Origin of the sequence: Levilactobacillus parabrevis ATCC 53295 (assembly GCF_001434055.1) — a bacterium.
Taxonomy (GTDB): Bacteria; Bacillota; Bacilli; order Lactobacillales; family Lactobacillaceae; genus Levilactobacillus; species Levilactobacillus parabrevis.
In genome coordinates, this window is sequence record NZ_AZCZ01000016.1 from 1 (window position 1) to 57,671 (window position 57,671).

A 57,671-nucleotide genomic window follows, 5' to 3' on the forward strand; every position below is an offset into this window, starting at 1 on the left:
ATGGATACCTCCCCTGTAGATTGGGCTAAGTATACCATGTTTAGTCTCTTTTGGGGGAACGTATGTTTCAAAAAAGATTATTAAATCCTGGCATTCATCCCGCGATCAAAATCGCAGGTTTTCTGCTTAGTTTATAATAAAAAAACACCAACCGAAGTTGGTGTTTTTTGCGACTCAGTTTAGGCTAATAAATTAGTCGACAACTGATACGTTAGCAGCTTGTGGGCCACGGTCGCCTTGTTCTACATCAAGGGAAACGTGTTGGCCTTCTTCAAGCGTCTTGAAGCCTTCGCTGTTGATAGCGGAGAAGTGAACGAAAACGTCTGAGCCGTTTTCCAAAGTGATGAAGCCGTAACCTTTATCAGCGTTGAACCATTTAACAGTACCTTGTTCCATAAGAATGAAACCTCCATGCGCATAGCGCAATAATATTTGCATTTGAAAGCTGGGGTAAAAAGGAGCCATTCTTATAAGAACGTCGAGCCTTTAAAACTTCCGAACCATAAATACATTAACCATAGGATAACAGGTATTTCCCAGAATAGCAAATGCAAACTCCGATATTTTTAAACTATTTTGCAATAAGTCCCTAATTATTTTCCGATAACCATTCTTTCGCGGCCAAAACCTCTTGGGGGGTCAGCATGTGACTCCCCCCGGTTTGGTAAACGGTCGTCGTCGCCCCACTTTTGCGACAATCCGCCGCAACTTGTTCAACGGTTGCAACCGACACTAACGGGTCGCGCTGCCCGGCAGAGAGCCATACCTGGTAGTCCGTGAGCTGCTCATTTTGTGGCACGGCCAACCACAGTGGATGAAACAACAGGGCCCGTTTCCCGGGCAAAATTCCGGTTCGAATCGCGTAGGCAGCAATCGCCGCACCGTTAGAATACCCCACCGTAATCAGCTGATTCACATCCCAATGATGGTGCGTACAAATTATTTTTATTTTTTCGCATAGCCACGTTGATTCGGTCATAAGTTGCTGTGGATCGACCGGACCCGCAGCCGTCTGCTGAAAATATTGGCGTTGCGCACCGACACCACTACGACCGGCAATCGTAATTAGCGGACTCTGTGGGGCTAATCGGCGGCCAAAGTTCAACATTTCTGTATTTGTGCCCCCGGTCCCTTGCAGCAACAACACCGGCGGCTCAGTATTGGCCCCCGGTGCCGTTTCAATTAAATCATCAGTCAAGACTTCGCCTCCTAGCGCCGAACAATCAGCTCAATCTGACCCTTCTGCGGGGCGAAGTTAAGCCCATCACACGGTTCGCTTAGAATCTTACCGTACTCGGCTAAAACGTCGTCAGGCAGCGGTGTGTGCGTCTTCAGCTGGGTAATTAAGTTTGCGGCTGAGTTGACATCCGCTAACGAAACAAATAATAAGGCATTATCAATTAAGTCTCGCAACAAGTCCGTCAATAAGCTATTGGGCTTACCCTGAGCGTTGGTTACCACAACCTGGTGGCTCTCTACTTCCTGGTGATTTACTGAAACTGTTTTTAAGACATCAAAAATTGTTGACACGACCAGTCACTCCCTCGCGAATCCGTTTTCAGTTTAACTAGATGATACAGCAAATTACGGCCGACGGAAACTAATTCTCATTCAAATAACGGTAAATCTTGCTGCTTAGCAAAGCGTGCCATCATTTTTTCCTGAACCTTAGGCAAAGGTAGCGCCGCAATCTCCGCCGCCGGTACCCATTTTCCAGGTAGAAACTCGAGCGACGGCACGGTTGGTAAGTCTGCCGTCAAAAGTTTCACGTGCCAGCGTTGGTGCGTATAGGTGTGACTGACCGGTTGCCCACCAACTACGGCCAGATCGACCGGAATCTGATAGTCATTGGCCCACCGCCGTGTAATCTCGGCCACGTCATCTGCGAGCGTTGCGTCCGAATTTTCCGGATGCAGATCTGCCTGCAACACCAGTGGAAAGCTCCAGTATCCGGTCAGCATTTCCTGTGCGCCACGTTGAACCATCAGATAACCCGCTGGTGAATGGATCACGAGGCCATAGTACGGCATCAATTTGGGCCGTGGGGCCTTGGTCTTCACTGGAAAGTCCAACACCCGTCCCGCACGATAAGAAGCATCGAACGCCTTGACCGGTGAGTGTTCTGGGTCAGGATTCTTAGCCGTCATGTAGCTCGACCCCAGATCCATAATGGCTTGATTAAAGGCTCCCGGGCGCTGCGGATCAACAATGGGTTGAATGATCTCTGTAAAACGCTGCCGGGTCTTGGGCTTGGCAATATCGTCATCGATCATGAGTAGCCGAGCAAACACCCGAAAGGCGTTGCCATCCACCGCCGGTACGACCTGATCAAAGGCGATGCTGGCAATCGCGCTGGCCGTGTAGGGGCCGATTCCCACCAAGTCTTCCAACTCGGCGGCTGTCTGGGGCCATTGTCCGTGGTAGTCATCGACCAGCTGCCGGGCCGCTCGCTGTAAGTTTCGAGCACGTGAATAGTAACCCAAGCCTTGCCAAGCCTTCAGTAGCGTGGCTTCCTCGGCAGTCGCCAAATCTTCAATCGTTGGAAAGGTCGCTAGAAAGTTCTGATAGTAGGGAATCACCGTATTGACCTGAGTCTGTTGGAGCATAACCTCGCTAATCCAAGTGTGGTACGGATTGCGACCGTGTCGCCAGGGTAAGTCTCGCCCCTCATCGTCATACCAGGCCAATAATGTTTTCCGAAAGTCGCGGACCGTTGCCGCTGACCATTTTTCCATAGTGTCCCTCCATCCTCGTTTTCCCTATTCTAGCGAATCCCACGCCTCCTCACAAGCCTGCCCCACAACTAAGCCTTGACGTGCCAGTCTTGCTCCCCTATTATCAGGGAAGAATATTGATTTGGTATTGATTCGTCTGCGGTGGTCAGGAATTCTGTGAGCCCTCACCTTCATAGGTCTTAGACCATTGCCAATAATCACTTACATAATAGAGAAACCAAATCGGTTAACAATCGGAGGAAACATCGTGAAACGTTGGGGAATACTTCTTATTATAGCGATCTGCAGCGTCCTAAGTGGCTGCACAATCAGTCATGAGACGGACACGCCCAGTGACAGCAAGGGGGTCATGTCCCAGAATCAGGTCTTAAACCTCGCTTCCCACCATCCCCTAGCCACCCTGGACACGGATAAACTTACCCAGTTTGGGCGGCTCAACAATACGATTGAAGGGCTTTACCAAGCGACTGGCAACAACGACACTGAACTCGCCCTTGCAAAAAAGGTCAAAATCAGCAACGACAAAACGACCTATACCTTTACCCTCTGGAAAGATTCCTACTGGAGTAACGGCGATGTCATCACCGCCCCTGACTTCGTCTTCTCCTGGCGGCGAGCTCTAATGCCAACAACCAAGGCACCCGAAGCCGATCTCTTCGATGGGATTAAGAACGCCCGCCAAATTCTCGACGGCGAGTTACCAGCAAGCCGACTGGGCGTCACGGCTCCCAGCAAATTCAAGCTAGTCGTGCACCTCGATCATCCCATGGCAGAGCTGCCACAGCGGCTAGCCTACCCCCTCTTCGGCCCACAGAATCAGCGTATCGCCAAAAAGTACGGTAAACTTTATGCCACGAAGCCGCGCTACCAAGTCTATGCGGGGCCCTTCATGGTCGCCAATCACGGTAGCTCAATTCAACGTTGGCACATGATTTCCAACCCCCATTATTGGGATCGCAAGCACGTCTACCTCACCCGGATCAACGTGGTGACCTACAAGTCAGAAGCGGCGGCCTGGGACGCCTACGATCACGGTCGCTTAGACGAGATGCGCATCCTTGGAAAGTCCGATGTTAAATACTACGAAAAGCAGGCCGACTATACTGCCCGGCCCTACTCTAAAATGGTACTCCTCAATTATCGTCAAACCGGAAAGAATTCTAAGGTCAATCGCCTGCTCCAACAAAAGCTTACCCGGCTAGCCATTTCACACGCCGTCAACCGCAAGCACCTGGTCAAGCAGGCTTACGGCAACACCTCACTGACCGCTCAGGGGGTCGTCCCAGCCGGTCTGAGTCGTGGCCTCAAGGGCACCGCCGACTTTGCCGCGGCACAACCCGAACAAGAGACACTTGCTTACAGCCCTAAGACCGCCAAGGCGGAGTGGCAGACTGCCAGTAAACGAGCCGGCGTGACTCACATGAACCTATCGCTCGGCTACCTGGCCGATACCAATAGCCCCGCAGTAGTTAAGGCTCTCAAACACCAGTTGGAGGCCACCTTGCCCGGTCTCACAATTACCCTTAAAAAACGCATGCCAGCGCTTAATGCGCGTGCAGTTCCCGTGACATCTGATCTCACCTTAACGACGCAACGGGCCCAGTACGCCGATCCATTAGCGATTCTATCCCTGTTCACCAGCAACAATAGCGCCAACGTGGGTCACTGGTCCAGCAAGGCCTACGACCAACTGATCGACCAGGCCAGCAACGCCCCTACCTTCAATTCTAAGCGGTGGCAGACACTACTGGATGCCGAGGGCTTGCTGATGCGCGACCAGGGGATTACGCCACTCCTACAGCCTGCTAGCACCTACTTAGTCACTCCCAAACTCAATGGGGTCCTCTACAACACGATTGGCACGCAGTCCAACTTTAAGAGTGCCTACTTTGTAAAATAGTCAAAGAAAAAATGCGACCTATTTGGCCGCATTTTTTACGCTTTCAATTGTTCCTGAGCAGTTGCCAACACGTCTTCCCCGACAAATTCACTGGTCAGCCGCGCCATCGGAGTATAGCCATGCCGCTCCTTATATGGAACGGGATAGGCCGCCACCACGGCAACTTTCAAGTTATTCTCTGTTAAAAAAATCTGGCCCACACCGCGGTACTTGCCCTTACTGTGTCGGCCCGTACGCCACGAATGGAGCTTGAAGTCCCCATCGGGTTCGCGCTTGATTTCATACTTGCCGGAAGCGTTGGCCGCCACCGGGACCCCGACGTATTGATTCACTTCGTACTTTGCCTTCATGCTATGCCTCTTCTACTAGAATTTTGGTCAATGGCGCGACCGCATCCGCCCCTAATACAGCGGTCACAGCCGGTCGCTGCAAGATTGCCTGAACCGCCGCGGTCGTTGCTGGCTGACCCGTCAGTTGGTCCGTAATGGCCAGCAATTCTGCTGGCGTGCCAACCGTGCCAAATAACGCGACTGAGCGGAGTTCACCAGCATGACGCGTATAGTTCACGTGCAGTTGCCCCGCGGCGAGCGTCAGCCGGTGATAGGCCCGTAAACCCGGATTAGCCCCATAGTTCCAGGCGTCCGTTTGGTACTTCTCCGCCAGCCGCTGATCGATAATCTCCCAATCGTGCGCGGATAGGTGATACGTTTCCACCTCGTCCAATCGGTCGACTTCGAAGATGTGTTGAAGGAGCACCGTCTTAAAATCTTGAATATCCAAGTTCTGATAAGCTGGCGCCAAATATTGCCGCAGATTGGTGATAGGCACGCGGTTGGAAGCCACCCCCCGATGACGCCGCTCACTGACCGGAATCAACGCCTGGTGGGCAGCCGCTACGTTCAGATCATACATGATCGTCCCACCAGCCGCATAGCCATCGCCATTTTTAAACATAGTCATCCCAGAAAACTTCTTATCACCGACAACCAGATTACTCTTCTGGCTGACCGCCAAGTCGGGCACGCCCATGGCCGCCAGCGCTTTTAAGATCGGAGCCGCAAACCCAGCATAGTCCCCAAATTGTGACCCATCTTGAGGATCGCCATTGACGATGTGTTCAAAGATCAAGTTTCGTTCATCGTGATAGACAGCTCCCCCACCAGAGGTCCGCCGTACCAGTTGAACGTCGTGCTTAGCCAAGTAGTGGAAGTCCACCTCGGCCGTGACATTTTGGTTAATCCCAACAATGACGGCCGGGCGATTAACATACATCATCAGGCCGTGACCGGGAAGCTTGAGGTCGTTGACCAGATAATTATCGATGGATTGGTTGACCACGGCATCGGTCACCACTTGGCCTTGCCGGTTCGTATCAATTAGAAACATAGGTGAACCCTCCTTGATTTAATTCCAAATGTTAGATTTAAACTGTCGTCTACGACTGCCAGGGATTCTGCTGCTGTGGGGACCGGTTCAAGCCTAAGAAACGGTCTTGAACCTCGACTTGAAGCCGTCAAAGTCCAGACGTCTCCAAGCTCGTCCCATGACCTAACCTGACAAGAATCGTCAGCTAAGGTCATCGTCACGGCCGTCTCCATTCTGGCCTCCTCCGGCTAAGCTAGTTTCAACCTCCAACTTAACTCAAACGTCAGCGCCGATGACAGACTCATGCTTCACATTTTTCACGACTATGAACCCACCCTAACAATTGACTGGCACTACGGGTACGCAAACCAGCTAATATCCGCCACAATGCCAATGTAATTTTGATTTTAGTTTAGCATATCCCCTTGTCAGCAACAACTTAGGCAAGAACATATTGTCAGCGGTTACAGCATAAGGGTATACTAAAGAACGTAATGAGATTAAGGGAGGAATTTACCATGCCTGAACAACAAAGGCCATCAGTTTGGGAACTATTCAAAAGCTTCTTTCACCCCAAAAAAGCTGAACCAAAAGTAACGACACTCAACGGCGTGTGGTGGGAACAACGGCACGCCATCTACCGCCTGGGGATCACCAGCGATGCCATTCAACAACTCGGTAAGATCAGTTTTGCTGAGCTGCTTGTCGAACCCGATCAGGTACTCGATCAAGACCAAGATATTCTCGAAGTTGAAAGCGATAAGACCGTGCAAAACTTCAAGACACCATTCGAAGGAACCGTCGTGGACGTCAACCACTTTCTCGTTGAGAACCCAGACGCCATCAACTCCAATCGTCAATTGGAAAACTGGGTCTTAGACATTCGAATTGATTTCGATTAATCCAAATGACACCACCTTGAAGGAGGGCGACCGTTAGAATAAACTTCCAATGGTTGCGCCCCTTTTTTAGTCGAACGATAAGGGCCACTACCAACGGCTTGGCATCAAGGTTAACGCCCCCGCTACTAGTGTTGCGGCGGGGCCATTCGAAATCCATTTAGACAAAATATTTACCATTTTCAATTTAAAGGACTACCATGAGAATTGAAGCCGGTGGTACCCATGCCAATCACAGATCCGCTGACCCCAAAATTTTTTTGGAGGTAATGGTTATGGCTGTTGTAGAAAAGACTGCTTTATTGGATGAAAAAATGAACGAAGTATTTGACTGGTCCGACGCAACGTTACCTGTTCGTGACGCTTTGTGGGATCACTTCATGGAATCCAATGGTCACAACACCGATGAAACTGAAGCTTCAATGAAGGAAATCGATGCGAAGTCCGACGCTGATGTTCGGTCTTACGTTGAAGATAACCTCAAGAAGTAACCGGCTGTTTCAACCTAAAAATAACCTCGCCAATTTGGCGGGGTTATTTTTTATCTTATTTTAAGTTAACTGGGGACTCACACTATAGAATTTCAAATAGCGATGACCCGTTGCCGGATCAATCACCATGCGCGTCACACTGGTATTAGTTGGCTCTGGTAACGCAGTGGTTGCCGGAGCCGCCAACATCAACAGCGCGGTCGCCTTGATGGTCAGACCGTGGCTAACCACCAGGATGTGGTCAGCGGGATGATCCACGACCTGTTCGGCCAACCATTGGCCAACCCGGTGCTGAATTGCCAGGTAGGACTCACCACCTATGGACGCCAAGACGTCCGGCAGTGCTTCACCCGTGACCGCATCAAAATCCTGTGGCCGTTGTTCGCTGATTACTGGCAAGCTCTTGCCGGTCCAGTCCCCGTAATCGGCTTCCATCAATCGGTCATCAAACGATGGTGTGAGGGCCATCATGGTTGTGAGGGCTGCCGTCGTTTGGCGCGTCCGATGAAGTGGGCTACTGATCAATTGATCGTAGTGCTCGCCTTGCAGCCACTGGGCGAGATGTTCCGCCTGTTGAAGACCGCGCACCGTTAAGTGAGTGGCCGTCGTATCCAATTGTCCTTGCATGATTTGATCCACGTTGGCTTGAGTCTGCCCGTGGCGTACCCAATCGAAAGTCGTCATTTGTTAGTCACTTCCTACTCGCATTAAAGCTCTTTCACGGTGTTTCGTCGACCCCGTTGGAGTAAATAAATTGCAACGATCACTAAAACTGACCCCAGCACTTCGGCACCCGAGATGGCTAATCCCAGGAAGATGATCGACAGAATAAAAGTCATCACCGGCTGGACGGCATCGACGATACTGATGACATCGGACGGTGCAAAGTGAGTGCTATAGAGAATCAGTGAGAAGGGCACGATGGTTCCAAACACGATGACCGTTGCCATCGAAGCAATCAGCGTTCCTGTCAGTGGGGGCGTGCTGACCCAGACTGGCTGATGCAGGTTGAAGATGATTCCGGCGATAAACGTCCCCCAGCCCAACACGGTAATTGGCGAGTGGCCACCACGCACTAACGGCCGTGGCAGGACCACGTAGCAGGCTGCGGTAATCCCAGAACCAATCCCCCACAATAACGAATCGAACGGAATTGCCAATTGAGATAAGTTCCCACGCGTAATGGCCAGGAAGACCCCAATCATCGCGATGGTAAAGGCAATCAGGTCACTACGCAGTGGGCGATCATGCTTAAATAACAGGCTACCCAGGACGATGAACAGCGGACTCAAGTACTGTAGAATCGTAGCCGCAGCCGCATTCCCCGTCTGTACCGCGATGTAGAAAGTCAACAGGTTCGCGCCCAGCCCAATAACCGCGTAGGCAACTAGCCAGCCGACCTCACGCCAGCTACCGAAGACTGAAAAAGTCTTTTTCCAGCCATACAAGATAAAACTAATCATGAGCAGCACCACCCCAGCGCCTAACGTCCGTGCTGACAAGAACCAATTGGTCGGAATGGATTGCCCCTGTGAAATAAACTGCAAAACTGTTCCGGACACCCCGAACATCGCTGAAGCAATGGTGGCCCAGAAAATACCCTTAATGACGTTCCCCGTCGATACCTCTGAATTTTTCAAACCTGTGAATCCTTTCTCTCTCACACTCACGGCGTGCATTATAATTCTCCAATTTTACCCGATATTCATTAGAATTTGATGGTAAAATGGCGAAAAACGGCGATTGCGGTCAACTTTTTTTCTGCCCCTACTGACACTTCATCCACTAATACAAAAGTGGACGTGACTTCGCAACGCGTCACGTCCACACGCCCTGCTTAAGCCGTGTGATCCACGCGCCGAGCGAGCAAGTCTCCAATTAATTGAATAGCAAACACGATAACTAAGATAATCAGCATAGCCATGACAGTCACATCGGTTTCAAACCGACTGTAGCCGACATTGATTGCTAAGTTACCCAAGCCACCACCCCCGATAGCACCAGCCATCGCGGTCAGGTCGATCAGACTGATCAACGTTAGGACGGAAGAACGGATAATATCCGGCAATCCTTCCTTTAAGTAAACCCGAAAGATAATGGCAATCGGACCGGACCCAACTGACTCAGCAGCTTCGACCACCCCATGGTCAACTTCAGCCAAGGCATTTTGAATCTGACGGGCATAGAACGGTGCGGAACCAATGACCAATGGCACGATGGCTGCGGTCGTCCCAATCGCCGTCCCCACGATGATCCGAGTCAACGGTGCAATCACGGCTAATAAGATAACGAATGGAATCGACCGACACAGGTTGACCAGCTTATCCAAGATGTTATAAACGACACGATTTTCCAAGATACCACCGGGCTGGGTGACAATCAGGCCAATCCCGATAGCCATCCCAATAATCCCCGCAACAATCGCCGTAATGGCAGTCATGTAGAGGGTCTCACCGGTCGCCTGCAGGAAGTCACTCTTCATCGTGACCGCGTTAGGAAAATATTTTGCTAATAAATTCACTTAGGCCACCTCCGAATCGTTAGGGTTCAAGTGGGTAATGTTGATGCCGGCATCCTGACAGTATTGCCAAGCGGCAGCCAACTTATCCGGTTCACCAGACATCACCACAATCAAGTTACCCAGTGGCGTGTCCTGCAGGATTTCAACGTTTCCATATAAGATGTTCGAGACCACACCATACCGCTTATACAACTCGGTAATCAGTGGTGCGTCGGTACTGGCACCCACATACTGCAGCTGAACCAATTGCTGGCTCTCACTGAGGTTAAGGGTCGCTGCTTGCCGGAAAATCTTTTCCAATGCCTGATTGATCTGCGTGGCCGTATTGATAAAGTCCTGGGTCAACGGCTTCTCTGGGCGACTGAAAATCGTGACCAGATCACCCCGTTCAATGATTTCCCCAGCTTCCATGACGGCAACCTTGTTACAGATTTCCTTAACAGCTTCCATTTCATGGGTAATCAGCACAACCGTCAGGCCTAATTCCTTATTCAACCGCTTCAGTAATTCCAAAATGGATGACGTGGTCTTGGGATCCAGTGCGCTGGTTGCTTCATCACTGATCAGGATTTCCGGGTCATTGGCTAAGGCTCTGGCGATAGCAACCCGTTGCTTTTGCCCACCAGAAAGTTGGGCGGGATAATCTTCGGCCTTTTCACTCAGACCTACCAGGTCCAACAGGTGAGCAACCTTCTTCTTCCGTTCATCGCGGGCAAGCCGACCCTTTAAGGGGTAGCCAACATTATCCGCAATCGTCCGGGAAGCCATCAGGTTAAAGTGTTGGAAGATCATCCCAATTTTCGTCCGCGCAGTCCGTAGCTCGCGGGGATTCAAAGCCAAGATGTCCTGACCACTGACCTCTACGGAACCGGCAGTCGGCCGCTGGAGCCGGTTAATCACCCGCACCAACGTACTCTTACCGGCGCCGGAATACCCGACAACCCCGTAGATGTCGCCGCGCTCTACCGTTAGCGAAACCTTTTTAACGGCTTCAACGGTCTGCCCCTTATTATGGAAGGTGACGTCGATATCTTTTAACTGAATAATCGCTTCGTTAGTCAAATCTTCGTTCTCCTTACTCGCCTATGCTGGCAATTTTCTCTCTACTTATATAAGTTAATTTTCCAATGCCATCACCGATAGCGCTCAGGCACCATTGCTGTGAGGATACCATCATCAGCACAGCACGGTGCCCGTCAGTCATCAACGATGTTTAGTTGGTTAGCTTAAATTAACGTGATACCTTTTAAAATGCGCTTCTGTTTACCAAGCTGGAATGGTCAAGCCGTGGTAGTACTTCGTCAACAACTTCTTCGTTGCTTCGGTCTGGTAAGCCTTCACGATCTTCTTGTAGGTCTTGTTGTTCTTGTCAGACTTGTTGGTAGCGATGATGTTGATGTAAGGAATGGAAGCCTTGTTGATCTTTTCCTTAAAGATTGTTTCGTTGTTTGGCAGCTTAGCTTCAGCAGCGAATTCGTTGTTGATAACGGCTCCGGTAGCATCGGTCAATGAACGTGGCGTTTGGGCAGCGTCAACGGCCGTGATCTTCAAGTTCAACTTGTTTTGCGTGATGTTCTTTGGCGTTGGTAATTCAACCTTGGAATCCACCTTGATCAAGCCAGCGGATTGCAGTAAATGTAAGGCCCGGCCTTCATTGGTTGAATCGTTAGGAATGGTGATTTGGTCACCCTTCTTGATGTCAGCAACGTTCTTAACCTTCTTGGAGTATAACCGCAGTGGTGCGCGGACGGTCTTACCGATGGAAACGATATTAGACTTGTGCGCCTTATTCCATTGATCCATGAAGTACGTGTGTTGGAAGGAGTTCAGGTCAATTTCGTGGTTCGTCAACGCAGCGTTAGGCTGGTTGTAATCGGTGAAAGTGACCAATTTGATATTGATACCTTGCTTCTTCAGCTTTGATTGGATGGGTTTCCAGATCTTTTCGTCAGAACCCATGATCCCAACTTTAACGGTTTTGTTGCTGGAACTACTGCTGGACTTACCACAGCCAGCGACGATTAACAGTGGAATCAATAATACCAAGAGCCAACTAAAGCGTTTAAATGATTTCTTCATATGCAATATCCCCTTTTTATAAATAAGTTCTAATTAATTTGATTAAATGTCGCGAGAGAAAACGGTGACCAAAAGAAAAGAGTCCGCTTCTAAATTAATAGAAACGAACTCTGTCGTGGTACCATTCTAATTCAAGTCAGACGTATGCCGACCCCTCATTAACACTCGCCAGCTTACGCCTTAAAGTGCGTGCACGATAATGAGTGCCAAGCATTACCACTTCATCACTAGGACTTAGCGGTACCAATTCATTTCAGGCCATCTTCACCCCGCCGTGGATTACTCGCTTTCAGCAAAACGCGAGCTCTCTTGAAACCATTGACGGTGGTTACTCTCCTGATCACATTGTTTTCAATCGCTTAATTTAATAGCAAGTCTAATGCAACTTTAATCCGGTGTCAAGGAAAACCTTTAATAAATTTATTTATAAAGAGTCCCGTCCCACCGGGCTTTCACCGCCACATCTGCTTTTTAATCGGTTTCAGATAAGCAGAAGCTCTCACGCAAATTTCACTTAATCCGCGATGACTTGCTCCCGCAAGATGCCAGCGGCCAACAGGAACATGTGGGTCACGACCGGACCGACGAAGCTGAACCCCCGCCGCTTTAAATCCTTAGCCACGGCACTACCAATGGGCGACTGATTAGTCAGCTCGTCACGCGTCACTGCCGGCAAAAGATACGGTGTACCATCAACGAAAGCCCACAGATACGTGCTAAAGCTACCAAACTCCGCTTGTACCTTGAGGATGGCCCGCGCATTCCGCAAAACAGCGCGAATCTTACGCTGATTGCCAATCATCTCGGCATCGGCAGCAATCTCCGGAATCGCCAGTTCATCGATCATCGCAGCGACTTTGGGAATTGCCATGCCAGCAAGGACGCGCCTGTAGACCGGTAGCTTGCTAGCCGCCGCCTGCCAGCTCAATCCCACTTGGAACACACCGACCGTGAGTAGTTCGAACAGAACATGGTCATCATGCGTAGGTGTGCCGAAATAATTGTGATACTCCTGTACACCATTTGTGTGCCAGTCTTGGCCGTCGTTTGTACTGATGGTCATGGTCAACCGCCCCCTTTCATTGCTAAATCCATTGTACACGAAGACTAGCTGTGATGCGATTGACTTTGATTGTCGACTACGGCCGCCAGAGATTCCGCCTAAGATAGCTCTCATCCCTCACGACAATGTTCTTCACCAGATGATATCCGTCATGAATTTGCTTAATCTGATCTATCATTTTTCTTTTCTGAACATTTACGTCCCAAAAAAGGCCATTAGCTCTGGCGTTTGGTCCAGAATTAATGGTCTTCACGGGAGATAACTATACGGCGACACTACTCTCTAGTTTGGGGAAATTACCTCAAAACCATCCAGCGCCCACCACTGACGATTTCCTAGAGAACCATGAACCGACAGTCTTTCAGCTGACTGAAATTTTCCCGTTATACCTACAATGATGGTAATCATACCAGCTATTTAAGATAAGCGTACTTGTAACTCCACTGTGTACCGGCAGTGTTGTGGATAACGCCCTTGATTGTTGAGCGCTGCAAGTAGGCGTAGTTGGCCTGGTAGAGTGGCGTAAAACTCTGTTCCTTATTGATCAGCTTGGACGCCTGAACCATGTCTTGCCACCGAGCCTCATCGTTCCCGGCATCGGCACCCTGAGCCTTGTCGATCAAGGCGTCATACTGCCGGTTGGACCACTTACCATAGTTCAAGGCATTCGAACTGACCGGAATCTGTAAGAAGGAGATTGGGTCATTGAAATCGGCACCCCAGTGAGATAAGTAGAGGTCAAAGTCCCCACTGGTTGAGCGCGACTGGGCAACGGAAGCCGGAACGTTTTCAATCTTCAAGTTGAAGCCGCTCAGATTCTTTTCCAGCGTACTCTTCAGATACTGCGTCACTGTGCTGGCCGCAACGTCGTCGTTGCCGGCTAAGATATTCAAGTTAACTTTCTTGATCCCCAATTGCTTCAATCCGGCCGCCCACTTCTGCTTAGCCAACTTGGGGTTATAAGTCGTGGCATTCTTGACCGTTTGCTGCTTGGCGAAGTCTTCACCAGTCTTCGGATCACTCGCTAACCCACTGGCAACGAATCCAGTTGGCGTCACGGAGCCATCCCCCAACACCTTCTTAGTCAGCTGACTCCGGTTGATGGAGAGGGCGATGGCCTGCCGAATATTGCGGTTATTCATGATCCGCCGTTTTTCCTGATTGGCATCCTTGAAATTGTATTTCAGATGAATCACGATGGAATACGGGTATTCCTTGAAGGCACTATTGTTCTTGTAATTCTTCACCTGTTCCGTTGAAAGCTGTGCAAAATCAAGCTTCTTATTCTGATATAAGCTCAATCCGGTCTGTGGATTGGTGACCACTTGGTAATTGATCTTCTGAAGCTTAACAACCTGCTTGTCCCAGTACTGGTTGTTTTTGACGAAGGACCAGGTATTCCCCGTCCCACTCCAGTTGGTGATCTTAAAGGGACCACTGTAGACCATGTACTGTGACTTCGTAGCATACTTCTTGCCGTACTTATTGATGACCTTCTCGTTTTGCGGGGCAAATAATGGATAAGCCATCAGAATCTTGAAGTACGCAATTGGCTTGTCCAACTGAATCACAACGGTCTGCTGATTTTTAGCGTGAATCCCAATCGACTCAGGATTAGCCTTGCCCGCAATGATCTTATCACCGTTCTTGATTCCGGAAAACATGGCCGTGTAGGAAGCCTTAGTGGCTGGGGTCAACGTCCGGCGCCAAGAATACACAAAGTCCTGTGCGGTAATCTTATCGCCGTTGCTCCACTTGGCGTTGTCACGGATGTGGAAGGTCCACGTCTTCTTGTCCTTGGAAACTTTGACAGAATCCGCCAACCCCGGCGCAACCTTCCCGTTCTTACCGAGTCGATAGAAGCTTTCAAAGACATTCCCCGTCTGACCATACCCGGTAGCTTTGGCCAGGTCGATGGTGTCGAGCTGGGCCGTAGCGGGTAACTTTAACGTTTGTGATGGCTTAGTCGTTGCTGTCGATTGACCGCAGGCAGCTAATCCCAATCCCATTACAATCACTGCGGCGACTAAGCCGATGCTGGTCCATTTTTTCATAAAATTCATAGCTCCCTTTTCCTCAAATTTAGTGGTGTGCAATCCCCAAATTCGTATTTAAGTACAGAAAAAGGCGGGTCTCCCTCACATAATCGTGATGGGAAACCCGCCTACAGTGACAACAATCGCTGTTGTCGTCGTTATGTAGGTCTACTGGTTAACCGGAAAATCACGATTAAACGCAACACAAACAAGCACGTTACATTGGCAACATGCGGCTAACATCATTTGTTGTTGGTTGGCGTTTACTAGCATCGTGATTTTCCCTCCTAACTTTTTTATAATCGAATTGGATTGCACAAGATTAAAGATAGCCTTCTTCTGCTGATTTGTCAAAAGAAAAAACTCGCCACTAACATCTCCCCCTGGAAAACTGTATACTGGTGATAGTTGAACTAGTAGAAAGGATTTGAACGTATGGACATCGAACGAACGCTTGCTGCACTGACGTTACCGGAGAAGGCCGCACTGGTCTCCGGCAAGAACTTTTGGTATACCGCTGCCGTGGATCGCTTAGGCATCCCGGCACTGATGATGACGGACGGACCTTCTGGGCTACGGAAACAGAAACCCACGGCCTCGGCTGGCGACATTACGGATTCGGTTCAAGCCATCACCTATCCTGCCGCAGCGCTGAGTGCCAGTTCCTGGAACACTACCCTGATGCGCCAATTGGGGGAACATCTTGGTGAGGAGGCTCGCGCAGAACAAGTGAGCCTGTTACTGGGACCCGGTGTCAATTTGAAGCGGTCCCCCTTGGGTGGTCGGAACTTCGAGTACTTGTCCGAAGATCCGCTGGTTGCTGGTAAACTGGCAAGCGCCTACGTCGATGGTGTTCAATCCCAACACGTCGGGGTTTCGGTCAAACACTTCGTTGCCAATAACCGGGAAAATCAACGGTTCACGGCCTCCAGTGACATGTCAGCTCGGACCCTTCGTGAACTTTATTTACGGACTTTTGAAATCATTACCAAAGCCGCTTATCCGGCAACTATCATGACTTCCTATAACCGGACCAATGGTGTCTTAAACTCCCAAAATCGGCACCTGTTGCGCGATATTTTACGTGACGAATGGGGCTTCCATGGTGCCATCATGTCCGACTGGGGCGCAGTGGCTGATCACGCGGAAGCACTGAAGGCGAGCCTCGACTTGGAAATGCCGGGAAAGGGTCAAGCCTCGGTTGATGAAATCATCCGAGCCGTTCAAACGGGCGAGCTGGATGTCGGCACCTTAAACAAGGCTGTCCGCCACCTGCTACACGTGGTCGACAAGTGGCGTCCGGCAGACACTGCTGGCACTTACGATCACCAGGCCCATCACGACTTCGCCCGCAAGCTGGCCGATGACAGTATCATCCTCCTGAAGAACCACCAGAATGAACTGCCACTGAAGTCGGCTACGACTGGTAAGGTCGTCGTGATCGGTGAACTGGCCGAACATCCCCGCTATCAAGGCTCCGGGAGCTCTCATGTCAATCCAACAAAACTGGTAACTCCACTGGAAGCCTTGCAAGACACCGGATTACAGGCGAATTACTACCCTGGTTACCGCCTGGATGAAAGTGAAACGGATGACCAGCTGGCCCAAGCGGCGCTCGATGCCGCCAAGGATGCCGACCACGTCATTGTCTTTGCCGGTTACCCAGCCGCGGCTGAATCGGAAGGCTTCGATAAGAATTCAATCCTGTTGCCCGAGAATCAAACGGATTTAATCGGTTCGCTGGCTAAGCTAAACGAACATACAACCGTTGTCCTACAAAATGGTTCTGCCGTTGAGATGCCTTGGATTCACACGGTTGCGGCAGTGGTTGAAACCTACCTGGCTGGTGAAGCCGTGGGTGAAGCCACTTGGGATATTCTGACGGGGGCTGTCAACCCTTCCGGTCATTTGACCGAAACGTTCCCCGTTCGTCTGACCGATACACCAATGGCCCCAACGTTTGCGCAGGATCCCCGGCACGAACTCTACTCGGAAGGAATCTTCATGGGCTACCGGTACTACGATACCCATGAAATGCACGTCCTATACGCATTTGGTCACGGCCTAAGCTACACTGAATTTGAATTTACTAACTTAAACATCAAACAGAGTGAACACGGCGCAACGGTTACTTTTGATGTCACCAACACCGGTGACTGTGCGGGCCAAGCGGTTCCCCAACTTTACGTGGCGAACCACACGTCCCACGCGCCGATGCCAACGAAGGAACTCCGTGGATTTACCAAAATCGCGGTTGAACCGGGCGAAACTAAGCCAGTTACCCTGAAGTTAACGCGTCAAGACTTTAGCTGGTGGCGTCAAGGAAAACACCGGTGGCAAGCCGATTCTGGTGATTACGAAATCATGATTGGCCAATCATCCCGTGATATTCGCCTACAGACTAAGCTGACCATGGACTTCAAGAATTCACCAGCACCAGTTACGGATGAGACCTATCTCACCAACGTTGCGTGGAATCCGCGCCTGCTCGAACTCTTTAAGCAAAAAGTGATTGCGCCAGCTAGCCAAGCGGGTACCAGCCTGTTGGGCGCAACGGATGCGGATGGCACACCAACCATTCTGCAAGACCGCATGTTCCTTAACATGCCACTACGCGCACTGATTGCCCAAGGCGTTCCTGCCGACTTAATTGAAGACTTTATTCGTGCTGCTAACGCACGTTAACTGTATGAAAATGACCGTCATCCTAACTATTGAGGATGACGGTCATTTTTGCTTTAACTAAGTTAAGGGCAACACCATGTCAATGTGCGGAATTCCGGTATCTAAATAAACAGCGATCGTAGGCTGAAACCCAAACGAAGCATAGAATTTCTGCAAGTAAGCCTGGGCCTGAATCACGATGGCTTGGGCTGCCGGATAGGTCCGTTGCGCCGCAGCAATAGCGGTACTGACTAACTGGCGACCCGCACCGTTTCCACGATTAGTTGGTGCCACTAGCACCCGACCAATTCGGACCTGTTGGCCTTCATCCATCAACCGGGCATAGGCCGTAATAGCACCGGTCGCATCTTGTGTAAATAAATGTTGGGCCTGCACATCGAGATCATCGACCTCCTGATAGGCACAGGTTTGTTCCACAACGAAAACGGCCACCCGCACCCGGTAAATTTCAAATAATTCTGTCGTTGTTAACTGTTCAAATGACTTTTGTTGAAAAGCTGACATGCATCCACCCACTTAATTCAAATGCTTAATATGATTTCTATGTTCCAAAGGATACTCAACAGGTGTATCCCAATCGCTCAACATCTTATCCGTAATTTCTACACGTTGTAATTCTAAATTATCGTATGGCTCCATGTAGTAGGCACGTTCGTTAAGTCCCATGTAACCACGATACTGAGTGTAATCGCTACTCCCATCCGGCTTAAGCTTAACCCCCTTGGGAATCGTGACGCCATCCAGTAAATGTTGCAGCAGGTTCATTGTCGATGGTGTATCAGTAGTGGGCTTGCTATAGTGTTTGTTAAATACAGTCCGGACAAAGCGAGATGGTGAGGTATAATCCCCAGGCATCCCAAATGCCCCGGTTCCTGGACCAACCGTCTTTAAGCCAAATCCTTGGTAATCATGCAGTGGGCGCGTATCCGCAACTAAGGTACCGTACGTACTCAAGTTCTGCAAGTGCCAGCTCAATTGCGGCGAGTTGGCCATTACCCCAACAGGATCTTCAATCAGCTTAAGCTCATGATCGGTAGCTTCTAAGACAGCCGTGTCCCCAGACGGATCACTGAAGATGAAGTGCAGAGGTACCGTGATACCTAACAAGGCAACGGGCTTAGCCACGATTTGAACGGTCGTAATCAATTCGCGCAAATCAGCCACACTCTTCGCATTGCCCAGCACCCAAGCTGTCAAGTCATGGGGCGCAATACCCAGCTTGTCAGCTGGGGCTTTTTCAGCATACTTAGCGTAATCGGAAAAGTACAGTGCGGCGGCACCTAATCCATATTCATTAACGCCATCCACGAAGATATAATGACTCAGATTCCGACCGGCACCTACGAAACCGTACTTTGTGGTGAACTCTCCCGCGTCCCCTTGAATCTTCTGTTGCCGTGGCATAAAGATTGGTTGACCACCCAACTCGAAGCCAAAATCCATGGTCCGCGCTAGGAAGTGATCACCTTGGCTATTTTCATAGGTTAAACTCGTACACATCAAAATCATCCCGTTTCTAATTTAGTTATCCATTATTCTAAACCTAAATTAGACATTGTGCACGGATAATCGTTAATTATATAACTGATTTTATTAAACCACGACAAATCGCGTCATACCGCCGTTTAACGGTTTAAGCCTAGAACCATATTCGGCTAAAACCTTTACCCACCAAAATTAGCTTACTAACAGAAGTTCACCAGGAAAACTAGGCATTTTCCAGACATCTCACGGTTCTCCGGTATCTATCCGCTGAGTCCTCAGGTATCCTTAGCGTGGAAAGTATGTCAGCCAGAATTCTGCGCCCCCCAAGGAACTAACGATTGACTTCATTCTCAGAACCGTCGTCCCGATTACGCCACTATAAACGTTTGTGTCGCCAACCAGAACAGGCAGAGTCCATCACCTCGATTATCAGTAGGCCTGCTCGTTAGTCACCCCAGTTATCCTCCCTTTTCAGACACAATTCCGTCAGCCACGACATACTTTCCTGCTAAGAGCCGCCACCATCGATGACGACTCTTTTTTAGCTTTCATCAATTTGATAAGTAATTTTGCTTTCACCATTACCATTGCTAACAACCTGCAATTGATTGGGTACCTGTGCGCGGAGTTCACTCACGTGACTGATGATGCCAATCATGCGATGCTTACCTTCAACCGTCTCAAGTGACTCCAGTGCGGTCATCAAGGCATCCTCGTCGAGGGAACCAAACCCTTCATCGATAAACAACGCATCAACATCCACGCTACCCGTAGTCTGCTGAATAACTTCGCCCAAGGCTAGGGCTAAGGCCAAAGCTGCAATAAAGCTCTCCCCACCAGACAGGGTATGCACGCTACGTTGCTCACCAACGTGATCATCATAAACGTTGATTTCCAACCCAGAGTTTTTCTTATACGTGGCTGGTTGATCATCCACTAAGAATTGATAACGACCATTGGTCAACTGCTGCAAGCGCTGGTTACCCACCGTCAAGATCTGTCGCAAGTAAGTCTGCAAAACGTATCGTTCCAATCCCAATTTGCTATTGGGACCATCCCCGTTGACAACCCCCACGAGTTCAGTGAGCTCTTGGGTCTTCTTGAGAGCGGCGGCCCGTTGGTCGATCTGCGTCTGCAATTGCGTAGTCACCTGTTGGTTGTGTTGATACTGATCTTGTTGTCCGTGTCGTTGGTCCTGCAAACTAACAACTTTTTCTGTCGCCGCTTTCAGTGCAACTTGCGTTTGATTGCGATCTGGTTCTGGCTGATCCAACACGCGCTTTTTCAGTTCGGCAATCGTAGTTGTAACCTGTTCCTGCTGCGTACGAAAATCTTGTAACTTCTGACGTTTGGCAGTCAACGTATCGAGTTGTGCTAGCTGGGTTGTCACAATGGCTTCTGTTTCCTCAGTAACCGTCTCGAAATGCTTAGCCATTAACGTTTGTACCGCACTATCAGCTTGGGCTAGTCGCTGCTCACTCTGCGTCAGCTCTTGCGCGGCCGTCTTTTCTTCAGTTGTGGCAACCGTCAGTCGCTCATTGGCCTGTGTCACTTGCTTAGCCGCCGTGTCCCACATCTGTTGGTCCGACTGCAATCGCTTTTGCAAGTTCGTTTCTTGCTGCTGGAATTCAGCCAACGTTGGGGCTGTAGCGGGCAGCTGTTGCTTTTGCGTTGCCAGTTGCGCCGTCAATCGATCCACATGGCTGGTTTCATCTTGCTGGGCAATCTGGTCAGCATCCAATTGCTGGGTCAGCTTGGATGCTGCGACCGTCAATTGTTCAAGAGCGTGCTGGGCGGCTGTTACTGCCTGCAATTGTTGCTCATTCTGGGTTTGATTAGCCCGTTGCGTGGCCGCCAACTGCTCAAAATGTTGACTGAGCTGATCAAACTGATTAACATCCTCGCTAGTCTCAGGCAAGCCAACATTTTCTAAAAGTGCAGTCAACCCCCGTTGTTGTGGTTCCTTCAACTCGGTTAGCGTTGTTTGCAAATTCTGCAGTTGGGTCGTCAGTTTTGTCAGTCGATCCTGTTCCTGCTGAGCTTGCGCTTGTGCAGCCTGAACCTCCGCCTCCGTAACCGTCTTATCAGCGATAGCGGTAGGTGCAGGATGCTCAGTCGATCCACAAACTGGACACGGACTACCGGGCTTCAGTTGACCAACTAATCGGACGATTTCATGGGCTAAGAGTTCTTGGTTTAACTCTTCGGCGTGCTGCTGTGCAACCTTTGTTGCTGTGGTTTGCGCGGTCACTTGTGTCCCTAAACTGGACACCTGCTGCGTTAACGTCCGCTGGCGTTGGTCGCCTACCTGCAAATCTGCCAATTGTCGACGCCATTCTTTTAGCTGTCCAGCTCGCTGGGTCAATGTCTGTTGCGTTTGATAGAGCCGTGTCTGGGTCGCAATCACTGCTTGTTGCGCCTGCTGGTCTTTCTGATTCTTCTGTTGCTGTTGTTGGCCTGCGGTAACGCGCTGTTGAGCGGCCAACAATGAATTTTGGGCAGAGGCAACTTGTTGGGTCAACTCTGCAATTTGCCGATAAATCGGCTTGATCTTAGCCTGTTGCGCCAGCTGATCCTTTGTCTTATTAATCCGCACTTCCACTGGCGCCAACCGCTGTTGGGCCGCTAGTGCCTTTTTCTGGACCAACTGAGCCGTAGTTGATTGCGCCTGTGCTTGCGTCACTGCTAATTGGCGACGTTGCTGATTAGTTTTGGCGAATTCGCGCTCTTGCCACTGCGGTCGAATCTGTTGGGTCCACTCCAGCTCCGTGATCAACTGATGTAACGCGGCCATGGCTGGCTCCTGTATCGCTAACGCTTGCTGACGTTCTTGCGCTTGGACTAACTGATGTTGATCATGAACGAGTTGTTCCTCACGCGTGTCCTGCTGTGTCAGCTGTGTAACCTGCCGCTGAGTAGTCGTTACCTGAGTCGTGAGCTCTTGAATTACCGTTTGCGCCGCAGTCTGTTGTGTTGCCATCAGCGCCAACAATTCCGTTGTCTGCTTTGCCTGTAATAAAGCCTCAGCGCGCTCCCGATTGGCCGTCGTCCAAGTCAGACTTGTCTCCAATCGTTCCAATTCTTTTGCAGCTTCCGCATTCTGTGTCCGATCTTGACGTAATTTATCACGTAACTTGTCTGTCCATTGGGCAAAGATCTCGGTGTTAAATAATTGCTCCAAAACTGCGGCCTTATCTTCACTAGGCGCTACTAAGAAGCGGCGAAATTCTCCCTGTGGTAACAAGACAATCTGGGCAAACTGCTTGCCGTCCATCTGCAAAAGGTCTTGCAAATAGTCATTGACCTGTCGCGCTTTCGTTAACTGGTCTATTTCAGTTCCGTTCTCAAACACCGTGAGTTCAACGCTAGCGGCAACCCGCGTCACGCCAGAACCGCGCTTTTTCTGCAGGGTTTGGGCAGGCTCTCTAATAATTCGATAGCGCCGATTGCGGTGATTAAATTCAAAGGTCACACGCGTATGATCCGCAGTCGTAGCAAAGTCTGACCGCATTTCCTGAGGTTCCCGATCCACGCCAGAGGATTGATCGAATAGGGCATAGCACATCCCATCAAAGATAGTCGTCTTCCCACTCCCAGTTTTCCCGCTGATCAGAAACAGGGGCGTCGCGTCAAACTTTTGAAAGTTAATCTCCTCATCACGGTACGGGCCGAAATATTGGAGGTGTAGTGTTAGTGGTCGCATTATTTGTCCTCCTTCATAGCCTGCTGTAACGCCTGTTTCGCCCAATCCTCTTGCTGTGTAGTCAGGGCGTGGTCCGTCACCGTCTCAAAAAAATCATCTAACAACGTCAGGGGATCTCGTTGAACCTCTTCGATGTTAAGGGTTTCCGGTGTCACATCCAACTGGTTAACCCGCTGCAGTTCAATAATCCTTGGAAAGCGCGTCTTCAGTCGCTGCATCACATTCGCAATTGGCGTGGTATCAGTTAACTCTATCGCGATGAAGTCGTCTGCTTTCACCGAATAACTGACCTCGGAGTCCATTAAGCGCGCAAAAGAATCGGTCAGGACCACCAAGTCATTCAGGGGTTTTAAAGGTTTAAACGTCACAGATACTGGTGTTTGGTCCGTATCAACAATCCAAACGCCCTTGGTATCCTCGGCTTCACTAGTTGAAAATTTCAAAGGTGAACCACTGTACTTCATTGTTGGTTCGTTCTGCAAGGCTTCTTTCCGATGTAAATGGCCTAACGCCACGTAGTCAAACGGATTCAACAAGTCAACAGGGACTGCATTCAGGCCCCCCACTTGCACCAAGGTTTCCGAATCACTGTGTTGACTCCCCGCCGCAAAGAAATGAGCAATCAGCACATGCTTTTTGTCCGGCGCAAACTGCTCCTGCATGGCAGCAACCAGTCGTTCCATTCCCGCCGCCACTGTCTTAATGCTGTCATCGCCAAAATACTGGCGGACCGCAAACGGCTCAAAATAAGGTAATAGAAAGAACTGCGTATCACCGAGCACAACTGGCTTGACACTATCCGCAATCCGGGTATTCAGATAAAAGTCGGTACTGCTAAACCACTCACTTCCCTGGCTCAAACGTACCGCCGAATCATGATTACCGCTGATTGCCAGCAATGGAAAATGGTGGTGCCGGTTCAGATCAACTAGCATGGTATCTAAGGTACTAACCGCATCCTCACTGGGAAGCGCACGATCATAAAGATCGCCGGCAATCACCACGGCGTCAACCTTTTCAGCGATTGCAATAGCCTTAATCTGCTCATAAGCGTCCCGTTGTTCCGTCAGTAAGTCATACCCATGAAGCTTCTTACCAATATGCCAATCGGCTGTATGTAAAAATCGCATGAAACTTAACCCCTTTCCCGTTGATTCTCAGGTGCCCAATCGCAAGACATGAGGTGGTCGTTGACCAACCCCGCAGCCTGTAAGAATGAATAGACCGTCTTAGGACCAACAAATTTAAATCCCCGTTTCTTCATTTCTCGAGAAATATGCTGGGCAAGATCGGTTGTCCCGGGAATTTGACTGGCGCTGGTTAGATGATGACGGATTGGCCGATCACCGACAAACGCCCACAACCAAGTTGAAAAATCTGTAGCTTCCGACCAATTGCGCAAAACCTGGGCATTGTTGACCGTTGCCTCAAGCTTACGGCGATTCCGAATAATGGCGACATTAGTCATCAACTGATCGACCTCGGCAGGCTTCATGACTGCCACCGTTGCCACGTCAAAGTTATGAAAAGCTGTCTCAAAGGCCGCTTGTTTATTTAACACGGTCTGCCAACTCAGTCCCGCTTGATACGTTTCCAAGCAAAGTAACTCAAATAACTTCTGCTCATCATGTTCTGGCCGCCCCCACACTTCATCGTGATAGCGTTGCATCTTGGGCGAAGACGTTGCCCATTCACACCGTTTGACCATCAGGAAACCTCCTTTTTTCTGCTGACTTTACTATACCAGATTACCATCAAAAACACCCGAACAAATGTTCACTTTTATATTTTTGAAACCGGTATCATCCCCGTCATTACTGATGAAACTACAAAATAATTTGTTGATTTTTTTACTTGACCCCCTTCGTAGAAAAGTCTATGCTATTGTAAATGTTACGTTTTGGGGAATTGAGGAGGTTAGCATCATGCACAGATCACACCATTTAAGAATTCGGTCCTTACTGGTTGCAGCAGCATCGGCCCTACTATTCGCACCGGCCATTGCTACCAGCACCGTTACCGCTCAAGCGGCCAGCGTGAACCCTTCATCAGCAACTCTAAAGAAGTCAGCGCGTTATTATCGAAAACACGCCAAGACCTTAGGGAAGAAGTACAAGCTGGCATTCGACGCCCAAACGGGGCTTAAAAAGAATGGTAAAGCGACTGTCTACATCAACACCAAAGACGCCAAGCTTAAAAGTAGTGTTAAGATTGCCATGAATTATTGGAATAAGAAGCTCGGTAAGAAAGAATTCGTTCAGGGTTCTAAGAAGCATCACACCTTGACCTTCTCCGTCTCCAAAGCCAAGGCAACGAAGAACGATCAGAGTGATGCGTGGTGGACACCTGGCAAGAAGAAACTGCAAGTTCGCTGGTCTTATTACCAAGCCGAAACAAAGAATATTGGGATTGCTATGACAAATCAGCTTAACGATGCCTTCTACAAGAAGTATGCTAAGACGATTGAAGCCAAAGCCAAGGCTAACTTGACTGCTAAGGGCGTCACTTCTACTGACAGCAATTACCAGACTGAATTCAATGCTGAAGCCGAAGCCGTTGAGAAGTCGTTACCAGCCTACGCAACGCTTAAAAACGAAGTTAAGGGTGTCAATACCGTAGCCAAGAATGGACGGATGTATGAATACGCCAGCACGATTGCCCATGAGTTGGGTCACGTGATGGGGCTGAATCATTCCCCTAAGAAGTCTGATCTCATGTACTTTGAGAGCGGCAGCAACAACGTTTATAGCTACAAGAAGGTCAACCAAGGATTGTCCAAGTACAACCCGATTACGAAGACCGATAAGAACCGGGCCAAGCTTGCTCTGAAGATTTATACGGCTGTCCACTAAATTTACACGAACTGAGTCATTCGGAATTTTCCGAATGACTTTTTTGTTGTCGTCCACCTTCCACCCAAACGCTTTCTTTACTCTTGCAATCTAACTGTAATCAATTGTAAATCTGTAGTAACCTGTTAGCCGGTCACACCGTGTACAATGAAAGGCAAAGACTGAGGAGGATGTATTCATGCAAATTAAGTTACATAAGTTAGTTGCAGGTGTTGCGGCCTTTGCCGCTGTATTAGCCGTCGGGGTTGGATTAAACACGACTACTGCTAACGCCGCTGGTAAGAAAGTTGCCGACATTTCGCAATATCAAGGGAACGTTAACTGGAAAAAAGCATCTAAGGACTTAAAGTACGCTATCATTCGTGTGCAACACGGAAGCAAAGGCGACGCTGGTTATATGATCGATAGCAAGCGGAACGTCAACGCTAATGGAGCTTACAAGTATGGTGTTCCATTCGGCCAATATATGTTTGCCGAATTCACGAGCGTTAAGGATGCCCAACAAGAAGCCAAGGACTTCTACAAGCGCAGTAACAAACACACCAAATTCTTTGTCCTTGATGAAGAAAAGCGGATGCCTTCTGCTAAGGGTAAGGAACAAACTTACGTCAATGCTTGGCTGAAGACGATGCGTGGTCTGACCGACAAGCCTCTGATCATGTACGCCGGCGAATACTACGCGAACTCTCACAAGCTGAATTTTGACAAGTTCGATGGGACTTGGATTGCCAAGTACAGTTCCATTAAGCCTAAGGTTGCTGGCACGTCCGTTGACTTGTGGCAATACACCAGCAAAGGTCGGGTTTCCGGAATCAGCGGGAACGTTGATTTGAACAAGGTCTTAGACAGTTCTGCCGTTAACAAGTGGTTCTCTGGTAACGACAAGAAGGCCAAAGCTAGTTACTTCAAGAGTGCCGACGACGTTACTGGTATCAAGACGAAGAAGACCGTTTACGAATACAAGTCTACGTCATTCACCAGTAACAAGCGGAGTACTAAGGTCAAGGCTGGCACTAAGTTAGCCATTAAGGCCATCACCAAGAACAGTAAAAATGCCTACCGTTTCCAATTAACGAACGGGCATTACGTCACGGCCAATAAGGCGTACGTGGCAACTTACTAAAATGCTACGTTGAAAAGGCATCCCGCGGGATGTCTTTTTTCGTCCCCACACGCTGATGGCACGCAACCATGAGCACCCAACACGAGATTTGCGCGCATGGTCAGTTATGAAAGCGATTAATTATGCTATCATAAACTTATCAATACCTGGGGGGTCTCATTATGCATCAAGGTTTACTACTGGTTAATTTAGGCTCACCGGCGTCGCCACAAACCGCGGATGTCCGGGCTTATCTCAAAACATTTCTCAGTGACCGTAGCGTGATTGAAATGCCACCCGCACTGTGGCAGCCGATTTTGCAGGGCATAATCCTACCATTGCGGTCATGGCGGTCAGCAACCTTTTACCAACACATCTGGACCAAAGAAGGTTCGCCACTAATTGTCTATACCCAACGCATCACACAACAGGTACAATCACAGCTACCCGGTTGGGATGTTCGTTACGCCATGACTTATGGTGAACCGGATATTGCCAAAACGTTGAAATCCATGGTACAGGCGGGGTGCGCTAATATCGTGCTTCTCCCGCTCTTTCCACAATACACACAAAGTACCCACGACGCGATCTTCAAGCAAGCGGCGACCAGTCAGGCACCACTGACCACCATCCGTCACTTCTATCAGGACAGTGCTTACCTCGATCTGTTGGCCGACCAGGTGTGGCAGGCTTATCAGCAGGGAAGCTTTGATGCCGTCCTCTTCAGCTATCACAGCATTCCCAGCGCCATGGTCGCTCACGGCGATCCCTACCCTACGGAATGTCAGACCACGACTCAAGGCGTACTGGCCCGCCTACCCAACCTGCCTGCCACCAAGGTTCAGACCGTCTATCAGTCTAAATTCGGCCCGATGCCTTGGCAGAAGCCCTATCTCAAAAACACGTTAATGCAACTAGTCGAGCTGGGCAAACGCAACGTCTTAATTGCGACACCATCCTTCGTAGCCGACTGTCTAGAAACGCTGGAGGAAGACTACGTTCAGAACTATCAAACGTTTAAAGCCAGCGGTGGTGACACTTTCCAAATGGTCCCGCCCATGAATGATGATCCCCGTTTTGCCAAGGTTCTAGCCAACCTCGCGCGACGAAAGGTCCGTGATGTCCATGCCTAATCCAGACCGTCCTAGTCTCGACGAAGTCAATCAGAGCGTTGCTGTTCCCAACAATGGGGCATCATTTTTTCAAAAGTTTCTCGCGTACAGCGGTCCCGGAGCCTTAGTGGCCGTGGGTTACATGGATCCCGGTAACTGGCTCACGTCACTAGCCGGTGGGAGTCAATATCGCTATCAACTCCTAGCCGTTCTGGTAATCGCCATTCTCGTCGCCATGTTCATGCAGACCCTCGCTATCAAATTAGGCGTTGTCGCCCGTCGCGACCTTGCGCAGGCCATCGCAGCACGAGTCCCCACTCCCATTCGCTACATTCTCTGGCTACTCAATGAAATTGCCATGATGGCCACCGATCTGACTGGTGTTGTCGGGACTGCCATCGCACTAAAGCTACTACTAGGCTTACCGCTGGTCTACGGCATCCTTCTCACAATTGCGGATGTTTTGATTGTGCTCCTCTTCTTACGCTTTGGCATTCGCCGCGTTGAGTTCATTGTTCTGGTTGCAATTCTGACGGTTGGCGTCATTTTTGCCATTGAAGTTGGTCGGGCTCACCCGGCTGTCCCCGCCATCCTGCAAGGTGTCATCCCCACCACTAGTTTGCTGACAGACCACTCCAAACTAATTCTGAGTGTTGGGATCATCGGGGCAACCATCATGCCTCACAACCTCTACCTCCACTCCTCGTTGGCCCAGAGTCGACGCTACGATGTGCACGACCCCGCCCAAGTTAACGAGGCACTACGTTTTGGCAAATGGGATTCCAACGTCCACTTGTTTGCCGCGCTAATTGTGAACGCGCTCTTACTGATTCTTGGCGGCACCCTCTTCTTTGGTCGGACCGGCCAGTTATCCAGTCTGCAGGCCGTCTTTAACGGTTTAAAAAATTCGACAATTGTCGGCAGTCTTGCCAGTCCTCTGATGAGTTGGTTATTTGCCTTTGCTCTGCTGATTACCGGTCTGATTTCCTCTATCACCAGCACCCTTTCCGGTCAGATCGTGATGGAAGGCTACATTCACATTCGCCTGCCGCTCTGGCAACGGCGCCTACTAACCCGGTTTGTGACACTGATTCCCATCCTAATCATTGGCTGGCTAATTGGCTTTAACGACCGCACATTTGAGCATTTGATTGTCTACGCCCAGGTAACGCTCAGCATTGCCCTGCCGTTTACACTATTTCCAATGGTCGCGTTGACGGGCAATCGCCACCTACTGGGGATACACGCCAATCGCCGTTGGGTCACGCTGGTGGGGTACTGCTTAACTGCAGTGATCACAATTTTTAACCTTCAACTTTTATTAGACTTGCTATAAAAAACGAGGACCTTGGCAATTGCCAGAGTCCTCGTTATGTCTCTAAATGTTCCTTGCTACAACGGATACCGCTTGGTAAGCTAACCTCATGCTTTCCCTTACGATAACCCAGTCACCACCTGTAACGTGGCGGAATAGTAATTGTGCTTTTCAATGGTCTTAGGCATCTGCTTAGCCGTTTTCTTCTTCAATGACGTCTTCTTCATGGTCGTAGCCGCAAAGTGAACTGGCGCCGTAAACGCCGTGTTCACGTAACTGTTGACAGCTCGCCCGCCTAGCGTGTAAACAGCGGTAATCTTCTTTTTCTTATTGAAGAAGGTCAGTTGCTTCGTCAAGGCTTTCTTGGTCACACTATCCTTACTGAGCTTGTACGTCTGTGCCAAGCGCCATGGAACCCGGTTAGCGTTATACCCGACTTGATTATCGGTCCCAGATTCGATGCTGTAAGGTTTAACGGCCTTGAGCTTGATGCTCTTGCCCGTTGCCAAGATAAAGTCGGGGAATAGTCCCGTCTTATGCCGTGCACTAAGCTTCTTAACGGCGACTTGACTGCGTTTAGCAACCTTGGTCCAGGTACTATCCTTGGTGTACTTAGCGAACGTCTTGAAGTAGCCGGTCATCAGATCTGAGGACCGCAGCTTGCTGACATCGTAACTGTTCGTGGCCCAATTTCCCATCGTTGGCAAATAGGTTGTCTTGTTGATTTCCTTTTGCTTAATAGCCTTGATGAGCTTCTTAGCCGCTGCCCGATAATTAGTCTTCTTACTGCCCCACTTCTTATCAGCCAAAATTAACGCGTACGCAATATCCAAATCTCCATCAGTCGCAGAATTCTTCTGTGAACCGGTACTCGTCATCTTGCCAGAACGCTTGGTCTGTTGCCACTGCATCAGTGGCACCTTACTGGAGACCCGGTGAGCCCGATAATACTTGTACATTTGATTAAAGGTGGCGTGAGTATTGGCCCCCTTCTTGGCTGCCAGCACGGCCGCCAGCATCCCATACCCCTGACCCTCGGATAGCGCGGTTGTGGTCCCTTGCCCATTATTAGACTTCACATACTTCTGCGTCTTACCACCCACGTATACCTTTTGCCACTGCTTGTACTGGGTAACTGCTTGGCTAGTCTTGGCCTGGGCCGGCGTTGGTTGAACGCTGGTTAATCCCCAGACGAGGCCGCCGACAAACACGATACCCAATAAATTAGCTAAAATTTTCCGTTTTCGCATGCTGTCTGACTCCTCAATTTCAGAATAGGTTGCTTCCTTCAATTATGCAATATTTCCCTAGAATTGTCGCCGGAAATGGCCCACCCGCACCTTTTTGACCCGAAAAAATTACGCCCCACAACCATCATTGGTCGTGAGACGTAATTCGAGCTAGTCCTTAAAAACTTCCTTCGCAATACCAAATGCAGACCACGCCTTAGGCCAGCCAACGTAGAAAGCTAAATGCGTGATCACTTCGGCAATTTCATCCTTGGTGATACCATTGCCCTTCCCAATCTTCATGTGTGCGGGCAATTGCTCAAAATTTCCCCCAGAGATCAGCGCAGAAATCGTGATCAAACTCCGCTGGTGTGCGGACAATTGTTCCTCCCGTGACCAAACTTGCCCAAACAAGACATCGTCATTCAGTTCAGCAAACTTAGGGGCAAATTCACCCAAGTTATCCCGACCAGCCGTTTGTTTCTTTGCCATAATTTACTAACCTCCTAGTCTAAAGCATCATAATGAGCGTCGTCAACGGGTTCCAGCCATTCTGGAGTTCCAGCCGTAATGGCGATATGACTAAACCAACTATCCTTGGTTGCACCGTGCCAATGCTTGACGCCATCTTTGGTCACAACCACGTCACCAGCATGTAACCGCCGAGCGGGTTGGCCAGCTTCTTGATACCAACCCTCACCACCGGTAACTAGCAAAATCTGAAACCCATTGTGATGAATGTGCCAGTTGTTTCGGCAACCGGGTTCAAAGGTCACGTTACCGACACCCACACTAACATCCGGATCATTCACCAAGCCTTGTAAGTAGCTTTGACCGGTGAAAAAGTCTTGATAGGCGACATTCTTATCGCCAACCGGAAAAATAACACCGTACTTAATATCTTCATTTTTTACCATCTTAAAACGCTCCTTCACTTGTCATTGAATCGTTGTAAATAATCATGAAAGCTCTCGGAATCGGCAATGGTCTGATCCACCTTACCATCGTACCAATCGATTTTTCGGCTCAGTACTTGCAGGTGCATCTGAAGTTCCGCGATATCAGCCTCGGCATCATCCTTGGTCTTCTGTAGCATCGCGCGTCGTTCTGGAATGGTCGCATCGCCCTTGGCCCGCAGCTTAACGTAACGCTTCAAATCATTGAGCCGCATCCCAGTTCCTTTCAGATGCAAAATGAAGCCCACCCAGCGAATATCTTCGTCGGTGTAATACCGCACACCATTCTCATCACGCTGGGACTTCACCAACCCCTGATCCTCATAATATCGTAACGTGTACGTGGATAGACCAACTAATTTGGCAAACTCACCAATCCGGTAATGCCGCTGTACTTCAGCCATCAAACTGCCTCCTTGAATTTCTTACACGACCTAGTAAACACCTTTGAGTGCACTTTAAGTCAACCCTTACTCTGCAAAAGTTTTTCCCTGTATGAGAAAAGAGTTTGAGAACTAGTCCCAAACTCTCCTCGTTATTATTCCACCGCAATTTGATCGATTGCCAACTGCATCATCAGCTGGAAACGTTCATCAATCTTACGCTGAGGCAACGTTAAATAGCCCCCTAGTTCTTGCATGATAAAACCAAATAAGGCCGACCGATAGAGTGTCGATTCCACCAGACTGTGATTATCCGCACCATCCAAGAGGTGTAGACTCCGAAACATTTGATTGTATAGATCACTCAATGCTTGATGGGTACGCTTCAACTGTCGCAGATCATTCGGATTGATTAAGATGGGGGCCAGATGCTTCTCATGACGGCACCCCTTGCGAAACTCCTGGGCGAAGACCATCAAGGCCTCCTTACCCCCCACCCCAAATAAACGTCGCATAAGTCGCTCACTGAGCTGATTGACAAACCGCAGGCCCACTTGATCCAACAGATCCGTCAAACTATCTGCATAGTTATAAACGGACTGGGGCCGAATTTCTAACGCGTCCGCTAAGGCTCGAATCGTCAGATTATCCAATCCTCGTTCTGCAATCAGCTGATCCGCACGGTCCAAAACAATCTCCCTAGTCAACGTTCGCCGTTTTACCATGTTCTCGCCTCTTCCTGAAGTTCTTCTAGATTATTATACATTGAAAGGGCTTTAACTTAAACTACATTACCTGTTTATCACCTAAAATATTATTATCTTAATATGTTGTTCTCGTGCCGGAACAATTCGGCCATAGGTGCCCACGCTTGACCATAACCGCCACCAATTAACGCGCTCCCCAGCATCGCTAATAACCAACTACGTTTGAATTCCGCCGACTGTTTCATATTGTCCTCCTATTTAACTATCCGCCAATTAAACTGCCCAGCGATAAATATAGTAACTCCCCGAAGAATGATTCATAAGCTGAACTTGAATTTCACTTAGTATAGCATATAGTTGTCAGCTAAGATAGTTAATTCTGTTATAAATATTTCGATAAAACGGCAGCCTGCGTGCTCCACAGACTGCCGCCTAACATTAGCGTCTAAAACGGTTAATCCTTGCGCTTCAAAGCAACAAACCCGAATCCACTAGCCAGGAGTAAGGCCACACCAATCCACGTTGCTGGCCGAGTAGAACGTTCACCGGTCTGTGGCAAGGTCTTGCCCACATACTGTCCTGATCCAGCGCCGGCACCGTTACCACTGCCTGCTGGTTGACCACTTACAGCCCCAGCGTGACCGCCATTGCCACTACCACTAGTTGTGTACGCACCCGCACCACCAGCGACTGGTTGCTGACTCCCGCTTCCTGCTGGATAGATCACAGAGCTTCCCGGCCGATGAGTCGTTGTACCAGGTTTAGTTGGCTTAATTGGCTTAATTGGCTTAACCGGCTTTACTGGTTTAACGGGGTTAACTGGCTTGGTCGGTTTCGTTGGCTTTTCTGGATTCTGCGGACTCTCAGGATTCGTTGGCGTCTCTGTCCCGGGATTTTCAGGATTTTCTGGATTCTCAGGATTTACTGGCGTCTCCGTTCCAGGGTTCTCAGGATTGGTTGGTGGCGTGACACCGCCAGGATTCTCGGGGGTGCCACCACCCTCAGAGCCTGAATTCTCCCGAATATCTTCCGCGGCCACCGTTACTGCAGCCGTTTGACCGTCCTTAATCGTAAATGGGATCGGTGTCTTGCTCAATTCAAAGCCCGCCGGTGGCGTTGTTTCGACGAATTGGTAATCGCCGGCAGCCAAGCCATCGACCTTGATGATTCCCTCAGCATCAGTCACCAAGTCAGACTTGATAACTTTACCCGTAGCGTCTTGCAACTCGTAGACCGCGCCAGCCAAGACTTCACCATTGGCTGCCGCCGTCTTCTTCAAGATAACTTCGCCGACTTGTTGGTCAGAACCACCGTTACCGGTACCACTACCACCCCAAACGATCCGTGACCCAACGCTTTGACCGTTCAGTGAAGCATTGTTCTTCCAAGTACCACCAGTCCCAGAAACCTCTGGTGTTGTTTGATACGTCATGTTGACCGCCGTCGTCACATTGCTAAAGGTAAAGGTCAACGTACTTCCCATGGTATTGATCTCGGGCGTAATCGTGCCCCCATCGCTGGTGAAGAAGCCATTTGAATCATAACTGCCAGTCTGCGCGTGAACACTTCCCGGAATATACGTTTGACCTGGTCCTAAGCTATCCGTGATAACTGCTTTATCCATCTTAGAACTGTTCGGATTAAAGGCAATGTTCCACGTTAACTTAGCAGGGGACCCGTCTGGATTCCGTTCAGCAACCCAACCGACCTTGTTAATCCCCCAGTCTAAGTCGACGTTGTTACTTTCAGCACTCCCTTTAACATAGAACTGCAGACTACCTTTACGATCCTTCGTGGTGTTCGCCAGGGCGCCGTTAAACGTAATCGTCCCGGTACTCTCGCCTTCCTTAATGCTAAACGTCCCAATCTGCTGACCGTTATCATCATACAATGGGAACGTCACATCTCGTCGTCCAACCGCAGTTGGTGGGAACGTTACCATTACCGTATCGCCGTCCTTGATGGCTTCCCCATCCGGAATACTCCAGTCGTAATCCAACGTATAGTTATCCCATTTCCCCAAGTCGGTCCCATTTGAAACAACGTTACCGTTGGAATCCGTGATAACCGCGTCACCACCATCTAAGCCAGAGACAACAACACTACCAGCGTGAGCGGTAATCCCACCAGTAACGAAGCCGCCAACTAAACAAACGGCAATGACTATCAGAACGCCGATCACGGCGGTAGTTACCTTTCTTCGCATCGCAATCCTCCTCCAATCACCTTTCACCAACAGTCAGCCTCATTGACCAAACATCAATGATAGTAATTGCTCGCGTTATAAATCACTTAACTTTGCCAATACTTCCACCGCTCTGTATTTACTATACCTGCTCACAGAAAATCCAGTATCACAGTGAGAAACATTTCGTGTGGTTGGCATCAGCGTAAATAACAACATTGCATTTTTGTTGCCTCCAAGTTGACTCATAACTAAACGTGTCACCACTGACGTTGACCTGACGCGATTTGACGACTAATTTAGTCTGCTAGTGAATCACTAAACGGCTCATAGGAATCACACAAAAACGGCCGCTCCACTCATGGATCGACCGTCTTTTCTTCTTGCTATATTTCCAACGCCCCACCCTGTTGCCCAACAACTCGAGCAGCCAAGACGTTAGCCCGCTGAACTGCCTGGGCAGTCGTATGACCAGCCGCCAACTCGGCCAATAAGCCCCCACAATGGGTGTCACCGGCGCCAATCGTATTGGTGACCTGCGTCGCCGTCCCGGGAACCATGTGGCCCTGACCGTGCTCGACGTAGTAACTGCCCTGCGCATCGAGTGTAACCACAACCAATTCACCAGTAATAGCGTTCAGCCGTTGCGCAGTTTCTTGATAGGTCTCAGTTGGCGTTCCCAACCGCTGAATCTCCACCACGTTCCCATGAATCAACATTCCCGGTCGAATCACGCGTTGGCGCACCGCTGGCGTGAGACTACCGACACGTGGCGACGTATCAAATAAGACACGCAGGTGCGGTTGCTGGCTCAACGCCGTTAAGATGACATCCGCTGCCCGAGCATCCTCCAATTCATATCCGGAAAGATAGACGTAGTCGTAATCTGCAAGCGAAATTCGTTCGAACCATTCGGCTTGCCACCGACGCTCAACACCCGTAATTGACAGAAAGGCGCGCTCACCATTAGCTTCCACGAACGAAACGTCCCACCCATTATCAGCACTTTCATCCCGGACGAGCACTGGAATGCCAAGCCTCTGAAAGGTCGCTTGCACAATGGCTGCGTGCTCACCTTGACCAACTGGCGCAAACAAGTCCGCGGTAACGCCAGCGTAGGTCAACGCGCGTTGGACGTTAAAGGCCGAGCCCCCCACCTGCGTACTGCGCCAATCGCCAGCAACGTCTTCACCACTCTGGGGGAGGTGCTGAACGTTGACAACGACGTCCACGTAAGCTGCTCCAATCACGAGTACCCGTGCCATCCTAATCGACCTCCTCAGTCAGACGCTTGCCCACCGGCTTCAGTGCAACCATGCAGATGACCGCTACGATTCCCGCCACGAAAACACCTAAACTATTGTCGTGAAAAATTCCATGAGCAAATGGCCCCGTCCAGACGGCATTATTGGTAAACAGGAAGCCTGTGATCACCGCAATCACCCATGAACTGATTCCCTTCCAATTGTACCGGTTAGTCGAAGCCGGCATCATTTCGCTAATGGCATATCCTTCACGGCGATAGAGAACACTATCGCATAGGAAAACGGCAACCCAAGCAGCCAGACACGTTCCCAAGAATCCGAGGAAAAGTTCGAAGTTCCCCATAAAGTTTTCTGAAATGAATAGCACGTATACGGGAACCAGAATCACAATTGCCCCGTGTAGAATCAGGGAGTTCCGCTGAGAGATGCGAATCCCCACGGTTTCCAGATTAATCTGTGCCGAACGCAGACTGATCATACATTGTGGAATCAGTCCCCCTGCTGCGACTAGGAAGTAAATAACCGTCATCCACGATGGCAAGGCGTGACTCATCACTTCGATGGGATTGGCGGCGCTGGCCAGTCCCGGTTCGACCGTACTCAGTAACACGCCCCCCCACATCAGGATGAATAAAGGAACGGCTCCACCCAACAACGTGTGCCAGAACGTCGCACTCTGACTGGCCTGAGGCTTCACGTAAGCCCCCCAATCGGCCGCGGCCATCGACCAACTGATTCCGGAACCCGCGGCAACAATTGACACGGCGGGCCAGAAGCCGCCTAACCATTTCCCGCTTGGCTGGGCCAACGCTTGTTGCCAGTTAGCTTTCATCAAAAATAGAACTAAAATCACGACTGTTAAAATCCCAAATAGCCAGGACAACCAAGTCTGAATCTTGGCCAAGACATTTTCATTTACCAGTCCGGAGAGAATCACAATCCCGGCAAAAATAGCCAGTGCTACGGCAACCGTCCAGTCTGATTTGGCGATATGCATCACTTGAAGGAGTGCCACTAGTAACAGCGTTCCGGTAATCACATTGACCGCGAGCCAGCCAACCATGTTGACCCACGCAATCCCATTAGGGAGCTTATTCCCTTGCGTCCCGTATGCGGCGCGCGACAGCTTAAACGTGGTCACGCCTTCGCGTTTCCCAATCATCGCGACCCATCCAGGAAAGGCAAACGAAAGTGCCCCCACCAGCGAAGCTAACGTTGCCTGAACAAAAGATAAATGATAACTAACAATGATTGCCCCAAAGACAATCCCCATAATGCCAATGTTTGCCGCAAACCAGTTGTAAAATAACTTTCCTGGTGTCAGCGTCTTGTCTTTCTGTGGTACTTTAATCGTTTCCCCATTCATAAAGGCCTTACTCCTCAATTATTATGTATTTGTTTGTTGTCGAAAATCCATGATAGCCGTCACGTAATCGGCCAAATGATGTTGCGGATTCTGCTGATCAATCAGGGGACCCCACCCCGCGGGGAGCTGCTGATACCCTTGTTTGGCCCCACAAATTGCAACCGCCATCGCACCAATCGTATCGGTATCGCCGCCCAGATTTGCCGCTAATAGAGCGCAGCGACGCATGTCTCGGCCATAGTAAGCCAGAGTTAACGCTGCTGGAACGGACTCACTGACGGCCGTCCCTGTTCCGACTAATGCTGCCAATTGACGTGTGAATTCAGCCGGATCATCACGGGTCTCCCGAGCAATCTTTAACCCCAAACGTAACCGCTCCTGCGGGCTTGCTTCCCAAGTGGGTGTACCCAGCTTTCCCGCTGTATCACCAGCCAATAGCGCCCAATCCAGCAGCGCCGACCAGCCATAGTCAGCCAGCGCTGCAGTCACCGCTCCAGCCACCATCGCGGCACCACTAAAAGCCACATCAGTCGCATGGGTTACGCGGGTCACGGCCACGACCATGGCGACCAATTCAGACAGTTGCTGCGGCTTAAACAGCGCTCCGACTGGTGCAATTCGCATGGCACAGCCGTTCGTCACAGCTTTTTGCGTAATTGCCTGTGGATCCTGTCCCGCTTGGATTGCCAGCAAAGCCGCCTTCGAACTGGGACCCAAGATATTCCGTTCAAACGCGTGAACTGATTGGGCCCAAACTAGCAGACGGCGAACTAAGTCCTGAGACTGCACCGACCATTGATTGGCCTGCAAGCTATCCAGAATCAATAACGCCTGACTAGTGTCATCCGTATATTGCCCCCGCAAATAGTTCATGGCGATGTCGTTTTCCCGTGGACCGGCCATAAAATCCGTCACACCTCCGGGGTACCGCTGATGAATTCGGGATACCGACCAAAGCTCGGTCGGCATTCCCATGGCGTCACCCACGGCCTGTCCGTACAAAACGCCACGAACGCAATCGGCCACGTGTGCTTGACTCCTATCGTCCATGTTCCACCTCCTTTAAAAAAGTCAATGTCACCACTATACCTGAATTCAAAGCGCCTGTCAGAGGTGAACACTTACAAATTTATTTATATTATTATTCGTATATTGTAGTAATTTAGTGTCAAAAAAAGCGTGTAACCAATTAGTCACACGCTAAAACAATTATTTAGTCAAATTCTTCATACTCGTTAGGATCTTGACCATCGATCCGGCCGTCAGCTTGACTCAACCCGTTGATTGCCGCCATTTCTTCCGGCGTCAGGTTAAAATCAAACACATTCAGATTAGACCGTTGATGCAACAGGTTGCTAGCCTTCGGAATAGGAACGATGCCACGTTGGAAGTGCCAACGGAGAATGATCTGCCCCACATTTTTCTCATATTTCTTCGCTAGCTTCTGAATCAGGGGTTCCTTCAACGCCGCACTACCACGACCCAGTGGACTCCACGCCTCGGTAATGATCCCCCGCTGCTGGTCCGCCGCCAGCATCCGCTGATTGTTCCAGTAGGGATGAGCTTCAATCTGGTTGACCGCTGGCATCACGCCAGTTTCCTTAACCAGTCGATCCAGATGCTCCGGTTCAAAGTTTGAGACCCCAATGGAGCGAATCAAACCACGCGTCCGAGCATCAATCATAGCCTGCCAAGCCTCCACGTAATGGTCACGCTTCGGGAGTGGCCAGTGAATCAGATACAAGTCAAAGTAATCCAATCCCATGCGATATAGGGACTCCTGGATGGCCATCGTCGCGTCCGCATAGCGGTGGTACTTACCCGGCAACTTCGACGTAACGAAGAATGCCGACCGTGGCAAGCCGGATTGCCGAATGGCTTCACCGACGGCACCCTCATTATCATAGTTCGTCGCCGTATCAAGACTCCGATAACCATCACGAATCGCCGCCAGAATTTGGTTGACTCCTTGACCGCCACGAACTTGGAACGTTCCCAAACCCACAGCTGGCATCTGGTAACCATCATTAAACGTGACTACAGGTACTTTTGTCATCAAATAACCTCCTGTTTAATTGGTCTCTAAAGTCAACTCTAACGCGAATTTTGTTTAATTGAAACTATTTTGCCGGTGTCGCTTGATCACCCGGTTCAGGATCAACGCGAGAATTAACGAAATTCCAGCATACCCAGCGGCACCCAAGCTAATGTGATTCAAGCCGACTGTTCCCAGCATGCCGGACGCCGTAGCCGACCCCAGAGAAATACCAAAGTTAAAGAAGATGGAATTTAACGAGGAGGCCAATACCGTTGACTGGGGATACTCCTCTTCGGCAATGTTCAGGAAGTGAATCTGAATGGGTGAGTTGATAATCGTCACGATCAGACTCATCGCTAACAGAATCGCCAAGCCACCAAACTTAAAGTTCAAGCCAATTGGCAGTAGGGCCAGTAGAATCACATCGACCACGTAGAATCGGGGCATGATGCGCAACCCGTTACGTTCCGCCAACATCCCCGACAACCGGTTACTGATGATACTCATGATTCCAATCAGGAAGAGTAACCAGTTCAGGCTCTGCGTGCTGAAGCCCAGTGCCGTCGTCAATAGTGGTCGAATGTACGTGTAATAGGCGTACATCGTCGCCGCCGTAAACAGGACTAGGGCAATCCCCACGTAGATCCGAGGGTCCTTCAACAGGACTAATTGATTCTTCACACTGCTCTGTACCTGTTCAACCTCGCGAGGCAACAACCACCCCAACAGCACACAGGTCACAGCACTAATCACTGAAATTAAATAGAAGGCGTCGTGCCAGCTGTAGCTCGTACTGATCGCCGTCCCAATCGGCACCCCAAAGACTGAAGCGATACTGAAGCCGGCAAAAATCCACGACACTAGACTCGCCCGCTTCTCCCGTGGCGCAATCGAACTGGCAAAGGTCATGATTAATGAAATAATTGCTCCGGCCACCACCGCTGTGATGATGCGAGATAGCAACAATACGGGATAGTTCATCGCAAAACCACTCAGTGTGTTCCCTACTAAGAAGATGCCCATCAGGGTCATGAGTGTCTTGTAGCGACTAAACCGACTCGTCAAGACGGTGATAAATGGCGTGCTAACCGCGTAGACCGTGGCAAAAATCGTCACCAAATAACCCACGGTCGCCACCGGAATGCGATATTCCTTGGCAATGTCGGAGAGCACCCCGACCACGATAAATTCATTACACCCCAACATAAATGCCACCAGGACAAAGACGATGGCTTGCCAACGATACTTGTTCACGATATTTTCTCCTCTGAATCTCAAAATTTTCACTCGTTACCTACCAGAATACACTATCTTTCAGAAAATAAGCAGGGGGACGCCTCATGAAAACGTCCCCAATTGAAACTTATTTTTCTAAGGCCACAGATTGTTGATGAGCCGCGATAACACGGTTCAGAACAACCACCAAGATCAGGGAAACTAACGCATAACCGGCGGCACCAAAACTGATATTTTGAAGACCCACCTGACTCAGCATCAGTGAGGCCGTGGCTGAACCTACCGAAATCCCAATGTTAAATGAAATTGCACTGACCGATGACGCCAGCATGGTTGCCTGCGGATAACTCTCGGCAGCCACATCCAGGAAGTGAATCTGAATGGGAGCTCCGGCTATCGTCACAATCAGTGTGAGAATCAGTAGAATCCCGAACCCCGCCACCTGGCTGTTGAGTGCGATTGGCAACGCAACCAGCAAGAGCATATCTGCCACGTAGAACCACGGCAATTTCGACAACCCATTGCGTTCCGCTAACGCCCCTGACAAGCGATTACTGATGATACTCATGATTCCCAGCGCAAAGAGCAACCAGTTCAGACTCGTCAGGTCAAACCCCATGCTGGTGGTAATCAATGGCCGAATATACGTGTAATAGGCGTACATCGTGGCCGCCATGAAGAGGTTGACCGCGATGCCCAGGTAAACCCGCTTGTCCGTGAGAAAAACTAACTGATCTTTCACACCACCCTTGGTCTGCGCGACGTTGCGTGGCAGCAGCCAAGCCAACAGCAACGCCGTGACCAACGTGATACCGGAGATGACGTGAAATGCCGTATGCCAACTATCGGCAGTACTGATAGCCACCCCGATGGGCACCCCAATAACCGAAGCAATACTGAAGCCCGCTGAGATCCAAGCAATCAGGACGGCACGTTTGTCGTGAGGCGCAATGTCATTGGCAAAAGCAATGATAAAGGACTCGATTGCCCCGGCAACGGAAGCCGTCACCACCCGCATCACCAGTAACATGGCATAGCTGGTGGCAAATCCACTCAACGTATTACCCGCCAAGAAGATCAGGACAAGTACCATCAGCGTCTTATACCGACTGAACCGGTTGGTCAACACCGTAATAAACGGTGTGCTGACAGCAAAGACCGTCGCAAAAATCGTGACCAGATAGCCTACTGTAGCCACGGAAACGTTCAGCGATTTCGAGATATCCGAAATAACCCCGACGACAATGAATTCATTACATCCCAGCATGAATGAAGTTAAGACAAAGATAATGGTTTGGAGACGGTATTTAGACACGACAAACTTCCTTTCCACGTAAATTTTCTAAGGTAGAATCCCCGTTTGGTTTCTTCCAGACAAAAGAACTGTTACTCTCTAGATTACACGACAAAAGAAAAAACGGCTAGTCCTCTCAAGCAACTAACCGTTTTATTTCACATTATTGGTGCTTTAATTATCATTGCAACAAATTCAGAGTCACGAGTTGATACGCCAGTTTTTCATGATCGACCTGAGTCTTGGATTTCTTGCCGGTCGTGGTCATCATCGTCGTGGTCGTCTGTCCCGTCACACGCTGGACTTTGGTCACAATCAACTTAGTATTGGGGTTAAGTAGGTATTCCTTCTCCCCTCGAACCGTAGAGATCGAATCCAGATAGGCCCCGTGATAGCCCTTGGGAAAGTTGATTTTGAGCAAAACTTGCGAGGTGAATTCCGTAGCGACCGCATGACTGGTACTGGTCGAGGCGAACCCGGGATCTGAATAGATGGCGCCTGGCTTGAGAGTCTTCTGATGCAACGCGAGCCGCGCAACCTTATTCGACGTCCCCCGGTAAACCGTCATGGGATGGGTCAGCTTGAACGTCTTGAGACTCGCCCGCAGATCCTTGACCCGTTGCCGTGTCTTGGCCGTAGTTGCTCGCTTGGGATAACGTAGGGCGTTATTTAACTTATCGGAGCCATTGCCGGTGTAGTTACCAATGACCTTGATCTGCCGCTTGCTGAGCTTACCAGCCCACGCTTTTGAGCGCTTAACCAGCTCACGATAGTCATGCTTGGTAAGCTTAATGGCCCGGTTGCCGTAAGTGTAGTTGCTAGTCTGGGCAATCAGAAGCGTCTGAGTTCTTCCGGGAACAGTCACGACAGTACCTGCCGCTGTCCGCTGCACGACCTTGAGTGCCGTATTCTTGGGAATCATCACGCTGACTGGTGTCGACTGGTCGGTGGGCTGTGTCAGCGCCGTCACTGTGCGGTTCGTGACCACCTGCTGCGTCCCGGCCGAGGTATTGGTCGCCGACTCACTGTCAATGTAAATCAGCTCAGGTGATTTGGCCTTAGCGTTCGCTGGCAGTGCCCCCATCGTAGCCCCACCTAACGTGAGCCCCACAGCTGCCAACCCTATCAAACGGGTAACTTTATTCATGAAATTTCCTCCTCTGGAGCCGAACATCACCGGATTTCCCCGTCGGCAATGTATCATCCTCCGCACATGAGTATAGCACGATTAAACGCTCCTTAAACCGTTCAGGGGCAAATTTAATTTTCATCCTAACCGTTGGCTAAATACCGCATTCGGTGCTACCACCAAAAAGGGAGCGGCCGTTTTTTCAGCCCCTCCCGATCACTTAACTTCTTGTAATATAATCCAAGATCTGAAACATGGCCGCCCGATTCTCATCAGGCACCGGCGTTGTTTCAATAGACTGGGCCGTCTGATGCAACACGGAATCCGCCACGTAATCGCCATCGTTGACCACCATCGCGTGGACGTTATCCTCCGTGACCTCCAAGTGAAACTGGAGGCCGACCACATTGTCGTTAACCACTAAGCCTTGATTTCGAATCTGCTCGCTGGCAAACAGTCGCGTTGCACCATCCGGTAACGCAAACATATCCTGATGCCAGTGAAGGACCTTCAGCTGCGCCGGCAATCCCGGAATCACATCGGCCTGACGCGTAACCGGCGCCCAGCCGACCTCTTTGACCGGTGCCGGGCTGACCGTTGCGCCTAGGAGCTTGGCAATCTGTTGGGCCCCGAAGCACGCACCGAAGATCGGCTTGTGGGCCGCCATCACTTCACGCATCAAGTAGCGCTCGGCCGCAATCCATGGCGCATCATCGTTAGGACTGATCGGACCACCCAAGACCACCAGTAGATCCGTCTCCGCCGCTGATGGCAACTTGCCGTGTTGTGCCGGATGGTAAACGTAGACCTGATGGCCGCGAGCGTGGGCCCAGATGCGAATGGCTCCCGGCCCCTCCTCTGGTGTATGTTGCAAAATATTCACGCGCATGTGAAGACCTCCCCGATTCATTTTAGGTTGATTATAGCAGGTTACGTTGGTCATAGTGCCATCAGGCTATCGGTTAACTGAGTTAGCTTGTAAAAGCTTCTCCTCGCAACCTGGTGGCAAAAGGAACTACCACCAGTCCTGATGGTAGTTCCTCGAAAATATCGTATTTATGCGTAGTATACTTCACTGTGGAAGCGGTGATTCTTCATCTGCTTAGCAACTTGCTTCGAGGCATAGTAGTGTTGAGTGACCCAGACGCCAGCACCACCAGCTTCACTGAGAACCGCCAGTTTTTGCCCGTGATACCGTTTGTTGGCTACCTTATAGTAGGTGCCATCCCCAGCAGACTGGTTCCAGCCGCGAAGATCGGTCCAGTTAGCCCGCCGAACGGTCATTTTCCAGCCCACGACCCAGTTGGCGTGACGTGCCAGTTTATTTGGATCAGCGTTAAGTTTGCGTTGGTGAAGCGTTGAAGTGCTGGCATAGCGGCTCCCATTCTGGTAGCCCACCGTCCGCCACTTGGTCGCTGTGAACTTTACTCTATCGTACTTGCCGTGACCATCATAATGGTACCAGGCCCCTTGCAACTTCTTCGGCAAAGCTTTCACCGTCTTTCGGGTGCTGGCTTGTGCCGTAGTTGGTGCCACAATCTGCATTCCACCAAGCGTTAGGCCACCCAGTAATGCCATGAATAAAATTTGCTTTTTCATCAGTCAAGATCCTCCCCAGGATTATGTCGTGTGATTGATACAGCCATAGTATACACCAGCTAGACACGCAATTGCGGTATAAAAAAATAAATAACGGTCCCCATGAATTGGTGCGCCATGGACCTATCTTTGAGTCGGCTTTCTACTTACTACTAATGTAATTTCGGCTGATTTAGTCGCATTGTTCTGCTAAAGTTTACAAATTCTTTAGAACCAAAAGGCCAGCCCCATTTCCAGTGGCTGACCTGACTTGATCCTGAACTATTCTACTGAGGTTGTTCGCTATCGCTATAATATTGCGGCATTGGCGCAGCCAGTGGGTGTTGTGCCAACCAAGCCACGATTTGGCGGCCTAACTCCTCGCCCATTGGTGCCGACGCCGCAATCTGGGCCTTCGTAATCTGATTGACGTGAATTCCAGCCGTCACCGTACAGCTGCCTGGAAGTACTGGCTGAACCACCTTGGCGACCCGTTCACCCACAAAGTTGTCCTTGTGGAACCGACCGTCATGACTGGGATACTTGATGGTCTGCATCGCCGTATCTCGCGTCAGTGTCGTCACGTCCCCAATATGGGGATTGCTGCCACCGGTGACGACAATCAGCAAGTCCTCGCCAATCACCGTCACATCGGCGTCAATCGTGTAATTTTCCTGGGTCACACTAAACTTAGGCATGCTAATCCCCCTCCCAACGTTTGGCAGCAGGCTCATGAATCCCGAACGCATCCAATACCTTCATCGTTTGGTGATCGACCAGATCCTGAATCGTCTGGGGATGATTGTAGAAGGCTGGAATCGGGGGAATGATCTGCGCACCGAGCTTGGCCAATTTGGTTAAATTCTCCAGATGAATCACGCTGAGCGGCGTTTCTCGTGGTACGATCACCAGCTTACGTTGTTCCTTAATTGTGACATCGGCCGCCCGGGCAACCAAGTTCTCACCGAACCCGTAGGCAATGCTGGCCACCGTCTTCATGCTGGCGGGCACGATGACCATACCATCATTCAGAAATGAGCCACTGGCAATCGCGGCACCCTGGTCGCGGTCACTGTAAACCACGTCGGCCAATGCCTTAATCTGATCTAGCGTATAGTCCGTTTCCAGGGCCAGGTTTTTCTTGGCCCAGGCACTCATAACCAGGTGTGTCTCCACATCGGGCAGAGCTCGTAATTTTTTAAGCAGGTCGACCGCGTAAATCGTTCCGGAAGCCCCGGTGACACCAATCACAATCTTCTTCATTCCCCACCAGTCCTTTACTTCAAATACTTTTGCCAGTCCGTTACCTTCATGAACTGGGCCCGCACAAACTGATCCTTCATATCAAATGGTACCGTTCCGTCGATCACCAGCTTGGAAGACATCCCCTGCGTTCGAATCGACTTGGGATCGTATTCCGGGCGTTCGGACGGATCCAACGGATGATTCCGCATGCCCGGCAGGACCATTAGATCTTGGTCGGCCTGGAACCGCGTGTTAACGGTCCACATTACGTCGTTCATATCGAAAATATCCACGTCTTCATCAACCAGAATGACCGTCTTTAATTCCTTAAACGCCGAGAATGCCAGTAGAGCCGCCTGCCGCTGAATCCCCTCATCAGCCTCGTCCTCCTTGTGAATCTGCATGATGGTCATCAACTTGCCCCCACCTGCTGGCGGATTGTAGACGTTGCGGACCTTGCCGGGAATGGCTCGATTGGTCAGCTCTAAAATGCTGGCTTCGGTCGGGATGCCAGCCATGCTGACGTGTTCTTCGGAAGGACCGATGACACTCTGCATAATGGGATTCTCGCGGTGCGTCACGGCGGTTACCTTGATCACCTGTAGCGCTGGATTAGCATCGCCATCGTAACCGGGGAATTCAGGCATGGCCTTCCCGGTATGGGTGTTGATGTCTTCTTGAATGCGTTCGTTAGGCATGATGACCCCTTCCAACGTAAATTCGGAACGCGCGATGGCATTTTCATCGACGGTCAGCGCTGGCGTTAAACCCACCGCTTCCTGCCGAATTGCACCGGCGACACCCAACTCATTGTACCCGAGCGGCGTGGTTGGTGGTTCAAAGGTGCAGCCAATGGTAATGGCGGGATCTAGGCCAATGTTAATGGTCACGGGCATCGGTTCATTAGCCGCCTCATACTCCTTGGCAAACGCCCCAATGTGCCGGCCACCAGGCATAATGTAAATGCCCAATTTATCTTTATCTTCCAATACCATTCGGTGAATTGTAACGTCACTCATTGTTTTGGCCTTGTTAGACCCCAGCACAACCCCCACGGTAATATACGGGCCGGCATCTTGCGGTGTATTGGTCGGTGCTGCCACGAGCTTACGAATGTCGAAGTCGGGATCGGTCGCTTTGTGGACGACCTCATGAGCAGGCGCATCATCAACCATCACCGGTGGAACGGGGTTTTCAACGGCATCGTTAAGAAATTGCCCCAGCGTATGATAATCGTGATGAAACATCAGCCCCACCCGCTTACGACTGGCCATTAGTCCCGTCAAGACTTTGGTTCCGGGGAAGCCCGTTACGTGATTAAACATCATCGCAGGGCCTTCTTGTGTCGGTCGTTCGACGGTTCCACCGGCTCCGATGTAGCGGTAAACGCCAGAGAGTTCGGCGTTGGGATCGACGGCCACATCGGTCGCGTGATACTGCCCGGGCTGCGTCTTCAATTCCGCTAACACTTTACGTAGATCATACGGTTCATTTGCCATTAAATTACCTCCTGCGGATCATTCGTTAAGCATTGAAAGTTGTCATCTTCGGCTAAGGTAGCTTTCCACCATAAGGTTAACGACATATCCAAAACGTATCTGCAACAAGCTGCCAGACTATCTTGCGACTGAAATCTCAATGATGATAACCGTTTAACTACTTGCAACTTTCAATCACTTTATGTATCAACCTTAATCTCCAAAAACCTTGCAAACAAATCCGGTTTCGACTAACGTTATGCTTGATAGGAATAACAGAGTTTTCATTTAACCACTTGCCAGAAAGGACGGTCTCACATGACGCTAGACGATTTCTACAGTTTTATCGTGCTCTACCAGATTCGCAACATTTCCGATGCTGCTGTCGAGCTTAATATTACGCAATCGGCGCTATCCAAACGCCTACGCAACATGCAAGATGAACTGAAAACCAGCCTGATTTCGACACGGAACAAACGTCAACTAACCATCACGGAGAGTGGCGAGGTTTTCTTCCGTTATGCCCAGACCATCACCTCCCAATATCAGTTGATGCAGACTGAACTTCAAGACTATAAAACACTGCAACGGGGCACCCTCCACATCGGAAGTGTTCCCGTCATGTCGCAGTACGGCTTAACCCGCAAGATGAGTCAGTTCATGCACGATTTTCCTCAGATCAACATTCGTTTGGAAGAGCTTGAAGGGGCCGACCTACTCAAACAACTACAGAATCAGGCGCTTGATCTTGGCATTCTCCGTGATGTCCAAAGTCAGCAACTTAGCAAATCCCAATTTGAAGCGGTTAATCTGGACACGGACGAGTTACGAGTCGTACTAGCTGCCGACCATCCCCTGGCTCAGCAAGCGGCAGTCAGCATGACCGACCTACACGGTGTAGAAGTTGTCTCGCTCAGTACCGGTTCCGGCGTTTATGAAAAAATGGGCGCCCTCTACCAAACGGCCGGCTTCACGCCTAATATTCGATTTACCACACCGCACATTGAAACCTTGCTGGGCATGATTGCCCATACCCAACGCGTCACATTTTTATTCGCCAAGGCCGCCCAGCCCTTCCTCACCCCAGACTACGTGACCCGACCGTTCAGCCAGCCCTTAATCAGTCACCTGCAACTCGTCTATCCTCGTGGCACTCTCAGTCAGGCGGCTCGCCGCTTTATGCGTTATCTTGAATAGAGCCTCTACTTACGACTAATGTCATTTTTAGCGAATTTGTTGCATGGTTTTCAACTTCTTAGGAGGAACTTAATCAATGGACTATTTGCTCATTCTGCGGGGCATCAATGGCGGAAGCTATCACCCGGTTAAAATGGCCACATTGCGGGCCCTGTTGACCGCAGCCGGCTTCGTGCACGTCACCTCATACGCTAATAGTGGTAATCTCTGCTTTACCAGTAATCAGTCCCAACCGGCCTGTGAGCAACGCATTGCCGCCGTCCTCAGCAACAACTTTGCCTTTCCTATTAATTTTGGTGTCTTCGCCAAATCGGCCTTCCTGGCTGAGCTTCAACAAGCCCCTACCTGGTGGGACGGCCAGGGTAATCGCCAGCACATGTGTCTGTTCAAACTTCAAGATTACGGCGAGCACGATACCTGGCTTCACGACCACCTGGCTCCCATTGATCAAGTGGCGATGACACCCCACCTTATCTTCTGGACGGTCGCGGCGACCGGTAATTTCCAGCATTCATGGTACGGTCAGGTCTGGGGAACCGCCTTCTACCGCCAGACCAGTACCCGCAGTTATCGTACAACCCATAAGCTTTGGCAGCTTCTACAAGAACGCACAACATGATATAATTGAGAAGACGCTTACATTAATGAATCGAACAATGGTGATGGGCCTCAGTATTTCACAACTGGAAAGGAATTGTTGGCATGAACTATCTCTTACTTCTACGCGGGATCAACGTTGGTGGCAACCACAGAGTCCCCATGGCCACGCTACGCGACCTCCTGACGACTGCTGGCTTTACGGCGGTGCGTTCCTACATTAATAGCGGTAATCTGTTTTTCACCAGTGACCAGTCCGCTGCGGATTGTAACCGTCTGGTGGCTCAGATACTGACCCGCAATTTTGAGTTTCCCATCGACTTTCGCCTGTTAACGCAACCGGAGTTTCTTGCCGACCTCGCCCAGGCACCGGCTTGGTGGGGCGCCGATGAGACCTTACGCCACAACGCCCTGTTCAAATTGAACACCTATGACCAGGCGCATGACAGCTGGCTCACCGACCACATCACCACTGATTACGACCGGGTGTTGATCACGCCCAACGTTATCTTCTGGACCTCGACACTGCGGGCCCATTTCAGCCGCTCGTTCTACTCAAAGATCATGGGCACGCCATTCTACAAGCAGACCAGCGCCCGCAACTACAATACAACCAACAAACTTAAACAAATTTTGGAGGAAACCAATGATTAGAAACGTTGTTCACGACCCTACGCAGCTCAGTACCAAGGCGCAACCGGCCACTAAGCTCGACGCAGCCGTCGTCACGGACCTACTCGATACCTTAAAGGCTAATAGCGAGAATTGCGTCGGTATGGCCGCCAACATGATTGGCATTAACAAGCGGATCATCGTGGTCGACATGGGCGTGTTGCCCGTAGCTATGATCAATCCCCAGATCACGAAAAAAGCCGGTCCCTTTCAGACCAGCGAGGGCTGCCTGTCACTGACCGGCGAACGCCCAACGACGCGCTACCAAACGATTGACGTGGACTTTTTAAATCAGAATTTCCAGCGTCAGCATCAGACCTTCACCGGCTTCGTGGCCCAAATCATTCAACACGAAGTCGACCACTGTGAAGGCATTGTGATTTAACTACTAAGGAGATCTTTTGACATGACCGAAGAAGAAAAAATGTTAGCGGGTAAACTCTACGACCCATCTGACCCCAAGCTTCAGGAACGGCTCCACTACGCACATCGGCTATCTCAGGAATACAACATGACCTTTGACGACGAGAGCGAAAAGCGTGAGGAGATCCTCAAAAAACTGATTCCTAATCACGGTGAGGGCACCTACCTGCAAGAACCGATTTTCTTTGACTACGGGAGTTATACCCACTTGGGCAAACACTTCTACGCCAACGCCAACTTTACCGTGCTGGACTGTGGCGATGTGACGATTGGCGACAGCGTCTGGTTTGGCCCCAACGTCACACTGGTAACTCCCATGCATCCCCTGCGCTACCAGGAACGAAACCTCCAACCCCACGCAGACGGCTCGCTGTTCGATATCGAATACGACAAGCCCATCAAAATTGGTGACAACTGCTGGTTCGGCAGTAACGTGACGGTTATCGGTGGCGTTACCATCGGGAATGGTTGCGTCATCGGCGCCGGCTCGGTCGTCACCCGTGACATCCCCGACAACTCGCTGGCTGTCGGTAATCCATGCCGCGTTGTTCGTGAGATTACCGAGGAAGATTCGATCAAATACAAGTCTGAAATTCACTAAAAACTAAAACTGGCTCACCAGAAACTCCGCGCTAACGGGTTTTCCGGTGAGCCAGTTTTTCTATTTTTGATTACGCCACAATTGATAACTGCCCCAACAGAGTAGTCCAAAATCAAATAACATCAGAATTCCCCACAACCATAGATAGTCCGTGAGTAGCGGTGAATGCTGGACGTGCAGGAGATCGCCGGTCATCCCCAAGACGATGATGCCGTTGACCAGCAACCCGATACGTTTGGCCGTTCGACTCTTGGCACAAGCCGTCACAACGACCACGACTAGAATCAAGGAAACTGCCACGACATCTGGATTGTGCCAGTTAAAGTCCAAGCCGAGACTGCTCGTCGATGAGGGAACTAGCGACATGACCAATAGAAAATACAGACTCCCCAGTCCCGTCAATAGCGGCACGTACCCGTAAAGTTTACTCATGATCTCCGCCACCCTTTCCATTTATTTACGTTTACCATAGGTGATTCAGCACGGAAAGTAAACTGAAATGCGGGGGTTACGGCGGTCAGCAAAAGAGCCTAAGGAAAATCTTGGGTTCGCACCCGTAGTTAGGACAGGTTCCACCGAACCGGTCGTTGTCAATAATCAGAGCAGTCTTGGTACTCCGCTGTTCCTTAAGCGCCGTGTTAAACCAAAGGCAGCTGGACCACTGCCAATCACGATGTAGTCAAATCTTTTTGTCATCTTTCACCTCATATAATTATTAATTTGAAATTAGTCTTCGTCCAAAACTTTCTGTAAAGCTGCGGCGAATAACGGCTTGGGCCGAGCTCCGACCAAGCGATCGACCACTCGGCCATCTTTTTTGATTAGAAATGTGGGAATCCCCTGCACATCGAAGCGACTGGCAACTTCCTGGTCGTGGTCGACGTTAAGCGAAGTAAAAGTGACTTTCGTTTTGAAATCATCACTTTCGGAAAGGCTCTTTAGGATAGGGTCCATCATCTTACATGGCGGGCACCAGTCGGCCCGAAAATCAACGACGGTAACCCCAGTATTTGTTTCCTGTTCAAAGTTTTGATCATGAATTTCTTTAATCATCTGTAGCCCTCCTAGATACCCTGATAGGTATTTAATGGTTAATTGCGAAGTTCTCGGCTAAGAGCATACGACAGCACATGTCTTTCGCATAGTATCATGGCTGTCGTAAATTTAGATTGATTATTTCTTCGCAACCAACAACGTTAACCAATATACCCCCATAGGTATATTAACGCAAGCTTTTTTATTTGAAAGTGAACAAAAAGCGCACAACATCTATCATGTTGAACGCCGATAAAACCTATTATGTTGCCGTTTGGCATAGATTATCGATCCAATCAAAAAGTTCTGATAAATCATAGTCGCCGCTATGAGGCCGTCCCCACGGCAAGGCAAAATCCACATCAAGGCCGTGATTCTGTAAATTAGTTGCTAGAATCACTGGAATTGCGAATGCCGTATCTCGGTCGGCAGCGCCGTGACGAATCCGCCAGTGTTGAGCAATCTGACTCTGATGCGCCATGAGATAGGTCAGTGGATTGATCGCTGCCACAAGGCTGGTATCGGCCAATTGCGCGGGAACCGCACTGTGTTCCTGTGCAAAGGTCGTGAAATGCCGCGCCGCTATCAGTCGGCTACCGAACAGACTCGCCTCCGGACTGCTCAAGTCGAGTGCATCAAAGGCCGATACCCGTTTCATTCTAGTAATTCCTCGAAGATAGGCCGACCAGTCCAGACTCGCCACCCGACCGTTATTGACTTTAACGCCCGGAAAGGCCGTCACATCGTTCCCCGTTGAGAGCGCTCGCTGGGCGGAAACGGTCAAATAATCATCGATAAACCGGCGAAAGCTACCAGACCCATCGGCCTGAAGCTGCAAGGGATTACCAGCATGGTCCTTCAACTCAAGATGATTGAGATAGGGAACGAACGCTGATTTCAGCTCACTGGAAAGTCGTTGCTCGCTTACTGTCAACTCACCAGAGCTTGATGTCCGCTTCACTTGATTATTCACGACGGTGCAGTGCTGCTGATGCCACTCAGTCAGGCCATTGAACTGCCACTCATAAGCGGCATCCGCGTGCTCCAAGTTATGAATTGGACAGTAAGCTGAAACGGCAAAGATGTCGTCGGTCGCCGGTGCTGCTCCCAAATCCTGCAGGGCCGTTTCAAAGAAGTCCGCATTCCCGCTGGCGCCAGCAAGGGCTGCAATCGCTCCACCGGCGCTAGCTCCATTGGTAACAATCCGAGCTGGATTACCAGGGAGCCAACCGGCGTTGAATTTGACGTAACGGATGGCAGCCTTCATATCGATGATAAATGCGGGGGCTTTGCCGCTATATTCCCCCTGAGCTGTCTTGGAGGTCCGACCACGTAGACCAGCGGAAACCACGACGTAGCCACGCATCAACGCTTGTAAAATCGTCGCCCCTCGACTAAAGGATTCCTGGTTACCAGGAAAATCACGTGGCCCAGGCAGATAGTCCCCAACCGTGTTGGGCATGAAGATGGGCGCCGTGACTCGCGTATAGCCGTTGACCTGGCCGTTGTTAAAGTATGGTTCGGGCACAAAGACATTGAGCTGCTGAATAGCATCAACCGGCATGGTCACGTAGTCTAGGCCAAGAAAGGCACGGTACCGCAAAACTTGCCCGTCAATCGTCACCTGCGCCGACTGATAACGCGTTTCATCAAATCTTAGTGGGGTCGTCATCGCCATTCCTCCATTCTGTGTTGGCGCTCGTTTCCCCTAGCTTAGTGGAAAGTTGGTGAGGGTGCAATGAATGCGGGTTGCTTTGTTGCAAGATTGAACTGAATTCTATAGCAATCATTGGATAACAAAACAGCCGCACTACGACGATACGTAGACGACTGTCACCATCCAATGAAACAATATAAGCCTTGTACTCGGCCTACACTACGGGCACATCTTCCGACTTAGATAATTCCAAAGCGAGTCGTAAATTCAAACTAGTTTGCGGGTTCTTCACAGATTGTCCCAAAATCTTTTCACACTGCTTAATCCGATATTTAATCGTGTTCCGGTGAAGATATAATGTATTGGCAGTCTTAGTAATCTCACAATTAAAGTCTAAGTAAAACTGCAAAGTCTTTCTTAAATCAATAATTGCTGGATCTTCCGGATAAGCCAAATCCTTCAATACCTTTTCACAATAGTAGTGAATATCTTCGTTGTTCGTCTCATCAAATAATCCGATTAATCCCTTAGGATGATAGTAATTCATCGTGTCGGGCTTCTCCCGCTGCTTAACTTCCTCCAAAGCTGATTTGGCTTCAATGTAGGAGTTTGAAATATCTTCAATCTTGTCATATGGATTACCAAAGGAAAAGCTCAGATTTATCTTCAAAGCATCTTTAAGTTCCTTCACCAAATTCTTCACTGTTCGTTCGAAGCCAACTTCTTTCGATTGAAAAAGTAAGGCAATATCGTTGCTATTCTTGACCTTAAACGCCACCACATCGCGAATCTTCAAAGGAAGTTGTTCCTGCAACCAACTATTAGCGACTTCAGATTCCTCTTTGCGATAGAATATTTGATTACGGATACTGTCATTTGGCACACAGTGTACCAAGGCCATCCGATAATAATCACTTGGAATCAGGCCATAATTATCACCCAAGTCAATCCAATCACGATTATCTTCCTGAGTGGTTTTAGCTTTAATCAATTGTGACAAAAAGTCACTCTTCATCAAGTCAAAGAACTCTTGAACTTTACGGTTCTTATACAAAATAAACGTCAACACCAGCACTGCCTGCTCAATCGCAAACTCAGAAATCGGATATGGAATCTGTTCCGGCTTTAATATCAACATATAATACGGGAAGTAGTTAGCCACCTTAACAGGATAGCCCAATATTTGGACCTTTTCCCCACGAATGTCGTTAATCATCAACGTACTTTTACCTTCGTTGATTTGTTGATAATCATGTGAACTAAGCTGTTCCGCGTAGAAAGAAGCCGGATGATCAGATTCCGAGAAAAATTGAGAATTGCCAATGACCTTGTGCCACGGATTCAATAAAATAACTGGTGCATTAATAATTTTTCCAAGTTCCGCAATAAAGCGGCCGTTGCTGACATCATGCATCAATAAGTTAGAAAAACTCTTCTGAATGTCTAGCGCATATGTAAGTTGTTCCGTTTTCGTGTCCCATAAGTAGCTTTGCATTTGGTAGAGTAAACTACCTAACGGCTGACCACTAGGAATTTTTATAATTGGTAAATCAATCTCAGTCGCATATTTCACCACTGACGGATCAATCTTATCAATAAACCGGCCAACCTTAATTCCTAAAGCCGTGACATTTCGCTGTTTAAGCGATGCCAGAAACGGTTTCAACTTCTCCTGTCCATTCCGAAAAACCATTGCCGTTGTCAAGATAATGACATGTTCCGGAATAAAATTTGCAACATCGGGGGTTTCGGTAATTTCGACACTTTCGACCGGTCGTTCCATGTCTTTGTGAATCGATAAAACTTCCAAATCTGAGAATCGCGGTAAGTTCAGTAACTCTTTGAGTGTGCTCACTTTAGTTAGCCTCCTTAAGTAAAAAAAGTTAGCGCTTTCATCTCCCTAATTAAAACATATTTAGCTAAAATAGACAAATACCATTAATTTATGGTGCAGAGTATGCAATGAATTTCTTGTGAATCTCCTTATAATTGTCCTTGTAAGCGTTTACATATATGGTGAAATTGGAGGACTTATCATGGACAAAGTTACAGAAAAATCAGGTATGGCCTATTGGAAGAAGATCGTCATCTTACTCTGTGCCGGCTGGATTACCATTTGGATCTACCGTTCTGCCCTTGCGCCGGTCTACCCCCAAATCCGCTCATCACTTGGCGGCGGGGTCTCTGACACCGCGTTAGGTTCCATCTCAAGTTTCTATTTCTTAGGTTACGTTATTATGCAGATTCCCGCGGGATTCCTGGTCGATAAGATTGGGAAAAAGCGCGTGTTGATTCCCGGATTTATACTATTTGCCATCGCCGCCCTCATCGTGGCCATGGCCAGCTCCATTCAGATGATCTACGTGGGTTCCGTCTTAGCCGGGTTAGGCTGTGGGTCTTTCTACGGGTCCGCTTACTCCCTGACTTCACAAAACATCCCCGCCGACAAGAAGAGCTTCTCCACGGCCATCGTGAACAGTGGTTCCGCCGTTGGTTCCGGGCTCGGTATGATTCTATCGAGTTTCTTAGTCGCCCAACAAGGCATGCCTTGGCAAACGATGATGTACATCACGATTGTCATGATTATCTGCATGGTCATTGCATTCCAAGCTATTATTAAGAGCAACAAAGATGATATTGTGAACATCCAAGCTGCCGAAGAAGCTGCTAAAGCCGCTGCCGCTGCGGAGCCTAAAGTTAAGGAAAAGGTGTCACTCAGCACCCTCTTCCAGCCCAAGATGCTCTTCGCCTACATTTTATATTTCGCAACCTGCTACGCCTACTACATGATTGTGACGTGGTTACCTAATTTCCTGGCAACTGAACGGGGCTTCCACGGTGCTGCCATTGGTTTCTCCTCATCACTGGTTGCCTTCGCCTCGATTCCTGGTGCCCTATTCTTCAGTAAATTAGCTGATAAATACCTAAATAAAAAGATTCAATTCATTGTCGTTTTGGAACTCCTCTCCGCCGCAATGCTCCTGCTGACGGTGCAAGCCAAGACTTCCGCCTTCCTACTGACTGCTCTGATTCTTTACGGATTCCTGGGCAAGCTAGCCGTTGAACCAATCATCATCTCCTGGCTGGGTGAAAACGCCCCAGCAGTCGGTGTTGGGACAACCTTAGGGGTCTTCAACTTCTTCGGGATGATGTCCTCAATCATTGCCCCCGCCTTGACTGGGAGTATCTCTGATGCCACCGGTTCCAAAGTCTTGGGCTTCTACATCGCCATTATCCTGTTGGCCGTCGGAACCATCCTGTTCTTACTGGCCAACTTGCACAAGAAGCAAGCCAATGCCTAAGTCTCGCGTTCAGCGAGTTCTCCATTATTTTGACATCGTTTCTTCCCTGTAATCCACATAGCCCCATGCAAACACCCATAAGCATGCCACCCACTGCCAGATGTTTCAACCAATCGTGGATGGCTATGCCTATGGGTGTTTGCGAGTTCATCACAAATTGGAGGTCCTCAGTATGCTTAAAAAGCTCAGCGCAATCTTTGCATTTGCCTTCTGTGGCAGTCTCTTACGGCTTGGTCTCACCTCGATGACCAATCACCATTTGACAACGATTCTCCTGATCAACGTGGTGGGATCCTTTCTCCTCGCCTTCATTTCCAAAACGCTTCCCACCCTAATCCCCCTCTCAGAAGCCGTGATGGCCGGTCTAACTGTCGGCCTCGTTGGGAGCTTCACGACCTTTTCAACCTTCTCCATGGACGTCGTAGCCCTCTTACAGCAAGGGGCACTGGGACTAGCACTTATCTACTGGCTAGCCAGCCTACTGCTGGGGTGTGGGGCCGCTGTTCTTGGTTTCCACATCAGCGCTCGCGTCACCGAAAGGGCGTGATGGCTAATGTTGGCAATCCTCTACATCTGCTTAGCTGGCAGCTGCGGCGCCCTGACACGCTTCACAGTAGGCTACGTGACCGACCTGGTCATTCGACCGACGCAGTTCCCAGTGGCCACCGTCACCATTAACATTCTGGGTTCTGGCCTACTAGGAATCGCAACCGGACTACTCGCGCCAACCGCCCTACTCTTTCAGGTCGCCAGTG

At 49.8% G+C, this 57,671-nt stretch carries 56 protein-coding genes (1 of these 56 running past the window's edge); 16 read left to right on the forward strand and 40 right to left on the reverse strand.

Annotated features, from left to right (window positions below):
- Nucleotides 1-192: 192 nt before the first annotated feature.
- The 4 genes from FD07_RS05615 to mutY form a co-directional block, all read right to left on the reverse strand.
- Entirely contained in the window at nt 193-396 is a 204-nt protein-coding gene (locus FD07_RS05615; RefSeq protein WP_011668621.1) for a cold-shock protein, read from the reverse strand.
- Between the two features lie 193 nt (nt 397-589).
- Nucleotides 590-1,198, reverse strand: a complete 609-nt coding sequence (locus FD07_RS05620) for an alpha/beta hydrolase (RefSeq protein ID WP_020089380.1) — start codon at nt 1,196-1,198, stop codon at nt 590-592.
- Between the two features lie 11 nt (nt 1,199-1,209).
- Nucleotides 1,210-1,530 (reverse strand): hypothetical protein, encoded by a 321-nt coding sequence (locus FD07_RS05625; protein ID WP_020089381.1) that lies wholly within the window; start codon nt 1,528-1,530, stop codon nt 1,210-1,212.
- 77 nt (nt 1,531-1,607) lie between these two features.
- Nucleotides 1,608-2,735 (reverse strand): A/G-specific adenine glycosylase, encoded by a 1,128-nt coding sequence (gene mutY / locus FD07_RS05630; protein ID WP_020089382.1) that lies wholly within the window; start codon nt 2,733-2,735, stop codon nt 1,608-1,610.
- 349 nt (nt 2,736-3,084) lie between these two features.
- Between mutY and FD07_RS05635 the strand changes: the two genes are divergently transcribed.
- The gene (locus FD07_RS05635; protein WP_020089383.1) at nt 3,085-4,635 is read left to right on the forward strand and encodes a peptide ABC transporter substrate-binding protein; all 1,551 of its coding nucleotides are present in this window, start codon (nt 3,085-3,087) and stop codon (nt 4,633-4,635) included.
- 35 nt (nt 4,636-4,670) lie between these two features.
- Here the strand turns inward: FD07_RS05635 and FD07_RS05640 are convergent, their stop codons facing one another.
- Together FD07_RS05640 and FD07_RS05645 are read right to left on the reverse strand one after the other, a co-directional pair.
- Entirely contained in the window at nt 4,671-4,985 is a 315-nt protein-coding gene (locus FD07_RS05640; RefSeq protein ID WP_020089384.1) for a DUF7671 family protein, read from the reverse strand.
- A 1-nt stretch (nt 4,986) separates the two neighbouring features.
- Complete coding sequence (locus tag FD07_RS05645; RefSeq protein WP_020089385.1) at nt 4,987-6,021, reverse strand: lipoate--protein ligase family protein; 1,035 nt, start codon at nt 6,019-6,021, stop codon at nt 4,987-4,989.
- Nucleotides 6,022-6,518: 497 nt separating this feature from the next.
- On the opposite strand from FD07_RS05645, the gene FD07_RS05655 reads away from it, so the two are divergent.
- Nucleotides 6,519-6,902: a glycine cleavage system protein H gene (locus FD07_RS05655; RefSeq protein ID WP_020089387.1), complete on the forward strand. Its 384-nt coding sequence runs from the start codon at nt 6,519-6,521 to the stop codon at nt 6,900-6,902.
- A gap of 272 nt (nt 6,903-7,174) precedes the next feature.
- Entirely contained in the window at nt 7,175-7,390 is a 216-nt protein-coding gene (locus tag FD07_RS05660; RefSeq protein WP_020089388.1) for a P8 family protein, read from the forward strand.
- 60 nt (nt 7,391-7,450) lie between these two features.
- Here FD07_RS05660 and FD07_RS05665 read toward each other — a convergent pair whose 3' ends face one another.
- The 7 genes from FD07_RS05665 to FD07_RS05695 all read right to left on the reverse strand — a co-directional run bounded on the left by FD07_RS05665 (nt 7,451) and on the right by FD07_RS05695 (nt 15,107).
- On the reverse strand, nt 7,451-8,074 hold the full coding sequence (locus tag FD07_RS05665) for a histidine phosphatase family protein (RefSeq protein WP_020089389.1): 624 nt from the start codon (nt 8,072-8,074) through the stop codon (nt 7,451-7,453).
- Nucleotides 8,075-8,097: 23 nt separating this feature from the next.
- A complete protein-coding gene (locus tag FD07_RS05670) occupies nt 8,098-9,069 on the reverse strand; it encodes a DMT family transporter (protein ID WP_020089390.1) in 972 nt (323 codons plus the stop codon).
- A 158-nt stretch (nt 9,070-9,227) separates the two neighbouring features.
- A complete protein-coding gene (locus FD07_RS05675; protein WP_191980178.1) occupies nt 9,228-9,872 on the reverse strand; it encodes a methionine ABC transporter permease in 645 nt (214 codons plus the stop codon).
- 39 nt (nt 9,873-9,911) lie between these two features.
- Nucleotides 9,912-10,973 (reverse strand): methionine ABC transporter ATP-binding protein, encoded by a 1,062-nt coding sequence (locus FD07_RS05680; RefSeq protein WP_020089392.1) that lies wholly within the window; start codon nt 10,971-10,973, stop codon nt 9,912-9,914.
- 201 nt (nt 10,974-11,174) lie between these two features.
- Nucleotides 11,175-11,990, reverse strand: a complete 816-nt coding sequence (locus tag FD07_RS05685) for a MetQ/NlpA family ABC transporter substrate-binding protein (protein ID WP_020089393.1) — start codon at nt 11,988-11,990, stop codon at nt 11,175-11,177.
- 514 nt (nt 11,991-12,504) lie between these two features.
- Nucleotides 12,505-13,053, reverse strand: coding sequence for a DNA-3-methyladenine glycosylase I (locus FD07_RS05690; protein ID WP_020089394.1), 549 nt, complete (start codon nt 13,051-13,053; stop codon nt 12,505-12,507).
- A gap of 413 nt (nt 13,054-13,466) precedes the next feature.
- Entirely contained in the window at nt 13,467-15,107 is a 1,641-nt protein-coding gene (locus FD07_RS05695; RefSeq protein WP_027825959.1) for a peptide ABC transporter substrate-binding protein, read from the reverse strand.
- Between the two features lie 417 nt (nt 15,108-15,524).
- Here FD07_RS05695 and FD07_RS05700 point away from each other — a divergent pair, with 417 nt between their 5' ends.
- Nucleotides 15,525-17,774, forward strand: coding sequence for a glycoside hydrolase family 3 C-terminal domain-containing protein (locus tag FD07_RS05700; RefSeq protein WP_020089396.1), 2,250 nt, complete (start codon nt 15,525-15,527; stop codon nt 17,772-17,774).
- Nucleotides 17,775-17,831: 57 nt separating this feature from the next.
- Here FD07_RS05700 and FD07_RS05705 read toward each other — a convergent pair whose 3' ends face one another.
- The 5 genes from FD07_RS05705 to FD07_RS05725 all read right to left on the reverse strand — a co-directional run bounded on the left by FD07_RS05705 (nt 17,832) and on the right by FD07_RS05725 (nt 24,670).
- Complete coding sequence (locus FD07_RS05705; RefSeq protein WP_020089397.1) at nt 17,832-18,278, reverse strand: GNAT family N-acetyltransferase; 447 nt, start codon at nt 18,276-18,278, stop codon at nt 17,832-17,834.
- Nucleotides 18,279-18,290: 12 nt separating this feature from the next.
- Nucleotides 18,291-19,274: a choloylglycine hydrolase family protein gene (locus FD07_RS05710; RefSeq protein WP_020089398.1), complete on the reverse strand. Its 984-nt coding sequence runs from the start codon at nt 19,272-19,274 to the stop codon at nt 18,291-18,293.
- Nucleotides 19,275-19,800: 526 nt separating this feature from the next.
- The gene (locus tag FD07_RS05715) at nt 19,801-22,962 is read right to left on the reverse strand and encodes an AAA family ATPase (RefSeq protein WP_020089399.1); all 3,162 of its coding nucleotides are present in this window, start codon (nt 22,960-22,962) and stop codon (nt 19,801-19,803) included.
- Nucleotides 22,962-24,092 (reverse strand): exonuclease SbcCD subunit D, encoded by a 1,131-nt coding sequence (locus FD07_RS05720; protein WP_020089400.1) that lies wholly within the window; start codon nt 24,090-24,092, stop codon nt 22,962-22,964. Before FD07_RS05720 ends, FD07_RS05715 begins: the two co-directional genes overlap by 1 nt.
- Before the next feature lie 5 nt (nt 24,093-24,097).
- A complete protein-coding gene (locus tag FD07_RS05725; RefSeq protein WP_020089401.1) occupies nt 24,098-24,670 on the reverse strand; it encodes a DNA-3-methyladenine glycosylase I in 573 nt (190 codons plus the stop codon).
- Between the two features lie 217 nt (nt 24,671-24,887).
- On the opposite strand from FD07_RS05725, the gene FD07_RS05730 reads away from it, so the two are divergent.
- The 4 genes from FD07_RS05730 (at nt 24,888) to FD07_RS05745 (ending at nt 29,364) form a co-directional block, all read left to right on the forward strand.
- A complete protein-coding gene (locus FD07_RS05730) occupies nt 24,888-25,814 on the forward strand; it encodes a matrixin family metalloprotease (protein ID WP_020089402.1) in 927 nt (308 codons plus the stop codon).
- Nucleotides 25,815-25,992: 178 nt separating this feature from the next.
- Complete coding sequence (locus tag FD07_RS05735) at nt 25,993-26,937, forward strand: GH25 family lysozyme (RefSeq protein ID WP_020089403.1); 945 nt, start codon at nt 25,993-25,995, stop codon at nt 26,935-26,937.
- A 161-nt stretch (nt 26,938-27,098) separates the two neighbouring features.
- Nucleotides 27,099-28,049, forward strand: a complete 951-nt coding sequence (gene hemH / locus FD07_RS05740) for a ferrochelatase (protein ID WP_020089404.1) — start codon at nt 27,099-27,101, stop codon at nt 28,047-28,049.
- On the forward strand, nt 28,036-29,364 hold the full coding sequence (locus FD07_RS05745; RefSeq protein WP_020089405.1) for an Nramp family divalent metal transporter: 1,329 nt from the start codon (nt 28,036-28,038) through the stop codon (nt 29,362-29,364). The genes hemH and FD07_RS05745 overlap by 14 nt, the downstream gene beginning before the upstream one ends.
- 98 nt (nt 29,365-29,462) lie before the next feature.
- On the opposite strand, the gene FD07_RS05750 is transcribed toward FD07_RS05745, so the two are convergent.
- The 18 genes from FD07_RS05750 to FD07_RS05835 all read right to left on the reverse strand — a co-directional run bounded on the left by FD07_RS05750 (nt 29,463) and on the right by FD07_RS05835 (nt 47,453).
- On the reverse strand, nt 29,463-30,593 hold the full coding sequence (locus FD07_RS05750; RefSeq protein WP_020089406.1) for a glycosyl hydrolase family 8: 1,131 nt from the start codon (nt 30,591-30,593) through the stop codon (nt 29,463-29,465).
- Nucleotides 30,594-30,743: 150 nt separating this feature from the next.
- Nucleotides 30,744-31,064: a carboxymuconolactone decarboxylase family protein gene (locus FD07_RS05755; protein WP_020089407.1), complete on the reverse strand. Its 321-nt coding sequence runs from the start codon at nt 31,062-31,064 to the stop codon at nt 30,744-30,746.
- Between the two features lie 14 nt (nt 31,065-31,078).
- Nucleotides 31,079-31,489 carry a cupin domain-containing protein gene (locus tag FD07_RS05760; protein WP_020089408.1) on the reverse strand — a complete coding sequence of 137 codons (411 nt, stop codon included), beginning with the start codon at nt 31,487-31,489 and terminating at the stop codon, nt 31,079-31,081.
- 14 nt (nt 31,490-31,503) lie between these two features.
- Nucleotides 31,504-31,932 (reverse strand): MerR family transcriptional regulator, encoded by a 429-nt coding sequence (locus tag FD07_RS05765; RefSeq protein ID WP_020089409.1) that lies wholly within the window; start codon nt 31,930-31,932, stop codon nt 31,504-31,506.
- A 134-nt stretch (nt 31,933-32,066) separates the two neighbouring features.
- Nucleotides 32,067-32,636, reverse strand: coding sequence for a TetR/AcrR family transcriptional regulator (locus FD07_RS05770; protein ID WP_020089410.1), 570 nt, complete (start codon nt 32,634-32,636; stop codon nt 32,067-32,069).
- A gap of 436 nt (nt 32,637-33,072) precedes the next feature.
- Entirely contained in the window at nt 33,073-34,824 is a 1,752-nt protein-coding gene (locus FD07_RS05775; RefSeq protein ID WP_020089412.1) for an LPXTG cell wall anchor domain-containing protein, read from the reverse strand.
- Nucleotides 34,825-35,189: 365 nt separating this feature from the next.
- A complete protein-coding gene (locus tag FD07_RS05780) occupies nt 35,190-36,068 on the reverse strand; it encodes a PfkB family carbohydrate kinase (protein WP_020089413.1) in 879 nt (292 codons plus the stop codon).
- A gap of 1 nt (nt 36,069) precedes the next feature.
- Nucleotides 36,070-37,434, reverse strand: coding sequence for a purine-cytosine permease family protein (locus FD07_RS05785; RefSeq protein WP_020089414.1), 1,365 nt, complete (start codon nt 37,432-37,434; stop codon nt 36,070-36,072).
- A 21-nt stretch (nt 37,435-37,455) separates the two neighbouring features.
- Complete coding sequence (locus tag FD07_RS05790) at nt 37,456-38,484, reverse strand: ADP-ribosylglycohydrolase family protein (RefSeq protein ID WP_020089415.1); 1,029 nt, start codon at nt 38,482-38,484, stop codon at nt 37,456-37,458.
- Between the two features lie 163 nt (nt 38,485-38,647).
- Nucleotides 38,648-39,490 (reverse strand): aldo/keto reductase, encoded by an 843-nt coding sequence (locus FD07_RS05795; protein WP_020089416.1) that lies wholly within the window; start codon nt 39,488-39,490, stop codon nt 38,648-38,650.
- Nucleotides 39,491-39,544: 54 nt separating this feature from the next.
- Entirely contained in the window at nt 39,545-40,726 is a 1,182-nt protein-coding gene (locus FD07_RS05800) for an MFS transporter (protein ID WP_020089417.1), read from the reverse strand.
- A gap of 109 nt (nt 40,727-40,835) precedes the next feature.
- A complete protein-coding gene (locus FD07_RS05805; RefSeq protein ID WP_020089418.1) occupies nt 40,836-42,023 on the reverse strand; it encodes an MFS transporter in 1,188 nt (395 codons plus the stop codon).
- A gap of 160 nt (nt 42,024-42,183) precedes the next feature.
- Nucleotides 42,184-43,149 carry an ADP-ribosyltransferase gene (locus tag FD07_RS05810; protein ID WP_020089419.1) on the reverse strand — a complete coding sequence of 322 codons (966 nt, stop codon included), beginning with the start codon at nt 43,147-43,149 and terminating at the stop codon, nt 42,184-42,186.
- Between the two features lie 202 nt (nt 43,150-43,351).
- Complete coding sequence (locus FD07_RS05815) at nt 43,352-44,020, reverse strand: type 1 glutamine amidotransferase (protein WP_020089420.1); 669 nt, start codon at nt 44,018-44,020, stop codon at nt 43,352-43,354.
- Between the two features lie 167 nt (nt 44,021-44,187).
- On the reverse strand, nt 44,188-44,730 hold the full coding sequence (locus FD07_RS05820) for a hypothetical protein (protein WP_020089421.1): 543 nt from the start codon (nt 44,728-44,730) through the stop codon (nt 44,188-44,190).
- Nucleotides 44,731-44,996: 266 nt separating this feature from the next.
- The gene (gene lpdD / locus FD07_RS05825) at nt 44,997-45,407 is read right to left on the reverse strand and encodes a prenylated flavin chaperone LpdD (RefSeq protein ID WP_020089422.1); all 411 of its coding nucleotides are present in this window, start codon (nt 45,405-45,407) and stop codon (nt 44,997-44,999) included.
- A 1-nt stretch (nt 45,408) separates the two neighbouring features.
- Complete coding sequence (locus tag FD07_RS05830) at nt 45,409-45,972, reverse strand: UbiX family flavin prenyltransferase (protein WP_020089423.1); 564 nt, start codon at nt 45,970-45,972, stop codon at nt 45,409-45,411.
- Nucleotides 45,973-45,986: 14 nt separating this feature from the next.
- Nucleotides 45,987-47,453, reverse strand: coding sequence for a UbiD family decarboxylase (locus FD07_RS05835; RefSeq protein WP_020089424.1), 1,467 nt, complete (start codon nt 47,451-47,453; stop codon nt 45,987-45,989).
- 297 nt (nt 47,454-47,750) lie between these two features.
- On the opposite strand from FD07_RS05835, the gene FD07_RS05840 reads away from it, so the two are divergent.
- The 5 genes from FD07_RS05840 (at nt 47,751) to FD07_RS05860 (ending at nt 50,922) form a co-directional block, all read left to right on the forward strand.
- Nucleotides 47,751-48,629, forward strand: a complete 879-nt coding sequence (locus FD07_RS05840; RefSeq protein ID WP_020089425.1) for a LysR family transcriptional regulator — start codon at nt 47,751-47,753, stop codon at nt 48,627-48,629.
- Between the two features lie 76 nt (nt 48,630-48,705).
- The gene (locus FD07_RS05845) at nt 48,706-49,248 is read left to right on the forward strand and encodes a DUF1697 domain-containing protein (protein ID WP_020089426.1); all 543 of its coding nucleotides are present in this window, start codon (nt 48,706-48,708) and stop codon (nt 49,246-49,248) included.
- A gap of 83 nt (nt 49,249-49,331) precedes the next feature.
- Entirely contained in the window at nt 49,332-49,880 is a 549-nt protein-coding gene (locus FD07_RS05850) for a DUF1697 domain-containing protein (protein WP_020089427.1), read from the forward strand.
- A complete protein-coding gene (locus FD07_RS05855; protein WP_020089428.1) occupies nt 49,873-50,283 on the forward strand; it encodes a peptide deformylase in 411 nt (136 codons plus the stop codon). The genes FD07_RS05850 and FD07_RS05855 overlap by 8 nt, the downstream gene beginning before the upstream one ends.
- A gap of 21 nt (nt 50,284-50,304) precedes the next feature.
- On the forward strand, nt 50,305-50,922 hold the full coding sequence (locus FD07_RS05860) for a sugar O-acetyltransferase (RefSeq protein ID WP_020089429.1): 618 nt from the start codon (nt 50,305-50,307) through the stop codon (nt 50,920-50,922).
- A gap of 60 nt (nt 50,923-50,982) precedes the next feature.
- Here FD07_RS05860 and FD07_RS05865 read toward each other — a convergent pair whose 3' ends face one another.
- The 4 genes from FD07_RS05865 to FD07_RS05880 all read right to left on the reverse strand — a co-directional run bounded on the left by FD07_RS05865 (nt 50,983) and on the right by FD07_RS05880 (nt 55,469).
- Nucleotides 50,983-51,354, reverse strand: coding sequence for a hypothetical protein (locus tag FD07_RS05865; protein WP_020089430.1), 372 nt, complete (start codon nt 51,352-51,354; stop codon nt 50,983-50,985).
- 294 nt (nt 51,355-51,648) lie between these two features.
- The gene (locus tag FD07_RS05870; RefSeq protein WP_020089431.1) at nt 51,649-51,975 is read right to left on the reverse strand and encodes a thioredoxin family protein; all 327 of its coding nucleotides are present in this window, start codon (nt 51,973-51,975) and stop codon (nt 51,649-51,651) included.
- Nucleotides 51,976-52,219: 244 nt separating this feature from the next.
- Nucleotides 52,220-53,629, reverse strand: coding sequence for a subtype B tannase (locus tag FD07_RS05875; protein WP_020089432.1), 1,410 nt, complete (start codon nt 53,627-53,629; stop codon nt 52,220-52,222).
- A 199-nt stretch (nt 53,630-53,828) separates the two neighbouring features.
- Complete coding sequence (locus FD07_RS05880) at nt 53,829-55,469, reverse strand: PucR family transcriptional regulator (protein WP_020089433.1); 1,641 nt, start codon at nt 55,467-55,469, stop codon at nt 53,829-53,831.
- Nucleotides 55,470-55,650: 181 nt separating this feature from the next.
- On the opposite strand from FD07_RS05880, the gene FD07_RS05885 reads away from it, so the two are divergent.
- From FD07_RS05885 to FD07_RS05895, 3 genes are all read left to right on the forward strand, one after another.
- On the forward strand, nt 55,651-56,916 hold the full coding sequence (locus FD07_RS05885) for an MFS transporter (protein ID WP_020089434.1): 1,266 nt from the start codon (nt 55,651-55,653) through the stop codon (nt 56,914-56,916).
- A gap of 172 nt (nt 56,917-57,088) precedes the next feature.
- Nucleotides 57,089-57,463: a fluoride efflux transporter FluC gene (locus tag FD07_RS05890; protein WP_020089435.1), complete on the forward strand. Its 375-nt coding sequence runs from the start codon at nt 57,089-57,091 to the stop codon at nt 57,461-57,463.
- 6 nt (nt 57,464-57,469) lie between these two features.
- Nucleotides 57,470-57,671 carry the 5' portion of a fluoride efflux transporter FluC gene (locus FD07_RS05895; protein WP_020089436.1) on the forward strand. 152 nt of this gene lie beyond the right edge of the window, so 202 of the gene's 354 nt are visible here — the first part of the coding sequence; the start codon lies at nt 57,470-57,472; the stop codon falls past the right edge of the window.

Bases quoted from the DNA above. Each gene is read 5' to 3' on its own strand.
- FD07_RS05850 (WP_020089427.1), top strand. From the start codon at position 49,332: ATGAACTATCTCTTACTTCTACGCGGGATCAACGTTGGTGGCAACCAC.
- FD07_RS05795 (WP_020089416.1), bottom strand. From the start codon at position 39,490: ATGACAAAAGTACCTGTAGTCACGTTTAATGATGGTTACCAGATGCCA.
- FD07_RS05695 (WP_027825959.1), bottom strand. From the start codon at position 15,107: ATGAAAAAATGGACCAGCATCGGCTTAGTCGCCGCAGTGATTGTAATG.
- FD07_RS05830 (WP_020089423.1), bottom strand. From the start codon at position 45,972: ATGAAGAAGATTGTGATTGGTGTCACCGGGGCTTCCGGAACGATTTAC.
- hemH (WP_020089404.1), top strand. From the start codon at position 27,099: ATGCATCAAGGTTTACTACTGGTTAATTTAGGCTCACCGGCGTCGCCA.
- FD07_RS05685 (WP_020089393.1), bottom strand. From the start codon at position 11,990: ATGAAGAAATCATTTAAACGCTTTAGTTGGCTCTTGGTATTATTGATT.
- FD07_RS05755 (WP_020089407.1), bottom strand. From the start codon at position 31,064: ATGGCAAAGAAACAAACGGCTGGTCGGGATAACTTGGGTGAATTTGCC.
- FD07_RS05725 (WP_020089401.1), bottom strand. From the start codon at position 24,670: ATGGTCAAACGGTGTGAATGGGCAACGTCTTCGCCCAAGATGCAACGC.
- FD07_RS05690 (WP_020089394.1), bottom strand. From the start codon at position 13,053: ATGACCATCAGTACAAACGACGGCCAAGACTGGCACACAAATGGTGTA.
- FD07_RS05715 (WP_020089399.1), bottom strand. From the start codon at position 22,962: ATGCGACCACTAACACTACACCTCCAATATTTCGGCCCGTACCGTGAT.
- lpdD (WP_020089422.1), bottom strand. From the start codon at position 45,407: ATGCCTAAGTTTAGTGTGACCCAGGAAAATTACACGATTGACGCCGAT.
- FD07_RS05885 (WP_020089434.1), top strand. From the start codon at position 55,651: ATGGACAAAGTTACAGAAAAATCAGGTATGGCCTATTGGAAGAAGATC.
- FD07_RS05635 (WP_020089383.1), top strand. From the start codon at position 3,085: ATGTCCCAGAATCAGGTCTTAAACCTCGCTTCCCACCATCCCCTAGCC.
- FD07_RS05875 (WP_020089432.1), bottom strand. From the start codon at position 53,629: ATGACGACCCCACTAAGATTTGATGAAACGCGTTATCAGTCGGCGCAG.
- FD07_RS05820 (WP_020089421.1), bottom strand. From the start codon at position 44,730: ATGAAAAAGCAAATTTTATTCATGGCATTACTGGGTGGCCTAACGCTT.
- FD07_RS05775 (WP_020089412.1), bottom strand. From the start codon at position 34,824: ATGCGAAGAAAGGTAACTACCGCCGTGATCGGCGTTCTGATAGTCATT.
- FD07_RS05670 (WP_020089390.1), bottom strand. From the start codon at position 9,069: ATGCACGCCGTGAGTGTGAGAGAGAAAGGATTCACAGGTTTGAAAAAT.
- FD07_RS05790 (WP_020089415.1), bottom strand. From the start codon at position 38,484: ATGGACGATAGGAGTCAAGCACACGTGGCCGATTGCGTTCGTGGCGTT.
- FD07_RS05835 (WP_020089424.1), bottom strand. From the start codon at position 47,453: ATGGCAAATGAACCGTATGATCTACGTAAAGTGTTAGCGGAATTGAAG.
- FD07_RS05840 (WP_020089425.1), top strand. From the start codon at position 47,751: ATGACGCTAGACGATTTCTACAGTTTTATCGTGCTCTACCAGATTCGC.
- FD07_RS05705 (WP_020089397.1), bottom strand. From the start codon at position 18,278: ATGTCAGCTTTTCAACAAAAGTCATTTGAACAGTTAACAACGACAGAA.
- FD07_RS05760 (WP_020089408.1), bottom strand. From the start codon at position 31,489: ATGGTAAAAAATGAAGATATTAAGTACGGTGTTATTTTTCCGGTTGGC.
- FD07_RS05665 (WP_020089389.1), bottom strand. From the start codon at position 8,074: ATGACGACTTTCGATTGGGTACGCCACGGGCAGACTCAAGCCAACGTG.
- FD07_RS05720 (WP_020089400.1), bottom strand. From the start codon at position 24,092: ATGCGATTTTTACATACAGCCGATTGGCATATTGGTAAGAAGCTTCAT.
- FD07_RS05785 (WP_020089414.1), bottom strand. From the start codon at position 37,434: ATGAATGGGGAAACGATTAAAGTACCACAGAAAGACAAGACGCTGACA.
- FD07_RS05750 (WP_020089406.1), bottom strand. From the start codon at position 30,593: ATGCGAAAACGGAAAATTTTAGCTAATTTATTGGGTATCGTGTTTGTC.
- FD07_RS05890 (WP_020089435.1), top strand. From the start codon at position 57,089: ATGCTTAAAAAGCTCAGCGCAATCTTTGCATTTGCCTTCTGTGGCAGT.
- FD07_RS05615 (WP_011668621.1), bottom strand. From the start codon at position 396: ATGGAACAAGGTACTGTTAAATGGTTCAACGCTGATAAAGGTTACGGC.
- FD07_RS05770 (WP_020089410.1), bottom strand. From the start codon at position 32,636: ATGGTAAAACGGCGAACGTTGACTAGGGAGATTGTTTTGGACCGTGCG.
- FD07_RS05780 (WP_020089413.1), bottom strand. From the start codon at position 36,068: ATGGCACGGGTACTCGTGATTGGAGCAGCTTACGTGGACGTCGTTGTC.
- FD07_RS05865 (WP_020089430.1), bottom strand. From the start codon at position 51,354: ATGAGTAAACTTTACGGGTACGTGCCGCTATTGACGGGACTGGGGAGT.
- FD07_RS05640 (WP_020089384.1), bottom strand. From the start codon at position 4,985: ATGAAGGCAAAGTACGAAGTGAATCAATACGTCGGGGTCCCGGTGGCG.
- FD07_RS05860 (WP_020089429.1), top strand. From the start codon at position 50,305: ATGACCGAAGAAGAAAAAATGTTAGCGGGTAAACTCTACGACCCATCT.
- FD07_RS05655 (WP_020089387.1), top strand. From the start codon at position 6,519: ATGCCTGAACAACAAAGGCCATCAGTTTGGGAACTATTCAAAAGCTTC.
- FD07_RS05845 (WP_020089426.1), top strand. From the start codon at position 48,706: ATGGACTATTTGCTCATTCTGCGGGGCATCAATGGCGGAAGCTATCAC.
- FD07_RS05745 (WP_020089405.1), top strand. From the start codon at position 28,036: ATGTCCATGCCTAATCCAGACCGTCCTAGTCTCGACGAAGTCAATCAG.
- FD07_RS05700 (WP_020089396.1), top strand. From the start codon at position 15,525: ATGGACATCGAACGAACGCTTGCTGCACTGACGTTACCGGAGAAGGCC.
- FD07_RS05815 (WP_020089420.1), bottom strand. From the start codon at position 44,020: ATGCGCGTGAATATTTTGCAACATACACCAGAGGAGGGGCCGGGAGCC.
- FD07_RS05765 (WP_020089409.1), bottom strand. From the start codon at position 31,932: ATGGCTGAAGTACAGCGGCATTACCGGATTGGTGAGTTTGCCAAATTA.
- FD07_RS05855 (WP_020089428.1), top strand. From the start codon at position 49,873: ATGATTAGAAACGTTGTTCACGACCCTACGCAGCTCAGTACCAAGGCG.
- FD07_RS05710 (WP_020089398.1), bottom strand. From the start codon at position 19,274: ATGTGTACGAGTTTAACCTATGAAAATAGCCAAGGTGATCACTTCCTA.
- FD07_RS05730 (WP_020089402.1), top strand. From the start codon at position 24,888: ATGCACAGATCACACCATTTAAGAATTCGGTCCTTACTGGTTGCAGCA.
- FD07_RS05660 (WP_020089388.1), top strand. From the start codon at position 7,175: ATGGCTGTTGTAGAAAAGACTGCTTTATTGGATGAAAAAATGAACGAA.
- FD07_RS05675 (WP_191980178.1), bottom strand. From the start codon at position 9,872: ATGAAGAGTGACTTCCTGCAGGCGACCGGTGAGACCCTCTACATGACT.
- mutY (WP_020089382.1), bottom strand. From the start codon at position 2,735: ATGGAAAAATGGTCAGCGGCAACGGTCCGCGACTTTCGGAAAACATTA.
- FD07_RS05645 (WP_020089385.1), bottom strand. From the start codon at position 6,021: ATGTTTCTAATTGATACGAACCGGCAAGGCCAAGTGGTGACCGATGCC.
- FD07_RS05870 (WP_020089431.1), bottom strand. From the start codon at position 51,975: ATGATTAAAGAAATTCATGATCAAAACTTTGAACAGGAAACAAATACT.
- FD07_RS05810 (WP_020089419.1), bottom strand. From the start codon at position 43,149: ATGAATAAAGTTACCCGTTTGATAGGGTTGGCAGCTGTGGGGCTCACG.
- FD07_RS05735 (WP_020089403.1), top strand. From the start codon at position 25,993: ATGCAAATTAAGTTACATAAGTTAGTTGCAGGTGTTGCGGCCTTTGCC.